The sequence below is a fragment of the Rothia sp. P7208 genome, assembly GCF_048512915.1.
In the GTDB taxonomy this organism is placed as follows: domain Bacteria; phylum Actinomycetota; class Actinomycetes; order Actinomycetales; family Micrococcaceae; genus Rothia.
In genome coordinates this window covers 1-57,671 of record NZ_JBLXXW010000009.1, presented here as the reverse complement: position 1 = coordinate 57,671, position 57,671 = coordinate 1, and the positions used below count along the sequence as shown (strand labels likewise).

48 protein-coding genes, 1 tRNA gene and 1 pseudogene (1 of these 50 running past the window's edge) are annotated in these 57,671 nt (G+C 46.4%); 29 read left to right on the top strand and 21 right to left on the bottom strand.

Annotated features, from left to right (window positions below; genetic code table 11):
• The 3 genes from ACN084_RS07885 to ACN084_RS07875 all read right to left on the bottom strand — a co-directional run.
• Positions 1 to 628, bottom strand: the 5' portion of a protein-coding gene (locus tag ACN084_RS07885) for a type II CAAX prenyl endopeptidase Rce1 family protein (protein ID WP_419102276.1). The gene continues 434 nt to the left of window position 1, outside the view; 628 of the gene's 1,062 nt are visible here — the first part of the coding sequence; it begins with the start codon at positions 626 to 628; its stop codon lies beyond the left edge, outside the window.
• Positions 629 to 910: 282 nt separating this feature from the next.
• Positions 911 to 2,185 (bottom strand): glycosyltransferase family 87 protein, encoded by a 1,275-nt coding sequence (locus ACN084_RS07880; RefSeq protein WP_419106489.1) that lies wholly within the window; start codon positions 2,183 to 2,185, stop codon positions 911 to 913.
• A 47-nt stretch (positions 2,186 to 2,232) separates the two neighbouring features.
• On the bottom strand, positions 2,233 to 2,688 hold the full coding sequence (locus tag ACN084_RS07875) for a hypothetical protein (RefSeq protein WP_419106488.1): 456 nt from the start codon (positions 2,686 to 2,688) through the stop codon (positions 2,233 to 2,235).
• A gap of 101 nt (positions 2,689 to 2,789) precedes the next feature.
• On the opposite strand from ACN084_RS07875, the gene ACN084_RS07870 reads away from it, so the two are divergent.
• Together ACN084_RS07870 and ACN084_RS07865 are read left to right on the top strand one after the other, a co-directional pair.
• Positions 2,790 to 4,220 (top strand): hypothetical protein, encoded by a 1,431-nt coding sequence (locus tag ACN084_RS07870; RefSeq protein ID WP_419106487.1) that lies wholly within the window; start codon positions 2,790 to 2,792, stop codon positions 4,218 to 4,220.
• A gap of 138 nt (positions 4,221 to 4,358) precedes the next feature.
• Positions 4,359 to 4,985: a transglycosylase SLT domain-containing protein gene (locus ACN084_RS07865; RefSeq protein ID WP_419106486.1), complete on the top strand. Its 627-nt coding sequence runs from the start codon at positions 4,359 to 4,361 to the stop codon at positions 4,983 to 4,985.
• 28 nt (positions 4,986 to 5,013) lie between these two features.
• Here the strand turns inward: ACN084_RS07865 and bsh are convergent, their stop codons facing one another.
• The 4 genes from bsh to speB all read right to left on the bottom strand — a co-directional run bounded on the left by bsh (position 5,014) and on the right by speB (position 9,679).
• Positions 5,014 to 6,021: a choloylglycine hydrolase gene (bsh, locus tag ACN084_RS07860; RefSeq protein ID WP_419106485.1), complete on the bottom strand. Its 1,008-nt coding sequence runs from the start codon at positions 6,019 to 6,021 to the stop codon at positions 5,014 to 5,016.
• Positions 6,022 to 6,080: 59 nt separating this feature from the next.
• Positions 6,081 to 6,815, bottom strand: a complete 735-nt coding sequence (locus ACN084_RS07855; RefSeq protein ID WP_419106484.1) for a glycerophosphodiester phosphodiesterase family protein — start codon at positions 6,813 to 6,815, stop codon at positions 6,081 to 6,083.
• A 513-nt stretch (positions 6,816 to 7,328) separates the two neighbouring features.
• Positions 7,329 to 8,585 (bottom strand): PLP-dependent aminotransferase family protein, encoded by a 1,257-nt coding sequence (locus ACN084_RS07850; protein WP_419106483.1) that lies wholly within the window; start codon positions 8,583 to 8,585, stop codon positions 7,329 to 7,331.
• A 14-nt stretch (positions 8,586 to 8,599) separates the two neighbouring features.
• Positions 8,600 to 9,679, bottom strand: coding sequence for an agmatinase (gene speB / locus ACN084_RS07845; RefSeq protein WP_419102268.1), 1,080 nt, complete (start codon positions 9,677 to 9,679; stop codon positions 8,600 to 8,602).
• 260 nt (positions 9,680 to 9,939) lie between these two features.
• On the opposite strand from speB, the gene ACN084_RS07840 reads away from it, so the two are divergent.
• Complete coding sequence (locus ACN084_RS07840) at positions 9,940 to 11,559, top strand: thiamine pyrophosphate-binding protein (protein ID WP_419106482.1); 1,620 nt, start codon at positions 9,940 to 9,942, stop codon at positions 11,557 to 11,559.
• Positions 11,560 to 11,802: 243 nt separating this feature from the next.
• Positions 11,803 to 13,230 carry a sodium:solute symporter gene (locus ACN084_RS07835; RefSeq protein ID WP_419106481.1) on the top strand — a complete coding sequence of 476 codons (1,428 nt, stop codon included), beginning with the start codon at positions 11,803 to 11,805 and terminating at the stop codon, positions 13,228 to 13,230.
• A 111-nt stretch (positions 13,231 to 13,341) separates the two neighbouring features.
• On the opposite strand, the gene ACN084_RS07830 is transcribed toward ACN084_RS07835, so the two are convergent.
• Complete coding sequence (locus ACN084_RS07830; RefSeq protein ID WP_419106499.1) at positions 13,342 to 14,331, bottom strand: aldo/keto reductase; 990 nt, start codon at positions 14,329 to 14,331, stop codon at positions 13,342 to 13,344.
• 106 nt (positions 14,332 to 14,437) lie between these two features.
• On the opposite strand from ACN084_RS07830, the gene ACN084_RS07825 reads away from it, so the two are divergent.
• From ACN084_RS07825 to ACN084_RS07800, 6 genes are all read left to right on the top strand, one after another.
• Positions 14,438 to 16,426 carry a M13 family metallopeptidase gene (locus tag ACN084_RS07825; RefSeq protein WP_419106480.1) on the top strand — a complete coding sequence of 663 codons (1,989 nt, stop codon included), beginning with the start codon at positions 14,438 to 14,440 and terminating at the stop codon, positions 16,424 to 16,426.
• A 219-nt stretch (positions 16,427 to 16,645) separates the two neighbouring features.
• On the top strand, positions 16,646 to 20,368 hold the full coding sequence (locus ACN084_RS07820) for a TIGR03773 family transporter-associated surface protein (protein WP_419106479.1): 3,723 nt from the start codon (positions 16,646 to 16,648) through the stop codon (positions 20,366 to 20,368).
• Positions 20,369 to 20,387: 19 nt separating this feature from the next.
• On the top strand, positions 20,388 to 21,917 hold the full coding sequence (locus ACN084_RS07815) for an anchored repeat ABC transporter, substrate-binding protein (protein WP_419106478.1): 1,530 nt from the start codon (positions 20,388 to 20,390) through the stop codon (positions 21,915 to 21,917).
• Between the two features lie 33 nt (positions 21,918 to 21,950).
• On the top strand, positions 21,951 to 22,964 hold the full coding sequence (locus ACN084_RS07810; protein WP_419106477.1) for a choice-of-anchor M domain-containing protein: 1,014 nt from the start codon (positions 21,951 to 21,953) through the stop codon (positions 22,962 to 22,964).
• A complete protein-coding gene (locus tag ACN084_RS07805) occupies positions 22,961 to 23,710 on the top strand; it encodes an anchored repeat-type ABC transporter ATP-binding subunit (protein ID WP_419106476.1) in 750 nt (249 codons plus the stop codon). The genes ACN084_RS07810 and ACN084_RS07805 overlap by 4 nt, the downstream gene beginning before the upstream one ends.
• Positions 23,711 to 24,553: an anchored repeat-type ABC transporter permease subunit gene (locus ACN084_RS07800; protein WP_419102260.1), complete on the top strand. Its 843-nt coding sequence runs from the start codon at positions 23,711 to 23,713 to the stop codon at positions 24,551 to 24,553.
• A 77-nt stretch (positions 24,554 to 24,630) separates the two neighbouring features.
• Here the strand turns inward: ACN084_RS07800 and ACN084_RS07795 are convergent, their stop codons facing one another.
• Entirely contained in the window at positions 24,631 to 26,067 is a 1,437-nt protein-coding gene (locus tag ACN084_RS07795; protein WP_419106498.1) for an MFS transporter, read from the bottom strand.
• Positions 26,068 to 26,170: 103 nt separating this feature from the next.
• A complete protein-coding gene (locus ACN084_RS07790) occupies positions 26,171 to 26,650 on the bottom strand; it encodes a polyketide cyclase (protein ID WP_419106475.1) in 480 nt (159 codons plus the stop codon).
• Positions 26,651 to 26,799: 149 nt separating this feature from the next.
• Between ACN084_RS07790 and ACN084_RS07785 the strand changes: the two genes are divergently transcribed.
• The 3 genes from ACN084_RS07785 (at position 26,800) to ACN084_RS07775 (ending at position 28,968) form a co-directional block, all read left to right on the top strand.
• Entirely contained in the window at positions 26,800 to 27,123 is a 324-nt protein-coding gene (locus ACN084_RS07785; RefSeq protein WP_419106474.1) for a putative quinol monooxygenase, read from the top strand.
• A 180-nt stretch (positions 27,124 to 27,303) separates the two neighbouring features.
• Entirely contained in the window at positions 27,304 to 28,122 is an 819-nt protein-coding gene (locus ACN084_RS07780; RefSeq protein ID WP_419102257.1) for an NUDIX hydrolase, read from the top strand.
• Positions 28,123 to 28,146: 24 nt separating this feature from the next.
• Positions 28,147 to 28,968 (top strand): thermonuclease family protein, encoded by an 822-nt coding sequence (locus ACN084_RS07775; RefSeq protein WP_419106473.1) that lies wholly within the window; start codon positions 28,147 to 28,149, stop codon positions 28,966 to 28,968.
• Positions 28,969 to 29,058: 90 nt separating this feature from the next.
• Here the strand turns inward: ACN084_RS07775 and ACN084_RS07770 are convergent, their stop codons facing one another.
• Positions 29,059 to 29,691 (bottom strand): superoxide dismutase, encoded by a 633-nt coding sequence (locus ACN084_RS07770; protein ID WP_419102255.1) that lies wholly within the window; start codon positions 29,689 to 29,691, stop codon positions 29,059 to 29,061.
• Positions 29,692 to 30,299: 608 nt separating this feature from the next.
• On the opposite strand from ACN084_RS07770, the gene ACN084_RS07765 reads away from it, so the two are divergent.
• Positions 30,300 to 30,422, top strand: a complete 123-nt coding sequence (locus ACN084_RS07765; protein ID WP_419106472.1) for a hypothetical protein — start codon at positions 30,300 to 30,302, stop codon at positions 30,420 to 30,422.
• Positions 30,423 to 30,555: 133 nt separating this feature from the next.
• Here ACN084_RS07765 and ACN084_RS07760 read toward each other — a convergent pair whose 3' ends face one another.
• The 3 genes from ACN084_RS07760 to ACN084_RS07750 all read right to left on the bottom strand — a co-directional run bounded on the left by ACN084_RS07760 (position 30,556) and on the right by ACN084_RS07750 (position 32,401).
• A complete protein-coding gene (locus ACN084_RS07760; RefSeq protein ID WP_419102254.1) occupies positions 30,556 to 30,984 on the bottom strand; it encodes a DoxX family protein in 429 nt (142 codons plus the stop codon).
• A 195-nt stretch (positions 30,985 to 31,179) separates the two neighbouring features.
• Positions 31,180 to 31,701, bottom strand: a complete 522-nt coding sequence (locus ACN084_RS07755; RefSeq protein WP_419102253.1) for a ferritin — start codon at positions 31,699 to 31,701, stop codon at positions 31,180 to 31,182.
• Positions 31,702 to 31,873: 172 nt separating this feature from the next.
• Positions 31,874 to 32,401 carry a MarR family winged helix-turn-helix transcriptional regulator gene (locus ACN084_RS07750; protein WP_419106497.1) on the bottom strand — a complete coding sequence of 176 codons (528 nt, stop codon included), beginning with the start codon at positions 32,399 to 32,401 and terminating at the stop codon, positions 31,874 to 31,876.
• A 348-nt stretch (positions 32,402 to 32,749) separates the two neighbouring features.
• On the opposite strand from ACN084_RS07750, the gene nhaA (ACN084_RS07745) reads away from it, so the two are divergent.
• The gene (gene nhaA, locus ACN084_RS07745; protein ID WP_419102251.1) at positions 32,750 to 34,081 is read left to right on the top strand and encodes a Na+/H+ antiporter NhaA; all 1,332 of its coding nucleotides are present in this window, start codon (positions 32,750 to 32,752) and stop codon (positions 34,079 to 34,081) included.
• A gap of 207 nt (positions 34,082 to 34,288) precedes the next feature.
• Positions 34,289 to 35,680 carry a Na+/H+ antiporter NhaA gene (nhaA, locus tag ACN084_RS07740; RefSeq protein WP_419106471.1) on the top strand — a complete coding sequence of 464 codons (1,392 nt, stop codon included), beginning with the start codon at positions 34,289 to 34,291 and terminating at the stop codon, positions 35,678 to 35,680.
• Between the two features lie 11 nt (positions 35,681 to 35,691).
• Here the strand turns inward: nhaA (ACN084_RS07740) and ACN084_RS07735 are convergent, their stop codons facing one another.
• Both ACN084_RS07735 and lysX read right to left on the bottom strand, forming a co-directional pair.
• Positions 35,692 to 36,438 carry a hypothetical protein gene (locus ACN084_RS07735; protein WP_419106470.1) on the bottom strand — a complete coding sequence of 249 codons (747 nt, stop codon included), beginning with the start codon at positions 36,436 to 36,438 and terminating at the stop codon, positions 35,692 to 35,694.
• An 18-nt stretch (positions 36,439 to 36,456) separates the two neighbouring features.
• The gene (gene lysX, locus ACN084_RS07730; protein ID WP_419106469.1) at positions 36,457 to 39,789 is read right to left on the bottom strand and encodes a bifunctional lysylphosphatidylglycerol synthetase/lysine--tRNA ligase LysX; all 3,333 of its coding nucleotides are present in this window, start codon (positions 39,787 to 39,789) and stop codon (positions 36,457 to 36,459) included.
• A 397-nt stretch (positions 39,790 to 40,186) separates the two neighbouring features.
• On the opposite strand from lysX, the gene ACN084_RS07725 reads away from it, so the two are divergent.
• On the top strand, positions 40,187 to 41,713 hold the full coding sequence (locus tag ACN084_RS07725) for an alanine/glycine:cation symporter family protein (RefSeq protein WP_419102247.1): 1,527 nt from the start codon (positions 40,187 to 40,189) through the stop codon (positions 41,711 to 41,713).
• A 125-nt stretch (positions 41,714 to 41,838) separates the two neighbouring features.
• Positions 41,839 to 42,108: a PLDc N-terminal domain-containing protein gene (locus ACN084_RS07720; RefSeq protein ID WP_419106468.1), complete on the top strand. Its 270-nt coding sequence runs from the start codon at positions 41,839 to 41,841 to the stop codon at positions 42,106 to 42,108.
• 70 nt (positions 42,109 to 42,178) lie between these two features.
• Here ACN084_RS07720 and ACN084_RS07715 read toward each other — a convergent pair.
• Positions 42,179 to 42,265 (bottom strand) — tRNA-Leu (locus tag ACN084_RS07715).
• 212 nt (positions 42,266 to 42,477) lie between these two features.
• On the opposite strand from ACN084_RS07715, the pseudogene ACN084_RS07710 reads away from it, so the two are divergent.
• The 8 genes and pseudogenes from ACN084_RS07710 to pknB all read left to right on the top strand — a co-directional run.
• Positions 42,478 to 42,701 (top strand): annotated as a pseudogene (locus tag ACN084_RS07710) (YrhK family protein); the annotation flags it as partial.
• A 177-nt stretch (positions 42,702 to 42,878) separates the two neighbouring features.
• A complete protein-coding gene (locus ACN084_RS07705; RefSeq protein WP_419106467.1) occupies positions 42,879 to 43,709 on the top strand; it encodes an FhaA domain-containing protein in 831 nt (276 codons plus the stop codon).
• Positions 43,709 to 44,206 (top strand): FHA domain-containing protein FhaB/FipA, encoded by a 498-nt coding sequence (locus tag ACN084_RS07700; protein ID WP_419102244.1) that lies wholly within the window; start codon positions 43,709 to 43,711, stop codon positions 44,204 to 44,206. Before ACN084_RS07705 ends, ACN084_RS07700 begins: the two co-directional genes overlap by 1 nt.
• Positions 44,207 to 44,211: 5 nt before the next feature.
• Complete coding sequence (locus tag ACN084_RS07695; RefSeq protein WP_419106466.1) at positions 44,212 to 45,906, top strand: PP2C family protein-serine/threonine phosphatase; 1,695 nt, start codon at positions 44,212 to 44,214, stop codon at positions 45,904 to 45,906.
• On the top strand, positions 45,899 to 47,350 hold the full coding sequence (locus ACN084_RS07690; RefSeq protein WP_419106465.1) for an FtsW/RodA/SpoVE family cell cycle protein: 1,452 nt from the start codon (positions 45,899 to 45,901) through the stop codon (positions 47,348 to 47,350). Before ACN084_RS07695 ends, ACN084_RS07690 begins: the two co-directional genes overlap by 8 nt.
• Positions 47,343 to 48,788 carry a peptidoglycan D,D-transpeptidase FtsI family protein gene (locus ACN084_RS07685; protein WP_419106464.1) on the top strand — a complete coding sequence of 482 codons (1,446 nt, stop codon included), beginning with the start codon at positions 47,343 to 47,345 and terminating at the stop codon, positions 48,786 to 48,788. The genes ACN084_RS07690 and ACN084_RS07685 overlap by 8 nt, the downstream gene beginning before the upstream one ends.
• Entirely contained in the window at positions 48,785 to 50,530 is a 1,746-nt protein-coding gene (locus ACN084_RS07680) for a protein kinase domain-containing protein (protein WP_419102240.1), read from the top strand. The genes ACN084_RS07685 and ACN084_RS07680 overlap by 4 nt, the downstream gene beginning before the upstream one ends.
• Before the next feature lie 5 nt (positions 50,531 to 50,535).
• Positions 50,536 to 52,599 carry a Stk1 family PASTA domain-containing Ser/Thr kinase gene (pknB, locus tag ACN084_RS07675; RefSeq protein ID WP_419106463.1) on the top strand — a complete coding sequence of 688 codons (2,064 nt, stop codon included), beginning with the start codon at positions 50,536 to 50,538 and terminating at the stop codon, positions 52,597 to 52,599.
• Between the two features lie 95 nt (positions 52,600 to 52,694).
• Here pknB and ACN084_RS07670 read toward each other — a convergent pair whose 3' ends face one another.
• The 3 genes from ACN084_RS07670 to ACN084_RS07660 are packed head-to-tail and all read right to left on the bottom strand — an operon-like array spanning position 52,695 to position 54,418.
• Positions 52,695 to 53,330, bottom strand: a complete 636-nt coding sequence (locus ACN084_RS07670; RefSeq protein ID WP_419106462.1) for an anthranilate synthase component II — start codon at positions 53,328 to 53,330, stop codon at positions 52,695 to 52,697.
• 21 nt (positions 53,331 to 53,351) lie between these two features.
• The gene (locus tag ACN084_RS07665; RefSeq protein ID WP_419102237.1) at positions 53,352 to 53,513 is read right to left on the bottom strand and encodes a hypothetical protein; all 162 of its coding nucleotides are present in this window, start codon (positions 53,511 to 53,513) and stop codon (positions 53,352 to 53,354) included.
• A gap of 32 nt (positions 53,514 to 53,545) precedes the next feature.
• Entirely contained in the window at positions 53,546 to 54,418 is an 873-nt protein-coding gene (locus ACN084_RS07660) for a class E sortase (RefSeq protein WP_419106461.1), read from the bottom strand.
• 229 nt (positions 54,419 to 54,647) lie between these two features.
• Between ACN084_RS07660 and ACN084_RS07655 the strand changes: the two genes are divergently transcribed.
• A complete protein-coding gene (locus tag ACN084_RS07655) occupies positions 54,648 to 54,926 on the top strand; it encodes a cell division protein CrgA (protein ID WP_419102235.1) in 279 nt (92 codons plus the stop codon).
• Between the two features lie 8 nt (positions 54,927 to 54,934).
• The gene (locus ACN084_RS07650) at positions 54,935 to 55,138 is read left to right on the top strand and encodes a long-chain fatty acid--CoA ligase (protein ID WP_419102234.1); all 204 of its coding nucleotides are present in this window, start codon (positions 54,935 to 54,937) and stop codon (positions 55,136 to 55,138) included.
• 51 nt (positions 55,139 to 55,189) lie between these two features.
• On the opposite strand, the gene ACN084_RS07645 is transcribed toward ACN084_RS07650, so the two are convergent.
• The gene (locus ACN084_RS07645) at positions 55,190 to 56,116 is read right to left on the bottom strand and encodes a LysR family transcriptional regulator ArgP (protein ID WP_419106460.1); all 927 of its coding nucleotides are present in this window, start codon (positions 56,114 to 56,116) and stop codon (positions 55,190 to 55,192) included.
• A 187-nt stretch (positions 56,117 to 56,303) separates the two neighbouring features.
• On the opposite strand from ACN084_RS07645, the gene ACN084_RS07640 reads away from it, so the two are divergent.
• Positions 56,304 to 57,440, top strand: coding sequence for a hypothetical protein (locus ACN084_RS07640; protein WP_419106459.1), 1,137 nt, complete (start codon positions 56,304 to 56,306; stop codon positions 57,438 to 57,440).
• Positions 57,441 to 57,671: the final 231 nt, after the last annotated feature.

Below are 57,671 nucleotides of genomic sequence, written 5' to 3'. Positions count from 1 at the left end.
TGGGGGTAATCGTAAAGACGAGGACGAGGAGCCATACAAGGTTTTTACCAGGAGATTCAACGTCTGGGGCTTGGACGCTTTCGCCTAATGCGTTGATGAGCATGGGCAGTACGATGTATCCGATGATGGCGATAGCGAAGCAGAAGCCCATCCAGCTCCAACGGATTTTTCCGTAGACGGAATGTACTAGCCCCCAAGGTTTTGGCCCGGTTACGAGCCGTGCTAAGAACATGGAGGGATAAAGAAGCGCGACGGAGCCGAAGACTAAAGCAAAGATGAGGGGGTCTTTGAGTGCAAGGCTCTGTAGGCTTTGCAGGTTAAGGGCGATGTTTTGCGGTCCGAGGATAGAGGCAAAGGCTATGCCGAGGGCTATGGAGAATCCGAGGTAGAAGAGTCCGCCGAGGAGGCCTTCTGCAAGGGGTGACCACCAGCGGGTACGGGGGTCGGCGTGAGAGAGACGGTGGTATGCGAGGGTACGTTCTTCTACCGGTACGTGGTAGATAAAGGGTTGTCCGACAGCGGGCTGGGGTGTTTGCTGTGGTGCTGGTTTGTGTGAGTTTTCCTGCTGGTTTTTTTGTTGCCAGGGTATGTGGATATTCTCTCGATGAGGTTGTTGTTCTACTGCCATGTTTCTAGCCTAATTTTCCTTGTGTGTTTTTTCATCAGCCTTAGGGAGTATAAAGCGTTTTATTGGCGCGTTGTGTGCCCTATTGTGAGGTTGTTATTCTTCTGTTTTTAGGTTTTTATTGCATGCGAGTTGGGTATATAGCTGATTTGGAATATGACGGTTTTGTGGAGGGTGCAGCCTTTTCTTTCACGACGATGCCATATTCTTTGAAGATATTTGAGGCGTAAAAAATGGTGCGTTCACTGTCATGAATGCACCACTTTAATTTAATGTTATGGACTGTTATACAAGTGGCTTATTTGTAGTTTTTAGAGAACTGTATATCCAAAGCAGCACGGCGCTAAAGAGTGCCGTAATGGGAATTGCCGAGAGAATAAGCCCTAGCGGTGCAATATCTTCCAGACGGTCAAGGGAACCGTGTACAGCGATACCAATCCACATCGGTGAAATATAGAGTCCAACAACACCTACCCAGGAGAACACCAACGCGCTTATTCGCACGGCTGAGGACATCTGATCGATAAATAGGGGGAATGCATCCACCCATAGAGCAATTGCTAGTAGCGGTAACCAGGTGTTGTGGTGAGACCAGCTAATGGGAGAGATAGAGACCATTAAGAAGGCGTTGAGTGCTATCTGTGAGATGAGCAGTTGACGTTGTTCTAGACGGTAGATAAGCCATGCTGTACCTGCCATGAGCAATGCAATAAGCCCGTAGTGTAAAACTTTGAGTAGTATCCCCGAACTTAGCCCAAAGTGCATGAGCCAGCCCTGAATAGAGATGTTATCGAGGTAGTTCGTATTTCCGACACGGGAGGGGTCAGAAACCGCTGAGGTCCAGAATTCGATAGCTTCTTGGGGTAGGAAGATGAAACCAATAATGATAGTTATGAAGAAACTTGCACCTAAGGTTATGACGCCTTTGAAGTCTTTACGCATGAGCAGAATAAGCCCAAAAGCCAGAGGGGTAAGTTTGATACCACCGGCTATGCCGATAAATAGTCCGCGAGGAATACGCGTAGCTGGGCGGATAAAATCCCAAAGAACAAGAAGCATAATGAGCGGGTTAATCTGAACGAGCCCTAGCCCACGACGCCAAGGGCCTGAAAGCAAGATGATGGCAGCAAGCAAAGCAATGGTGCCGTATCGTCCGAGGCGGTGTTGAAGAGGTAAGGTACGCCCTCGTTTTTGCACATAATTGTAGATAAGGGTTGCAACCCACCATGCAACAGCGTAGGCGAGTATCATCATCAGGAAAATGCCTACTTTTTGGGGTAAGAACGCAAAGGGTAGGAACAAAAGTGCCGCAAAGGGAGGGTAGGTGAAAGGCAACGCAAAATCTGGGCCGAGGCGCAGTAAATCAATAACATAGAGTTCTTTGTCAAAGCCTTCATTATGGAAAATAGTCATTGCCCCAGAACGGTACACCGAAAAGTCTAGTCCACCGATGCTCAGCGAATACATGAGGTTACCGATACAGACAACGGCTAACGCTGCATATGCGTATCGTTGCAACTGCGGTGTGTTTGGCCAAGATTCTCGGGGTGATATTTTCATGGTGCTCCGGTTCTGAAAGGTAACGACATAAAGGGTATATATTACCGTTATTTAGTAGTTTCTGAGGAGTTATTTTTTGTTGAAGTTGCTACCAAACGGGTGCTTCCATGACGATGTGGGGTCTTTTGCACTGATGATTTAGGTGGCTTGTTTTCTTTAGGTGGTAGCGCTGCAATGATAAGGCTGACTTCTATTACTAATAATAGAAGTGCAGCATAGTACAGATAGGGTGAGGGGTATAGGGCGGTAAAGCTTGTAGTAAACCCTGCGACTGTTGCCAAGAGAGTTAAAAGTGCGAATCCGAGGATAGTGAAGTGCCCCAATTTATATTTATCGGCAGCTTGAGGGTTGCGAATGACAAGGTAGCTTTGTAGCAGGATAAAGATAATGGGGAAGAATACTTGACCTGTAATTCCCATAGAGTCATTGGTGTACGAGAACATTCCCATTGCTTGAGTAATCAAGGTGGCAACAAGAAGTAAGGATGCTGGCAAAGATTTCACGCAGGCTAGTTTACATCTTTTACTCTAGGTTGTGCTCTGATTTTTCAAGAGCCTTATAATCACAAGTAAAGTCACCACTTTTGGGTATAAAGGATGAGACGTTGACGCATCGAGGTAATCAGCCAGCACAAACTTTTCTAACGGGGGCTCGCCCGATTCCTCAAGATTTTATTAGTCAGGCGTCAGGTCGAGCGACATGGCATCGTAAGGTTGGTCGGCCAGTAACATTTTGGTTAGTGGTTTTGCCGTTCGTGCTTCTTGCGAAGCCTTGGGTTCCATCTTTCTCGTGGCTTGTTGTTCATATTGTGACGTTGGGACTCATTACAACATCGATTATGGTGTGGAGTCAGCATTTTACAGAGGCATTGCTAAAGAATCGCTTGCCTGATTCAGCTCGGTTATGGCAAGTACGTCGTATTTACACGCTGACCGTAGCAATTTTTGTCATTATTGCGGGGATGCTGAATAATATCTTTGCGCTGACTTTTATGGGTTCTTTAGCGGTTGGTATTGTTCTTGCTTGCCATGGTTTTTCTTTACTATGGCAGTTGAAGAAGGCTCTGCCAGCACGTTTTAGATCCACTGTTTATTTTTATATTGTGGCGGCATGGACGCTTCCATTAGGTGCCGTATGCGGTGCTTTATTGACCTATCCTCCGGTAATTCATCGCTGGTATGCGCAGCTGCTTCTTGCTCATGAAGCGATTAATATTCTTGGTTTTGTGGGTATTACCGTTGTTGGTACGTTGATGACGTTGTGGCCGACGATGTTGCGCACCAGAATGCACCCACAAGCAGTACGTTTGTCACTGGTAGCTTTAGCAATGATGAGCTGGTCGGTACTTGTTATTTTGTTAGGTGCATTCATTGGTGCGTACTATGTTTCGGGGGCTGGGTTTGTTCTTTATGCTGTGGCTATTGGGTTGGTTCTGGTGTTGATGGTTCAAACCTGTGCTGCTAAAAAGCCGGTTGATTATTCTACCGGTTCGGTGTTGTGTGCGGTGTTCTGGTTGTTTATTGCGGTTGTTGTGGCGTCATTTTTGGTGTTGAATGCTTCGTCTTTTGCTGATGTCAACATGCGTGTTTTGACGCCCATATTTGTTGCAGGGTTTTTATTGCAGGTTCTTTTAGGTTCTATGACGTATCTTTTTCCGGTGCAGATTGGTGGTGGGCCTTCTGCGGTGCGTTCCGCTAATGCTATTTTTAATCGTTATGCGTGGGTGCGGATTAGTGTTATTAATCTGGCGTTATTGGTCTCTGTTGGTTTTGAGTATGTTGAGCGTCCTCTTCCTCCATTGACGGCGAGTTTAGGGGTGTTAGGATTCTGCGCTTTTATTCCGTTAATGGTTCTTTCGGTGAGGGCGTCGGTTAGGGGGCGTGCTCGGCTTCTTGAGGCTCAGTCTCGCGGTGAGAAAGTGCAGTTTAGCTTGGAGCAGACGACTCAGCAGATTCCGGCTATTGGTCGGGAGGTGTCTGTGGGTGTTGCGCTGGTGATGTTTGCGCTTATTGTCGATGGGTTCTTCTTTTTATAAGTGTCTAGTTCTTATTCGTGGTGGTTTTGTTTCCGATGTGGTTCTTCCTCGTCGTACGTCAGAGAAACGCTCACGATAATTTGGGTTAGTGTATCTAAGCAGAGATTTACCTCGAATTTTAGGTTAGTCTAGTATCCGATGACTGCAGAAAAAACTTCACGTTCTCCTTTTATAGTCCGCATCTTCTCTGGCTTGCTCGCTCATTGGCAGGTTATTGCTTCAGCGGGTTTGCTGGCCGGCGGTGTGGCTGGTCTTGCCGCAACATATACAGATTATTGTGGTGAGACTGATTTGACGTATGCTCCTGTGGTGATTCATGAAGATCTTAAGCGAGCTTCTGAAGAGTCTGGTATTCGCACTGGTTTTCTTGCGGCTCAGTTAGAGACAGAATCTCATTGGAGAGTAGAAGCCTCATCTCATGCCGGCGCTCAGGGGTTAGCGCAGTTTACACCTGATACTTGGGAGATTTGGGGCCAGGGCGATATTTCTAACCCTCATGCTTCGGTTCGCGCTCAAGGCAAGTATCTTGCGTATCTGAAAGAGCGTCTTGCTCCTTTAGCTAAGACACCGCAAGAACTTCAGGATTTTGTTTTTGCTGGATATAACGCAGGCCCCGGAGCTGTCGAAGAGTACCGTGGAGTACCGCCGTATGGTGAGACTCAAAATTATGTGAAGAGTATTAATAAACTTGCTTCATCAAAGTACAAGGTTACTTGTGACCCGGATCCACATTATTCTGTCGAGAAACTTAAGTATCGTCAGTAATGTTCACTTCCCGGTATCTTCTTAAACGTTAGTTTGCATAGTGTATGGTTTGATGCCGTACAAGAGGATATTGAATAAGTTCTTTGCCGTTGGTATCGCAGGAAGACATCTCTATAGCATTGATACAGCTATTGTCGTATGTTTTGTAATAGTAGATACCACGGGAAGTATTGCAGCAGGACGAATACACCGTATATTCGCATTCTCCTTGCTCATTAAAACAAGAACCTTTAACCATCCCAACATTGTCGAGAATGTGGAAGAACTGGCTTACAGCTACTGTTTCTTGTTGGTTTTCTGCTGTTTCTTGCAATATTTTTAGATGATTCAAAGTGCTAGAGCGCAAGAAAACAGCTTTGACGAACCGTGATGCTGGTGAGCTGTCGCCAGGTAGTCCAAAACCGCCGAAGCCAACACCCACAGGATTCAGGGGTTGTTCTGGTGCAACGTTATTCGCAGGCCATTCCGGCGTGAGATTAATATAGTTTTTGATGTTCTCAAGATGGTAAGGAAATGGCGGGTTATTAGTCAGGACGCCGAAGGGATTATCGTAAAATTTTAGCCCTTCAGTGGTGGATTCTATAACTATTGATTTTTGTGAGTCGCTGACCATCCAGTGCAAGGGTGCTAACGGCATATTTTGCGCAAAAGCAATATGGGTGAGGTTCAGGTTCGGCAGCACAACTTTTAGCTCATCTACACTTGCGTATCTGCTAAGAACCCAAGGAATTAGCTCGTAAGGTGAAACATTAGTTTTCTCGTGGTGAGGCTCAAAATAATGTGCATTATCCGGAAAATTTAGTCCAGCAATGCTGAGACCTTTTTCGTTGCTTGCTTCAGCGTATAGAGGGTAGTTGTTCACAACGGTGGCCATACCAATCATGCAGTAATGCGATGGGGAGGAAGAACCGTCGGTGAAGTTGAAGGTGTAGTTTCGTGGAGTGATGACGACTTCTTCGCCGAATCCGCAATTTAGGTCTAGGTTCCTCCCGTAATAGGTCTCTCCGTTGACGGAAAAGGTGAGGGCCGTACACATGGCTATTGTCTCCTGAAGATTTTAAGACGTTATGTGAGAGGTGTTAGTGGTGCATATGTTTATGACGAGAAGTCACTCATGAGGTGTGCGTAATCGGTAAAGAGTCCGGTTACTCCCCAGTTCACTAATTCGTTAGCGCGAGCGCGAGAGTTTACGGTCCATACGTTGATATCGTATCCTGCATCTCTCATCTGTTGGGTGAGTTTTTCTGTCATGACGCTATCTTCTGGGTGGATAGCGTCTACCTCTAGCATTTGGACTACCGATAACCAGTCTGGTTGTAGCATTTCTGCGGTAAAGAGCGCCGCTGTTTTATGTCGGGGGGAACGACGCGAGAATTCGTTGAGAAGCACATGGTTGAAAGAGCTGACGAGGACTTCTCGTTCAGGGTTGAGTCGTTCAAGTTCTGCAATGACGGCGTCAAGTAGCTGGTAACTTCTTTCTGCGCCTTGTTCATTGGATTTAATTTCGATGTTGGCGTTAAGGCCTTCGGCGTTCATGAGATCAATGAGTTCGGCGAGGGTGGGTATTTTTTCTCCACGGTATTTCTCGTTGAACCATGAGCCTGCGTCAATGTTTTTGAGGTCTTCTTGAGTGATGTCGTAGAGGGTTTTGGTGCTGTTGGTAGTGCGTGCTAGTGAGGTGTCGTGCATGAGTACGGGTGTTCCGTCGGCGAGGATGTCGACGTCTGTTTCGAACCATGTCACGTTGTGTTCACAGCATGCTTTGATAGCACTGAGGGTGTTTTCAGGTGCAATTCCAGAGAGTCCACGGTGGGCAAAAATACGAGCCATAGTGACAGAGTACATAGTTTTTGCCGGAAAAGAGAAGTTTTTATGAGCATCTATTTTTAGTGTTTAACGTTTTATGCCCTCCTTCGTGGCTTGAAGGAGGGCATCGCTCGTCTTTGCATGCGTGTGTGGTTTTATATAAACGTCTTAGGTCGCGTTGTTTCACCGGTTGTGTTGTCAACTTGAGCAGAGGTGAAATATTCGCTCTATGTGTTGTGCCCTAGGACGCGAGCTTGATGCTTCTTAGACCATCCGCGCAGATGGGCTGCAAAGGTTGATGATTCATTGAAACGGCTTAGGGTTGCCGTTAGGGATATACAAAGAATCCAACTATCCCAAGGTAGTTGAATCTAAGATATTATCCTACGGTCTTTTTGTACGTAGTTTAGGTGACAGCGTGGGGTTCTCTTGTTCTGAGGTGCAGATTCTTTGGGGAAGGTTTTAAAAAAAATAGTGCGCTCCACCGCAACATGACCTTATTTTTGGTATTGCTGAGGTAGAGCGCACTATCGAGGTTTATCGGTTGAACACTTCTGCTAAGCGTCGTACCCCTTCTTCTAGTACTGCAGGTTCTACTGAGGAGAATGCGATACGTAGTTGGTTTGCTCCAGGGTTTTTTCCGTCTACGGTTTCGTAGAAGGCGGCTCCGGGGACAAAGACAACGCCGTTATCTATTGCTGGGGCTAGCGCGTCTGTTGCATCTTTCCATGGGCTGTTCTCAGGTAATGTAAGCCAGGTGAAGAACCCTCCGCTTGGGGTGCTCCAGCGGGTTCCTTCAGGCATGTATTTTTCGCAGGCGTTCAGGACTGCTTCGCATCGTTGTTGGTAAAGTGATGCGGTTTTTCGAGTGTGTTCTTCCCAGAGCCCGTCGCTCATGAAGCTCAAGACGAGACGCTGTGAGAGCACGGAGGGGCAGATGGTGACTGCTTCTGCTGCAATCTGTAAGAATTTACGGATGCGTTCTGGGGCGATCATCCAGCCGACGCGTACACCGGGAGAGAAGACTTTAGAGAAGCTTCCGAGATAGAGCACGTTCTCTGGGTCATATGAGTAGAGGCAAGGACGTCGTGTTCCGTCAAAGGAAAGCTGCCCATAGGGGTTGTCTTCGACGATGAGGATGTCGAGTTCTCTACATACACGGGTGAGTTCTTGACGTCGTTCTTCGGAGAGGGAGACTCCTGTGGGGTTTTGAAAGTTAGGGATGGTGTAGAGGAATTTGATGTCTTTTCCCTCGGCGCGAATGGTTTGCACCATTTTTTTCACTTTTTGGGGGTCAAGGCCGTTTTCGTCTACGTCGATTTGGCGAACGTCGGCTTGGTATCCTTCAAAGACGCCGAGTGCTCCGGTATAGGTGGGTCCTTCTGCAAGGATGACGTCTTGTGGGTTGACGAAGAGTTTTGTTGCAAGGTCTAATCCCATTTGGGAGCCTGCGGTGATTTGGATGTCTGAGACTTTTGGGTTTGCCCCTTCTGTTTTCATGAGGGTGCAGATGAGTTCTGAAAGGGGTTCAAGACCAGCACCGGAACCGTATTGTAGGACTTCTAAACCTTCTTCGATGATGATGCGAGAGGCTCTTGCACCGAGTTCTTCTAGGGGCAGGAGGTTCAGGTCTGGGTTTCCTCCTGCGAGGGATATCATGCCGGGGCGCATTGCGACTTCAAAGACGTCGCGCACTGCTGATGGTCGGAATCCTCCTGCGCGTTCAGCGAAGTGTTGCATGAGTCGTGCTTCTTCGGTGTTTGCGCCGTCGAGTAGTTCATGAATTTTTACCATGGGGGTGGGGTTTCCTATTCTTTGTCGCCGTAGCTGATGGGGGCTTCGCCGTAGGCTGGTTTTCCGGTTCCGGCGTTGGCACCTAGTGCGTGGAGGCTGATGAATTCGTAGACAACGTGTGCTGCTGCTATTCCGGTGAGTTCGGCGTGGTCGTAGGCGGGGGATACTTCGACAAGTTCTGAGCCGACGATGTTCAGTCCGCGTAGTCCACGCAGTATTTCGAGTAATTCTCGGCTGGTGATGCCTCCGGCTTCGGGTGTTCCGGTGCCTGGTGCGTGTGCGGGGTCTAGTACATCGATGTCGATGGAGATGTAGAGTGGTCGGTTTCCGATGCGTTTTCTGAGGAGTTCAACAACTTTTTGCACTCCGAGGTAGTAGACGTCTGCGGAGGAGACGATACCGAATCCGAAGCGTCGGTCGTCGTCGAGGTCTTCTGTTCCGTAGAGTGGTCCGCGGGTTCCGACGTGGCAGAGGGCGTCAGTGTCGAGGAGTTCTTCTTCAAATGCTCGACGGAAGGGGGTTCCGTGGGTGTATTCTGCTCCGAAGTAGGTGTCCCAGGTGTCGAGGTGGGCGTCAAAATGCAGTAGCGCAATTTTTCCGTGTTGGCGGTGCATATTACGTAAGTTTGCGAGTGCTATAGTGTGGTCTCCGCCGATGGTGATGAGTTTTGCCCCGTTTTTGGTGAGTTCTTGTGCGCCGGCTTCCATTTGCGCCAAAGCTTCTTCGATATTGAAGGGGTTTCCGATGATGTCGCCGGCGTCGGCTACTTGCGCTTCTTTAAACGGTGAGATGTTGGCGGCGGGGTTGAAGGGGCGTAGGAGTCGGGAGCATTCGCGGACGTGGTTTGAGCCGAATCGTGCGCCGGGGCGGTAGGAAACGCCTGAGTCCCAGGGCATTCCAGCGATAATGATATCTGCGTTGGGTGTTTCGTCGAGGCGTGGTAGGCGGGCGAAGGTGCCGAGTCCTGCCCAGCGTGGTACTTGTGCGGCGTTGATGGGCCCGATGCGTTCTACTCCGTCTGCGCCTGTTGCGATGACGCGTTCTGCTTGTGCAGAGAAGGAGGGTTGTGCGGGGATGTTGGTTTGGTGTGTCATGTTTTCTCCTGGCGGTGTCTGTGGTGTTGTGTGGTGCGGTTCTGTCTTTCCCACTATGCAATAAATTGATGGAGTTGTGAACTACCCCATAGGTTTTTATTCATTGGTGAATATTTATTAGTGAACTGGATAACTTTTCATAAGGCTAAATGCCTCATAAACAATCAGTGTACTTATACACTTGCTTCAATACACTGTATCGATATTCCATAAAAACTATCCACCTCAAAGACCCAACCACCGTCACCAAGGAGCTGTTTGTGACCACAACAACCCCGCGCCACAACGCAGGCTACGCCATTCTAGCCACTCTCAAAAATTACGGTATTGACACCGTCTTTGGCATCCCCGGAACACACAATCTTGAGTTCTACCGACACTTAGAAGAACTCAACATCAACCCTATTACCACCCGACACGAACAAGGTGCAGCCTACGGCGCTGACGGCTGGTCACAAATCAAAGGATTACCAGGGGTTGTCATTACCACCTCCGGACCAGGATTACTCAACTCTCTTTCTGGCGCAGCCACCGCATACGCAGAATCACGCCCCATGATCATTCTCTCCCCCGGCAGACCTGTCGGCCAAGAATACCGTGATATTGGGGCACTACACGAAACAAAAAATCCCACCGGAGCAGTAGACTCCATCGTGCAATTTAGCCGTCGAGTCAGCTCTGCAGAAGAAGCCGTCGACATTATCCATAACGCATTTCGTTCTTTTGCACATGAACGCCCCCGCCCCATTCATATTGAGGTTCCCCTCAATATCCTCGAACAAGAAGTTGACCTCCCTAACGCACTACTCCAAGCGCGCCCACTAGGAAGCCCACAACCAGCACCCGTAGAAGATATTGAGAAAGCTGCCGATATTCTCGCGAACTCTTCACGCCCACTCATCGTAGCCGGTGGCGGGTCCCTACCAGCAGCAACATCAATATTGGCGCTAGCTGAAACTCTTGAAGCACCAGTTATCACATCCGTCAACGGCAAAGGCGCGATTCCAGAAAAACACCGCCTGTCCTTAGGCGCAGACCTCCGTCTATCAGCGGCACACGCTTTCTGCCGTGAATCCGATGCCATGCTCATCATTGGCTCTAAAATTGGTGAAGCAGAATTATGGGATGGAGATATCCACCCACAAGGGCCTGTGATTCGCGTTGATATTGAGCGTTCTCAAATGCTGTGCAATATCGCACCTGATATTGAATTACCAGGTAATTCTGCAGCAGTAGTTCCCCAATTATTAGAAGCTCTCAAAGAGCGTGGAGTGACCCAAGGCACCCGAGAACAACGAGATTTACAAGAAGTTTTTGACGCTCTTGATAATGAGGGGCGAGCTATCGCACCAGAGCTTGCAGAACTCAACGAACGCATTATGGAAGTTCTTCCTGAAGACACCATTATTGCCGGCGATTCTTCTCAGGTAACTTACATGGGCACCACAACGTTCTACCGTGCACCACAACCTCATTCTTTGCTCTATATGGCAACGTACGCCACACTAGGTTACGGCTTACCTGCAGCAATTGGAGCTAAAGTTGCAGCCCCTGAGCGTCCTGTCGTCTGCTTACTCGGTGACGGCGCGCTCATGTTTGCAATACAGGAACTCATGACGGCAGTCGAGCAGCACCTCGATATTGCAATTATCTGCGTGGACAATGGCGGGTATGGAGAAATTCGTCAGAATGAGCGTGATCGTGGCATTTCAGATGTTGCGGTTAACTTGGTTCAGCCAGATTGGGTTAAGTTAGCTGAAGCGTTTGGTGCCACCGCGTTTTCTGTTACTGTCGATTCTTTGGCAGACACAGTAATAGAAGCTCTCAACACATCTGGTCCCTCATTAGTTCACTTGAAGATTAGTGAGACATTGCGCTAATTTTTAGGTACGCGCAAGGCGCTGGATACAGGAGGGAAATCCCCGCGAGGGTTTCCCTCCTGTTGTTTTTTATGGGAATGATTTTTATGGTGACGAGCGCACCATTTTGAGCGGTGAGTCATTTTTGAGGGAACACAGAAACACACCTGGTTGAATCGTTATACAGATTAGTGCATACTTTATATACATTGCACGTTACTCAGACCACATTTAGTGTCTGCGACCTATGGAAATGAACTTCTTATGAACATCCTCATTATTGTCCTCTATCTCATAGCACTCGTAGCATTCGGCTACCTCGGCAAAAAACGAGCACATAATGCAGAAGACTTCCGTGTAGCAGGACGCAGACTCGGCCCCGTTCTCTACACCGGCACCATGAGCGCACTCCTTCTCGGTGGAGCCTCCACCGTTGGCGGTGTAGGACTCGGCTATACCTACGGAATCTCAGGAATGTGGTTGGTAACAGCCATCGGCGTTGGAATGCTACTGTTGAGCCTTATCTTCGCCCCTATCATCACCCGCGTCAAGCTATATACCGTCTCACAGGTACTCACCTTGCGGTATGGCGTGCGCACCACCCAAATATCATCTATCGTGATGCTCGCGTACACCGTCATGCTCACAGTCACTTCTACAGCTGCATACGCATCCATCTTCCGCGTGCTCTTTGATATAGACCGCACATGGGCTATTCTTCTCGGCGCTATCATCGTCATCGGGTATTCCATGCTTGGTGGCATGTGGTCCATTACCCTCACCGACATGATGCAATTTATCCTAATGACCGTCGGCGTATTTTTCCTCCTCCTCCCTTTCTCTCTACATCATGCAGGAGGCTGGGACGGTCTACACCAGCGCCTTGATGCAGAGTTCTTTGCCGTTGGTAGTATCGGCACTGAATCTATCATCACCTATTTCGTCATTTACACGTTCGGTCTCCTCGTTGGACAAGACATCTGGCAACGCGTATTCACCGCTCGCTCCCCAGAAGTATCCCGTTGGGGCGGCACTGCAGCAAGTATTTACGTCATTATTTATTCTGTAGCTGGAGCAATTATTGGCATGTCTGCACGCGTCATCGAACCTCATATTGAGCATCGTGATGATGTCTTTGCGACTCTCGCTCAAAACTATCTACCGATTGGCATAGGCGGCATCGTCCTTGCAGCTGGTGTGGCGGCTATGATGTCCACAGCTTCTGGTTCACTCATCGCTTCAGCAACTGTTGCCCGCGTAGATGTTGTACCGTTCCTGCTAGGAAAAGATTCTTTGCAGAACTCCGATGAATCATCTGATAGCGCTCTTGTCGCAGACCGCTGGTATGTTCTTGGATTTGGTGTAATCACCACTGTTATCGCACTCTTCCTCACCGACGCTATTACAGGGTTGACGATTGCCTATGACATTCTTGTCGGCGGTCTTCTGGTTGCGATTCTTGGTGGCTTACTTTGGAAGCGCGGAACAGGAACCGCTGCAGCATTATCCATGGCAGTCGGCTCTATCGGCGTTATTCTTGGCATGATGATATACGGTGTAATGGCTAACGAACCGATTTATATCGGTCTGGTTGCTTCTTTCATTGTCTATATCGTGGCTTCACTTCTCACAAAGCCTACTGATCCTCAAGTGGCTCAGCGATGGCAAAAACGTATCCGTCAGGGTGCGTAGCTATTACGAAAGAATCCTTATGGTGGGTGTTTTCAATACATTGAATGTAGTGAAAACACCCACCATTGTTATATCGTGCAGGTATCTACACGATATGCAGATTTTTGCCCCTTAGAATAGGGCGATTTTCGGTGGGGCGGGAAAGATATGATTTAGTTCCTCAATATCAGATTGGTTTAGTGCCACTTGGGTTGATTGGACATTCATGTGTATTTGTTCTGGTGTCGTTGCTCCAGCAATCACAGAGCTGACGGTATCTTGAGCTAGAAGCCAGCTCAGAGCAATTTGTGCTTCTGGCAGTTCTCGTTCACGGGCGAAAGTGAAGAACTGTTCAAGTTGTTCCCACGGCGCTTGTCGTAGATATTCTTTACGCGAATGAGACAGCCGTGAGCCTTCTGGCGCTTGCTGATGTTGACGGTATTTTCCTGTGAGTAGACCGTTTGCAAGTGGGAAGTATGGCAGTACCCCAAGTTGTAGTTCTCGCGCTGCAGGGATAACTTCCAGTTCTGCTCGACGGTCCATGAGATTGTAATGATTTTCTGCTGCGACGAAACGTTCACATCCCAGTTCTCGAGCAACATATTCGGCTTGAGCTATTTGCCAACCAGCCTGATTAGAGTGAGCAATGTAGCGTACTTTTCCTTGTGCGATAAGGGTGTCTAATGCACGAAGTGTCTCGTCAATTGGGGTGATGCCATCGGGTGTGTGGTAGATATATACGTCAAGGTGGTCTACGCCAAGTCGCGTCAGGGAATGTTCTACTGCTCGCATAATATACGCGCGAGAACCGCGGGCGCCGTAATCTGCACCAGAGGCACCGTTCATGTCCATACCAAATTTAGAGACGATTACCATGTTTTCTCGTTCTTGAGTCCCAAGGTATTTGAGTGCTTGCCCGAAGCGTGTTTCAGCTGCCCCCGGAGTTTTTCCATAAATATCAGCAATGTCAAAGAGGTTGATTCCTGCTTCTCGTGCTGAGCGGAGGACGGTATTAGTGCCTTCTTGAGTTTCTGTGGGTGTTCCTGCACGTCCGAGGTTGTTGCATCCTAGTCCAATGGCGGAGACAGTGAGCCCAGATTGTCCTAATTGACGGTATTCCATGGTGTTTTGCATAGTTCTAGGGTACGCATATTCATGTTTGCTGTGGTAGCAGTTCTGCAATGTTTTAACTGCAATTACACGTGACTCTCCTCTAGACTTAGGTTGTATGAGTACTAAAATTTCAGGAATTAATACCGAATATTTTGACCAGTCGGTAGCCCCTTCAGAAGATTTTTTCCGCCACGTTAACGGACGTTGGATTGACAACCATGTTATTCCCGCAGACCGCTCTAAAGATGGCGGTATGTATACTCTGCGAGATCGGGCAGAGGAGAATGTCCGTGAGATTATCGAGCAGACAGCTCAGCAGGAGCCAGAGAGTCGTATCGGCATCCTCTATCAGGCGTTCATGGATACTGAGACCATTAATAAGGACGGCATTTCTCCTATTCTGAGTGAAATTGATCCAATTCTTTTAGCGTCAACTCGAGAAGAGCTCTTTGATGTCAATGCTCGTGCTTCACGTGTGGGGGTTGGCTCTTTTATTGGTTGGTACACTTCTATCGATGTTCAGAATCCTGAAAGATACGTTGCGTATCTGATGCAGTCTGGTCTAGGGCTTCCGGATGAGAGCTACTATCGCGAAGAGAAGTATGAGCAGATTCGTCGCCAATATCAGGAGCATATTCGTCAAGTCTTTTCTCTCAGTGCCCTCGATGAGCGTGTTGGCGTTGAGGCTGAGGACATTGCTGAGCGCATTATGTTGTTGGAGACTAAAATTGCATCTCATCATTGGGATAAAGTCACCTTACGCGATGCTCATAAACGCTATAACCCTTATGATGCTTCTGCGTTAGAGGGTGAGTTCCCTGGTTTTGCTTTTTCTCGATGGTTTGAGCTTCTTGGTTCTTCGGCTGAGCAATTTGGAACGGTGATTGTGGGGCAGCCTTCGTATCTTCGCAAGGTGGCTCAGCTATGGCAAAGTGTTGATCTTCAGTCATGGAAGCTCTATTCGTTGTGGAAGGTGCTTCTGGCTCGGGTTTCATATCTTAATGACGAGTTAGTTCAGGCTCATTTTGAGTTCTTTGGACGAACACTTTCAGGTACGGAGGAGTTACGTCCTCGATGGAAGCGCGGAGTGTCTGCAGTTGAAAGCTATTTAGGTGAGGAATTGGGGCAGAAGTATGTTGCTCAGCATTTCCCACCGGCGCATAAAGAGAAGATGCTCGTTTTGGTGCAGAATCTTATTAAGGCGTATCACCAGTCTATTAGTGAGCTACCGTGGATGACAGAGCAGACTCGTGGTCGCGCGCTTGAGAAGTTGAGTCAATTCGTGACGAAGGTTGGTTACCCTGATAGTTGGCGTGATTATTCTTCTCTTGAGCTTGTGCCTGGTCAATTGTGTGAGAGTATCCGTCGTGCTTATGCTTTTGAGACGCAATTCCATCTTGACCGTATCGGGCAACCGGTGAATAAGGATGAGTGGTTGATGACCCCTCAGACGGTTAATGCGTATTACATGCCTCCGGCAAATGAGATTGTGTTTCCTGCGGCGATTCTTCAAGCACCTTATTTTGATCCTGAGGCTGATGACGCCGCTAATTATGGTGGTATTGGTGCTGTTATTGGCCACGAGATTGGCCATGGTTTTGATGACCAAGGGTCTAAGTATGATGGCACCGGTGCGTTAAATAATTGGTGGACTGATGAAGACCGTGAAGAGTTTGGGCGTCGAACACAGTCTCTTGTTGATCAGTATTCTCAGTACACTCCTCGCGGGCTTGATGCTGAGCAGTATCGTGTCAATGGTGAGCTGACTCTGGGTGAGAATATTGGTGATTTAGGCGGTTTATCTATTGCGTTGAAGGCGTATCGTATTGCGCTTCAAGAAGCTGGTGTTAACGATATTAGTCAGGCACCTGTTATTGATGGTTTTACGGCTTTACAACGTGTGTTTATTGCGTGGGGGCAGGGCTGGCGCACGAAGACTCGCCCTCAGCAGGCGCAGATGTTGCTTTCGACGGATCCTCATTCTCCAGATGAGTTCCGTGTTAATGGTGTTGTAAAGAATATTGATGATTTTTATGATGCTTTTGATGTTCCAGAAGGTAGCCCGATGTATCTTTCTGCGGAGGATAGAGTTCGCATCTGGTAGATAACTTAAATGGAATATATACTAGCCATATAGTTAATTTTTCTTTTATATAAGAGTCGTGTGGGTGTTTTCAAAGTTTCTTTTTGAAAACACCCACACGACTCTTTATTGTGAGGTGCTGTTTTTTGGAACGACATGTAAAGAAAATTTTTTAACCATATACTGATAACGATTCTCATTATTAAGTTATGATGCTGAATGCATATCACTAGAAAGGCAATGATGTTTACACCCACATCTGGTGCATCAAAGCACCCTATTACCCGTTGCACGCTAGCAGCAGGTTTAGCATTTAGCTCTCTCTTCGCCGCTCTACCAGCAGCACAGGCTGGACCTGATGATGGCAAAATTGTTGCCACTCAAGCACATATCGACACCCCCAAGAGTTTCTGGGATGAAGATCAAAACACCTTCGCCATCTATGCTGAAGCACCTTCACAAGACGGCACGGGGCCAGCAAACTATGACCCAAATGATGCTGTTATTTGGGTTGGCAAAGGCTGGGGCTCAGACTTTAGACAGGCCAATCAGTACGCTTTCGTGGTGCCAGATTCTGAAGCAGCACGCTTTTTAGGTAATCCTGGCGATGTTCTCTATGCAGCACCCCAGCTTCCAAACTTCAACCATGATCCTGCGTGGGTTGGCTTTGGTGCAGACTCTGATATTCCTGTTGAAAAGTTCCGTGATGCAACGTTCTACCTTGATTTACTCCACGTAGACGGCCCCGGAGAGGTTCAGCTTTTTGGGTACAGTGGAAGCAACTCCCCCACCGCTTTCCGCCGTCTTCTTAGTTCAACAGAAAACGGTTATCAGTCTTCCCTCTTGCGTCAAGGAAGCCACACTCACAATTACACGAGTTTCACCACTCCTGGACGTTATAAGTTCACCTATCGCACTGTTGCTCGTGCAACAGATGGAACGATTATTCAGTCCAAGCCAACAACCGTTACATGGCAGGTAGGCGGTCAACGCCCACTCTCCGGTAGCGGAGCATCTCAAGCGAACGAGAATGACACTCAAAACCGCTACGATGCCGCGCCTTCTGGTGATGTAACGACGGCTCAGTACGAGCTCTCCTATGCTCCGAAGGAAAAAGTTGAACGTGATGGAGATGATTTACTCACAACTCTTACGTTCCATGCCGATAGCAAGGTTAACGGAAAACTTACCTTGTTCAATAATGGTTATTTCCTGACTGATTTAGATGTTGTCGATGGACAGGCTCAATGGGATGAGCTCTTTGGAACATCAGCTACAAATATTCAGGCAGTATTCACTCCACATGAAGGTTCTGAGGGTGTTCGCTGGATTTCACAACCTCTGTCTTACACTCAAGGTGGCTCTGGTAGTGTCACTAGCGCCGAGGGTGAGAGCTCTTGGCCTGAAAAGGTGTCAGACCCCGATAATTTGACCCTTAAAACCGAGAATTATTCTATGGCTTCCGGTAAATATTCCGTTGAGGTTCTTCCTTCAGATATTGAAGGATACGGGAAAGTCAAAGTTAAATTTGATGACCCTAATTTCCGAGGAGTCTTAGGCGGAGGTTTCTACTTTAAGGCTGATTCTCCGTACCCAGATACAGCTTTTGATGCGCCTTTTGTTAATGGTGAAGCAACGGCTTACTATAGCGATGATGGTTCTTGGATTAACAACGATCACTTGATTGTTAAGATTTTTCCTCATCCAGATATTGATGCTTATGCATCATCTCTTGTACTAAGCGATAAGTATAAGAGTGGCACTTCTTATGCTGCTGATTCAGAAATTAAGCTGAATTCCGTAGCTTCTCCTGCTCCGGCTGAGCCTGTTGATCCTGCTCCGGCTGAGCCTGTTGATCCTGCTCCGGCTGAGCCTGTTGATCCTGCTCCGGCTGAGCCTGTTGATCCTGCTCCGGCTGAGCCTGTGACTCCCGCTCCAGCCGAGCCTACTAAAGACCAATGTGTGGCAACACCATTTATTGGTAAAAAAATCCTAAGTGATGGACACGTCGACATTAAAGGCACGCTCAACCTTTCAGAAAAAAGCCTCGGCTTAGCTCTCAAAGACGAAACTGGCCAAATCGATTCAAAAGCTGTCGATAGAAACCTCAATGATATTGTCTTTACTGTTGGTGACCATGCTCGTCATACCCGCACAGCGCTCATGGGTGGAGAAGAACTTGATAGCTTCGTCGGTAAAGAAGGATCAATGTTCTACGCTTTGCCACAGACTCAAATTCAAGGAACCATCTGGCCAGGGTACAACACTCAAGAAATTGATTATTCAAAGATTGACGGCAGCGTTAAATTGCACATTGAACCGACGATGATGCCTCAAGACGCTACTTTTGGTATGTACCTTAGCGATGCTTTCGGTCAGAATCGAGTTCTTTTAGACTCAACAAAGAACCTCGATACTATCGATATTTCCTATGCAACGCATACCCATACGAACTGGATTTTCTCTACGGCAGGTAACTATGCATTTACGACGTATTACACTGCCACTCTCAAGGATGGAACTGAAGTAAGCAGCGAAAAACAGCAGCTTTCTTTTGCTGTTGGAGAAGAAGCTATTACTTCTTGCATGACTGCAGCTGAAGTCGAGGATAAGGCTCCTGAGGCTCCTGAAGCTCCTGAAGCTCCTGAAGCTCCTGAAGCTCCTGAAGCTCCTGAAGCTCCTGAAGCTCCTGAAGCTCCTGAAGCTCCTGAAGTAGAGGATAAAGCTCCCGAAGCAACGAAGCCACCGTCTTCAGAAGAAGACACCCCAGCTCCAGAAGTCACAGACCCTGTCGTTGAGGTTGTTGTCCCTGAACAGGCTGAGCACGGTGACCATCATGGGCACCATGAACATGGGCACACCCACGGTGTAGCTCCAGCACCGACTGCCCAAGCACCATCATCTGCTCAACACGCTAAAGCAACAGCTCCAGCAGATAAGAAGTGTTATCCCAAAGAGCAAGTGATTGCCCACGCATCTCACAATGATCACGCGCATCATGCTACTAACGCTTCATTTGTACCGGCTATCAAGCGAGCTGTTCAGACGAGCACCGTCGTCAATACTTCAGCTGACCAAGTTCACGAAGGACACTTTGACTTCGGTGCGCTACTTAACGGAGGAAAACTCTCAGCCTCCGTCAAGGACGATCGCGTTAGCCCATCTCGATGGGTTGCACCTACCTCATTGCAATTCGTCTTGGGTAACGCCGCACAGAAAAAACTCCCTGCTGGCATGAGTGACATCGCTCCAGCCGGTAGCGAGGTGTACTTGATTGGCGCAACCCAAGAAGCTGGAGTTCCATGGTTAGGTTGGAACACTCAAGATCCAGAACTTGTCAAAAACGCTCAAGGTCCTGTCACCATGACGCTCAACAGCCTCAAAGGTCCAGGAAAAATGGCAGTATTCCTCTCCGGAAACTTCGGTTCTGCTGGGCAAAAGGTCTTTGACTCCAACACATTAGGATCATTTGACGTTCCAGTAAACACCCACCAACACGGCAACTGGGTATTTACCGAACCCGGCAACTACACCGCAAACATCTCCTTCACCGCAACGTTGAAAAATGGACAGAAAGTCACAACTTCTGCCGACCTCAACTTCCAAGTAGGAGACGTTCAAAAGGATAAGAGCCAAGCAGAAGAAAAAGCTTCTGCCCCTAAGGCACAGACTCCTCAAAAAACTCCACAACAAGAATCACAAGAAACCCAACGAGGCACTGTTGATACCGCAACAGGTATCGTCACACGTCCTGATGGGGCGAAAGTTCGCATCGTTGGAAAAACCGCTGACGGAGAAGACTGCACACTACCTCAGCAAGAACTTGCACAAGCACAGAAAGAATCTGCAGCCGGCAAACTTGCATACACAGGTTCGCAAACCGGAACATATCTCGGTTTCGCAGCTTTGCTTCTCGTAGCTGGCGCGGGCGCGTTGACTATCGCTCGTCGCAAGAATGCGTAAATCGCGCATAGCGCGCATATTGGCGTACATCCCGGTCTTTGCTCTTGCACTGACCGGGTGTACGCCCCCTGCAGCCACCACCAGCAACCAACCATTGCAGGTGGTGGCTTCCACGCCTGTCCTGGCAGATTTAGCACAAACTGTTGGAGGCTCACGCGCGCACGTTACCTCACTCGTTCCCCCCGGTGCTAACCCCCACTCATATGAGCCTTCTTTACGCGATATTCGAGATATCGCCTACGCCCATGTCGCGTTAACTAACGGTCTTTTATTAGAACAAAATAAGCTCATTCGGACTATTGACGCGAACCTCCCCGAACCGGTAAAAGCCGTTCCCGTTGCAGAACATATCTCTCAATACGGTGGGCAACTCCAACGTATTGTCGAAGACGCATCCTTAGATTCCCTCTGGCTCGGTGTACGTATTGAAGGTGGACATGCTGGTGAGCCAGTTCATCTGAACACAACAAAGATGGTAGGCCCCGGACAATCCGCAAGTTTTATTACAGAAACTTTCGGTGCCGTTGACACTGTTTCAGATTCTCATTCTTCCCAAGCAACTCGCAAAGATTTAAATGGGCAAGAAGTCTCGACTGGTGTTTTAGGATCAGTAGAATTGCCGGCACAAGCTCATACCCACCTTTCGTGGAGTTTTGCAAAACCTGGGCTCTATGAGATAACGGTCCAAGCAGCAGACCATCAAGGAAAAACCACACAAGAACAAGTTGTTCGTTTTGCTGTTGGTGTTGATTCTGCCCAGCTTGCTCAAAAACTTGGTTCAGAGGTGAAAGTTCTCGATGCAGGACACGCAGATATTACTGCAAATATTGATACCGGCAAGATTTCTCTACGTACCGATTCACACGAAAATATCGAGTACTTAGACCCCAACAAGACCCTTATAGAAGTTCCGACCCGCACCTTGCAAGAAATACCTTCAGGTAGTCACTACCGTTTTTTGCATAACGATACGGGACAGGTGTATCTCTTAGCTCAAGCTGTTCTTGGAAAACACGTTCATGGGGATACTGACCCTCATTTTTGGCATTCTATTCCCAATGTTCAAGCTGCTGTCTCTGTTATTCGTGATGTCATGAGCGCAGCAGACCCTCAAGGTGCTACCGAGTACGCACGCAATGCTTCTGAATACGTTAAAGAACTCTCAAAAGGGCACCAAAAGTTACAGGAAATATATGGGGCCCTCAACGAGTCTGAACGAAATATCATCACCACTCATGACGGTTACCGGTATCTAGCCGATACATATCAGCTCAAAGTGGCAGGTTTTGTTACTCCTGCCGCCGGCTCAGAACCAAGTGCGCAACAGCGAGCGCGTTTGCGTCGAACCATTGAAGATCTCAATGTTCCAGCACTTTATTTAGAGCGTGGAATACTTCAGCGGACAAGTGTTCTTGCAGAAGTTGCCTCAGATACTGGTACAAGAGTGTGCGAGCTGTATTCAGACACGCTCGATGATCAAGCCCCTCATTATTTAGACATGATGTTAGCTAATGCAAACATGATACGAACCTGTTCATCAGGAAAATAATTCACAGATGACATGTTGGGAGAAGAAAATTCTATGAAAAAATTTCCTCGTTTAACCGCCGCTATATGCACTCTATTATTTGTGGGGATGAGTTCTTCTATTGCTCCAGCAATAGCAGATGAGTCTGGTTCAGAGCATCACGATGCAAATGTTTCAGTTCAAGAAAGAGCGTTAGAGCAGACGCTAAGTTCTGATGCCCCAATTGGTACAGAACATGTTGTCATTTCCCAAGGCCATGTTGATATGGGACCAAAGTTTGTTGATGGGCAGTGGCGTTTGATGCTTCACGACGATCATGGTCAGTCCCCTGTATGGCGTCATCTATCTGATGTTGTTCTTCACGGTAATGATGATGCTAAGCTTCCGGTACCAGATGACCCGCGCTATGCTTTTGTGCAAGCTTCTGCTGGTGATGATGTTTATGTTATTCCTCAGACCGAACGTTCTGGTGTTGTTTGGCCTGGATGGAACAGTCAAGACCCAGAGGTAGTTTCACGTCTTGGTGAGGGTATGACACTCACCCTAGAGAAGGTTGAGGGCCCAGGCCAGATGAGCCTCTACCTCGAAAACGGTAATTTCAGTGCCCCGCAGGTACTGTGGAACTCTGCAGATACTCAAGCTCAAGATATTTGGGTCGACAATAATAGCCACGTTCACGCAAACTGGGTTTTCACGAAACCTGGTGCATATTTTGTGACGGTTAAGGCTCATGGGACTCTCGCAGATGGCACAAAGGTCTCAGATACTGAAAGACTACAATTTGCTGTTGGCAATGTGTTAAATCCGCAAGAGCTTTTTACACAAGCAGAGTCAGAACCGGCAGAATCTTCTTCACCAGATGATGCTCAAGCGTCTTCTTCACCGGTAGCTCCTCAGTCAGCATCATCAGCTCAAGCAATTTCAGCACAAGATTCTCAAAGTTCAGGTTCTTCTATTCTTCCCATCGCATTATTTGCTGGTGTGGGAGTGATTCTTGTTGTTCTCCTGTATGTTTTCTCTCGTAAGAGTAAACGTGCTCAACAAGAAGCGCAGGAGCGTCTTCGTTGAGATATTCTTTTACTTCTTCTATTCAGGATTCTGCTGTGCAAACGCCCCTTGTGTTAGCTCAAGATGTTCGAGTTCATTACGGGCATCGGGAGATTATCTCGGGTCTTGATATGAAAGTTTCACCGGGAGAGTTTATTGCCTTAGTTGGTGCAAATGGTGCCGGAAAAACTACTCTTTTAAGAACTCTGATGGGCTTGATTTCTCCAAGTTCGGGTACCGTATCTATTTTGGGTCGGTCGCCGATAGCGGCACGTGAAAAGATTGGTTATGTCCCTCAGAAACATTACTTTGAGTGGTCTTTTCCCATTACTGTCAAAGATGCTGTTCTTACGGGTAGGACTCGTGCTATTGGGTGGTTTCGCCGCCCGTCAACGGATGATTGGGTGAGCGTGTTCCGTGCTATTGAGCGTTCGGGAATTACTCATCTGCAAGATCGGGTGGTTGGGGAGCTATCTGGTGGTCAACGTCAAAGGGTTTTGCTTGCCCGAGCTTTAGCTTCAGATCCTTCTTTATTGCTCCTTGATGAACCGTTCACCGGCGTTGATGCGCCCACGCAAGATTCTCTCAATGAGTTATATACGTCGTTAGCCGAAGAGGGTTTGGGTATTGTGATGTCTACTCACGATATGCTCTCGGCACTAACGCATTGTTCTCGTATTTGTGGTGTTCGTGGGAACCTTGCCTTAGATGCTCCTGCGCATCAGCTCAGTGTGGAAGAACTTCATCGTTGGCTTAGGGAGGCGTAATTGATTACCCCTTTGGATTTTATTCAAGATCTTTTGAACCCTCATCTGAGTTTTCTTCTTCGTGCGCTTGGTGCTGTTGTTATCGCCTCGGTTGTCACAGGAATTATTGGTAACCATGTTGTCTTACGGGGTATGGTCTTTATCGGTGATGCTGTTGCCCACTCAGTTTTCCCTGGTTTAGCGGTTGCCTTTGTCATCGGTTCTAATCTGATGCTTGGCGGGATGGTTGCCGGTGTTGTGACTGCTATTTTGGTTGCTATTTTTAGTCAGAACCAAAAGTTACGTGAAGATTCGGTCATCGGCATTTTCTTTGCGGGGTCTTTTGCACTCGGTATTGTCATTATTTCCTTGCAGCCAGGGTATTCGGGGTCTGTCCAAGATTTCCTTTTTGGATCTATTGTTGGTATCTCGGCACAAGACGTTGCAACGGCTGCATTAATTGGTGCTGTTGTCCTTCTCGTTTTAGCTATTTTTCATCGCCCCATCGTCACGGTAAGTCTTGATAAAGAGTCCGCTCGAGCTCTTGGCATTCCTGTTTTACTGATGGATATTGTCCTCTACGTTCTGGTTACTGTTTCCGTGGTTATCTCTTTACAGACGGTAGGTAACGTTCTGGTTCTTTCGTTGATTGTTGTACCAGCGTCTGCTGCTCGCATGTTATGTTCTACGTTACGAGGGATGATGTTCTTCTCCCCTATTTTTGGTGCTATATGTTCAACGATTGGGTTGTATCTTTCGTGGTCTTGTGATTTACCCGTAGGTGGAACAATTGTTTTGACCATGATTGCGGGATTCTTAGTCGCGTGGGTATTTTCATCTGTGAAAACACGTCGCGCATCGTAGAGTTCAGCTCATTAAAAGAGTGTTTTTTGAAACCACGCTGGTTTCAAAAAACACTCTTTTGCGTTATGTCATAGGTTTTATGCTCTACGCAAGAGACGATGCACAACAACGGAAGCTGAAGCCATCAGTATTGCTGAGATAATAGCCGTCCACACAACCCCAGCGTCGAAAGCATGTTGAGCTGAGGAAAGTAACTGTGCACCGTGTCCCATATGTTGTGCCACAGCGACAGCACCTCCTAAGGTTTCTTGTGCATGATGTGCATCCTCAGCGTTAAGTCCTTGGGGTAGCTGAATCTGTGACCGGTATATTGCGGTGATGATTCCACCTAATATTGTTGTTCCTAAGAGTGCACCTAACTCATACGAGGCTTCTGAAATAGCTGAGGCAGCCCCAGATTTTTCAGATGGCACGCTCGAGAGCATGAGATCATTAGCGATAGTTTCACCTGCTCCGGAGGCAGAACCAAGCATGAGGAACGCAATCATCAGCCCTAAGTTCGTGACAGCGTTATCAGAAACTGCTACCACGACATAGGCAATAGCACTGAGCATCAAAGAACCAGCAACGACCGTCCCAGGAGCAATTTTAGGTACGATTTTTACGACAGCTAAACCTGCCAGAACGGTAATAGTTAGACCTGGTAAGAGAAAGATACCGGCGTCCATGGGCGACATTCCCCGAACTAGCTGAAGATGCTGTGAGACAAAGAAAATGAACCCCGCTAAGGAGAAAATTGCTAAGAGATTTCCGACGATAGCGCCGGTAAAGGTTGGGTTGGTAAACAACCGTACATCGAGCATCGGGATAGGACGCTTGAGCTGTCTACGAACGAAAAGTACACCGCACATTATTCCGGTGATTCCTGTCAGAATGGTCAAGGGTGTTAACCCTGATTCTGCAACCGCTTTGATGGCGTAGACGATGGGGGTCATCGTTGATATTGCAAGAAAAATGGAGATAACGTCTATTTCTCCGGGGTTGGGGTCTTGAGATTCTGGAAGAATCCACGGCGCTAACGCAAGAAATGGTAGGAGAACCACAAGCCCCATCAGAAAGATGGAGCCCCAGGGGAAGTGTTCTAGCAGGAACCCTCCAACGATAGGTCCCAATGCGGCACCACCAGAAAACATTGCTGCCCAAATAGCTATTGCAGTCCTTCGTTCACTAGCGCGGGTAAAGATGTTACGAATGAGCGAAAGGGTTGACGGCATGAGCATTGCGCCAAAGAACCCGATAGTTGCCCGCCCGATGATGAGCCACGTGGCATTTGGCGAGAAAGCGGCTAAGGCGGAAGCGAGCGCAAACCCTGTTGAACCGATTAGTAGAAGTTTTTTACGGCCGATTCTGTCTCCGAGACTTCCCATCGGAACTAATAGGCCGGCAAGGACAAGAGAATATACGTCAATCATCCATAGTTGTTGCACCCCAGTAGGTTGTAGCGCTTGAGAGATAGAGGGCATTGCAAAAGCAAGTACAGTGTTGTCTACGGATACGAGTAGTACCGGTAGCATCAGCACAGCTAGAGCAGACCAGCGACGACGTGAGCTGCTTATCAGTTGGTGTTCAGAAACGATGGTGTTGGGGGCAGTTTTCACGAGTTATCTAAGGATTCTCCTATTTGAAGGTTCGATGCAGTTTGGCAAGGGATAGAGCAATATTTTTCCGGTTCCTGCGATACATGCCTAGTGCTTTATATATTGGGTGAAGAGAGTATCTCCCCCATCGTGCTTCTCGGGCATCAAAGGTTTCTCGTACTGTTACAGACCCGTCGTGGTGGTCGATAAGTTCCCAGCCCCATTCGTGCCCTGCGGGGTGACGCCATGTGATGAATTGATTTTTTTGGGCACGGGTTACGGTGAGCGTCATCTGATAGGGAAGCAACAAGAACATTTTCTCTGTAAAACGGTCTCCTGTTGTGAGTTCTGGAGTTTGTTGTGAAAGCAGTTTTTGGACGCTTCCCCCACCATCGAGCTCGCAATGTTTTGCGGGGTTGGCAATGAAGGTGTAGAGCTCTTGGACGTTTGCGTTCAGTGTTGTTTCTGCGCAGATAATAGCGGCGTTAGTATCGACGAATTGCACCAAAGGTTGAGTCATATGCTGTACTCTATCCTAGGTTTTTATCTTCGTGGGAAATATTTCTTACTGTGCGTTTGGGGCTGTTATGCTGACGTGTCAAAATAAGAGTATCTACTTTTACAGTGGTTTGTACTCTAAATAGTTTAAATCCTCGAGAGGTACTTCCCATGATTTTTATTGTTGTTAAGTTCCCTGTTAAGCCTGAAGAAGCTGAGAACTTCGTTGAGAAGCTTACTCCGTTTACCGAGGCGACTCGTGCAGAACCTGGTAATAAGTGGTTCCAGTGGTCTCGTAGCGTAGAAGATCCTTGTGAGTTTGTCCTTGTTGAAGCTTTTGAAGAGGACGCAGCAGAAGCTCACGTTAATTCTGATCATTTCCGTGAGGCAATGAAAACGTTGCAACCACTTCTCACTCGTACTCCTCAGATTATTTCTCGTGTTATTGAGGGGCATGATTGGGATGAGATGGGAGAGCTTAAAGTCGAGGGCTAAACGGCTTTAACATGAGTTTTCTTGCGGGGAGACTCAGGGAATATGGGTGTTATTTTCTCACCTCTAAGAGTAATAGCGTTTTCTCTGAGTCTTCTCGGTTCTAGTGTGGGTAATTTTCACTAGAATAAGTATGGATAGTGTAAACCCGTCTATATATAACCGACTATGGGAGATTCCTTAATGACTGTGAACCCACAGGAAACAGAAAACAATACTGCAGAGGGAGTGAATTGTCCTTCTACTCAGCTTGCGGTGTCTACTGTTATTCTTGCTTTGCGTGCTAAGGAGGGGGAATCGCAACATTCTCTATGGCTCCCATTAGTACGTCGTTTACGCGAACCTTATAAGGGACAGTGGGCGTTGCCTGGTGGTCCGTTGCCTTACGATATGTCTTTGGAACAGGCAGCAGGTTCTACCCTTAAACGTGCGACGGGGCTTGTTCCGGGTTATCTTGAGCAACTTTATGCTTTTGGTGATGTTCATCGGACACCAGATTATCGCGTACACCGTGATGGTGGGTCCTTACCTGTTCCATCGACGGATACTCAAAATACCCCACGCACTGTGTCCGTTGTGTATTGGGCGTCTATTCCTGCGACGGAAGTCAGCCATACCCGAATCCATGAGAATATCCGTTGGTTCCCTGCTGATGAGTTACCGTTGTTGGCTTTTGACCATAACGAGATTATTGAGTATGCGTTGTATCGTCTGCAGAATAAGGTGGAATATTCTCGTATTGCTCATTCTTTCTTGGGTGAGGAATTCACTTTAGCTCAATTGCGTGAGGTGTACGAAGCGATTTTGGGGCGTCCTTTGGATCCGGCGAATTTCCGTCGCCAGATTGCTGCATCTAAATCTATTATTGATACGGGTAAACGAGTTGAGGGAACTCGTCATCGTCCTCCGCGTTTGTATCGTTATGATCATTCCAAGGCTTTTGCTGATCAAGGGCCGTTGGGTATGTATCGTGCTGCAGAGCATGCAGCAAATAACCTTTAACCTTTTTAACCTCTAAGGAATTTTATGAAAATCACTCGCACTTTTGTTCTCTCAGGGGTAGCTCTCTTGGCGCTTTCAGGTTGTTCTTCTGCTGCCCCGGAGGCTGAGCCTTCACCGTCTTCAAGCAAAGTTTCTTATGCGGATGGGGTGCACGCTAAAGTTCTTTCTGTAGAAACAGCAAATACGATTAGCGTTGATATTGATGGACGGACTAAGGAAGTTCGTTTGTTGAATGTTGTTGCGCCAACCGAACATAATAATGAGTTTTCGGGGTCGTGTTTAGTTCCTGAGTCCACAGATTTTTTAAAGCAGAAGCTTCCTGAAGGTACTGAAGTAACGTTGGACTTTGATAACTCACGAGTAGGTTCTTCTGGTTATCTTGAAGCTGCGGTCTATGTTGGTGATGATTTGATTAATGCTGACGTTGTCCGTGAGGGATTTGCGACAACAACGTTCCTTTCTGAACGGGATGAGCATTATGCCCCTGTTTCTGAGGCTCAGCAAGAAGCTGCTCGTGAGGGGCACGGCATTTATTCTAAAGATGTTGAGTGTTCTCTTCCTCATGCTATCCAGCTCCATCTTGATCGAGTTCATCGGGCAGATGATTCTCAGAATGAGGAAGAACGTGTCGGTTTATATAAGTCTGCGTCAAAATTTTATAACACGTTGATGTCTGAAGCGAAGTCTCCGGACACTTGGGTTGGTTCTATTGTGACTCTTGATGCGGTTAAAGATCAGCTCAAAGAGCTTAAGAATGCTCTCGGCAAGAACTATTATGATGTTCAGGGCAAGAGTGAACGTGAAAAGCAGTCTGAGGCGAATGAGCCGGTTCGTCCTGGCAGCTAGTTTTAGCTGATTTTATAACCGTTAAATGCTGGTGGGGCGACACGTACGTGTTGCCCCACCAGCATTTAAGATTGATGTCTTAATGCAGGTTTATACGTTAGGGATGATGAGTCCTTTAGTTTGGGATACCGCACGGGAGAATCGGTCTTGGACGTCTGCCCAGTTAACGATGTTCCAGAATGCGTTGACGTATTCGCCTTTGACGTTTTGGTAGTCGAGGTAGAAAGCGTGCTCCCACATGTCTAGTTGTAGTAGTGGGATGAGACCAACAGAGATGTTGCCTTGCTGGTCGTAGAGCTGTTCGATGATGAGGCGTTCACCAACGGTGTCCCATGCGAGAATAGCCCATCCTGAGCCTTGGATGGTGGTGGCAACGTTCGTGAAGTGGTTGCGGAATCCGTCGAAGGAGCCGAAGAATTCATCGATTGCAGCAGCGAGTTCGCCGGTAGGTTTGTCGCCGCCTTCTGGGGAGAGGTTTTGCCAGAAGATGGAGTGGTTGGTGTGTCCACCGAGGTTGAATGCGAGGTCTTTGGAAAGTTTTGAAACGGTACCAAAGGAGTTGTTTTCGCGTGCTTCATGGAGCTGCTCTAGCGCTGCGTTAGCGCCAGCGACGTAAGCTGCGTGATGCTTGTCGTGGTGTAGTTCCATAATGCGTGCTGAGATATGTGGCTCAAGTGCCGCATAGTCGTAGGGTAGATCTGGAAGAACGTATTTCTCTGCCATCAGGAGAGTTCCTTTCACAAGTTGTGTTGTTTTGTATCGTGATTTTTTGGTTTCATGTACAGTTTACGCATTGAAAGTAGGGTTGTCTTCCAAGGGGAACTACAGTTCGACTTGTCGTTGAGGTTTTTTTGAGTACTTTCAAGCTCTTGTATTTGTTCTATTGAGAATACATTTATTCATGTCAGAGACACTTTAAGTGGGTTTTAGGGGAGCTTTAGAGATTCACTCCCCCACATTGTTTTCTCAAGAAAATATTGTGAATAATGTGAACAAAGTTTTCCACAACTCGTGGATAAACATGTGGAATGTTCGAATATCAGCGATTATATTGGCTTATTTTGAATAAAAATTGCTTATTTTTCTATGCAATTCGAATAATTTCAGAAATCATCGTATTAATCTTCGATAATGACAGTGGTGTAAGTTTTCCACCCTTGTGGATAAAACCTGTGTATAACTAGCCTAAAACAGTCTTCCCTTGAGGTCTCAACCATATATTTTTCCGATATTTCCACACCTAGAGCAGATTGTTCTGCCATTAAGTGGAAATTGTGCACATAGTTATCCACAAGTGGGGATAGTCAAATACTTTAGATAGATAAGCCCCCGTGATGTTTTCTACAAGCGCTCAAAAAATACCTCTAGAAGCCAAAGAAACAGCATGTCAAAAGCTTATTGATGAACACCCAACTCTAGAATCCACTATGACCCACATCCTCACACTGGTGTAATCACATAGTTGTAAGTTTTCCACCTCTGTGGATAAAAGCTGTGTATAACTCATCGCTATAAGAGACGATAAAAAAGGAAGGTTCGTCGTTGATATCAACGACGAACCTTCCTTAGAAGAATTTAGCGTGAAGACTAAGCAGCTACTTTCCCTCGAGAGAAGATACGGTCAACAGCGTAAGCTCCAGGCCCTGTAAGAACAAGGGCAACCGCCATGACTGCGTAGCTAAGAGGAAGCTCAAAGCCACTACCGCTTGCGAAGAATCCATGTGAAATGTGAACAAAAGCGATAGCGCCAAACATAGCGATGCTCGTAAGAAGCGCCGCTAAACGAGTTGCTAGACCGAGAACAATAAGCAAGCCACCAACAAGCTCAACATAGGTGGTAAAGTTTGCTGAGATTTCAGGAGCTGGAATCCCTAACTTCTCGAATCCCGCGGTAACACCACTGATGGTCTTTTCGCTGTATTTCTGCCAGCCGTGCAACATCATTGCAATACCTAGCCCAAGACGTAGAACCAAAAGCCCTACAGAAGATGAAGGTGTATTTCTTAAAATATCCATAACTTTATCTTCGTCTAGAAATACTTTCCATTACAAGTTCCTAGACGTATAAAGTAATATTTATCATGCCTTTTTATGGTGATTTATCACACTATGGCTCAAAAGGGTGTTTAAAGAGCAACGGGGCGCAGCTCAAAGATAATGCCACACCCCGTCACTCTTGAGACTCTATAAGAAGCTCAAATATTACACACTTTAGGAACCCGCGGGTGTCGGTGCAGAATCATCAACACCGTGGTCATCGCCAAACTCACGAGCAACAAAGTTCTCGATATCAAAGAGGTTATCGGTACGCTTACAGATAGTTACCAAAGTTTCCATTGAAGCAACTTCCTCCACCTGCTCTTTGAGGAACCACAACATAAACTGCTCACCCAAAGCATAGTTCTCAGCACGAGCAGCTTCAAAAAGAGCCTCAATCTGCTCAGTCACAGTCTTCTCTTGCTGTAAAGAAAGCTCAGCAATTTCTAGAACACTTGAAAAATTGTTTTCAACATGAGGAATACCTGGAATCTGAATTTCTTGGCCCCGATCGAGCTGATACTGGACCATCATCAGAGCATGTCCGCGCTCTTCTAACGACTGACGATAGAAATGGCGAGCAAGCTGAGGAAGATCCTCAGAGTCGAGCCACACTGCCATCGCTAAATATTGGTGAGACGCATGGAACTCATGTCCAATTTGTTCACTGAGAAGCTCATAGAAGTTCTTAGCCATTAGGTGTTCTCCTTATATATTGGCTCACATGCAGATAGGCATGTTTTTATGTGCAGAAAAAATACATGTTAATCTGCAATATCAATAGCTTCCTCATAAAGACTCAACAACGCTAAATCCTTAAAACCGGGCTATTTATATCCCAGTCTAAAGCACCCATACCCGACTAAGGCTAGCCCAAGAGCATAGAACGTTTAACCGTAATAACTTCAGAAGGCTTATCTCCTAAAACTGCTTCACCGATTTTTGCTAATTGTTTAACTTGGCGAGCGCCTAAATTATCAAAAATCTGCTGACGAACTTCTGTGACATGCCCCGGAGCAGCCTCTTGGACCTTCGTCAGACCTTTACTCTCTAACCTGCACATCGACACTCGGCGGTCTTTACTCCACAAGGCGCGGGTGACATAACCATTTTTTTCAAGGCGAGTTACAACTCGAGAGAGTCTCGGCAATAACGTATTCGTTTGATGTGCCAGCTCAGTCATGGTCAGGCATTGTTCAGAAGCTTCTGATAACACTGCTAAAACCATATATTCGACAAAGCTCAAACCAGAATCTCGTTGGAGTTGCGCTTCAAGTTTTCCAGGCAAGCTAAACATCACGGAGGCGAGAAACAGCCATCCTTCGCGTTCTTCTTCAGATAGCCACGCTACGGTATCAGTATCCTGAGAAGATACTTCAGATGAGGGTGTACTCACGCTCAAGCCTCCGTTCTTTCTAATGTCCGCAGTCTAAAAAATCTAACCTTTTCTATTTTAGTGATTAGTTAAGACATTATGTCTGTTTCATAAATATTTGAGGACATATATATGGACTTTTCTCATAGTAGTGGTGCCTAGACTAACAGAAGTCATCATTTATGACGCTTTCTCTCCTATGATAAGCTTGCTACCTAATACTCTATGTGGATAATACCGATGGAAAAGCGTATCGTAACTGTCCACCCGAGAGTATGGTGTGCCGGGAAGTCTGGTCGGCTCGTTTCTATATAACCCCTGTCGAAACGGAATATATCAAAGTCACACCACACACGCACAAGGAGCTATATGTCTTCTCAGACCGTCCTTTCGCGCGGCTCATATAAAGAGTCACAGCGCATTACTGAGATTCTACGCAAAGAATCTGTTGGTGGATTTATCCTACTCGGGGCAACAGTCCTCGCTCTCATACTCGCTAATACTTCGGCTGCAGATTTCTATTTCAACCTACGAGATACTAAATTAGGTCAAGATATTGGGGATTTTCACCTCAAATTGTCGTTAGGGCACTGGGCTGCAGATGCACTGCTTGCAGTGTTCTTCTTTCTTGCAGGTCTTGAACTCAAAAAAGAATTTGTTATTGGCGATTTACGCAACCCCGGAAAAGCTCTTGTTCCCGTTGCTGCAGCAGCAGGCGGCGTGGCACTTCCAGCCATCATTTATACGCTTATCAACCTCAATTCAGGTGCTGAAGCTCTCGGCGGATGGGCTATTCCTGCTGCGACCGACATTGCTTTTGCGGTAGCTGTTCTTGCCGTTATTGGCACTCATTTACCAGCGGCTCTACGAACGTTCCTTTTAACTCTTGCAGTCGTAGATGATTTGATAGCAATTATCATTATTGCTATTTTCTACACCTCAGAGTTGAAAATTCATTACCTAGCAATCTCTATTGTGCCCATCATCATTTATGCGCTCATTGCTCGTAAAGGTGAAAAAATGTTCCACCTCAAGCCGGCCACTTCGTGGCTTGTGCTTCTTCCAATCGGAGCTATCGTATGGGCGTTATTCCTTAATTCTGGTATTCACGCTACTATCGCTGGTGTTATCCTTGCGTTCACTATTCCTGTAAAGCATACCTCGCATACCCATGCAGCTGATGCAGATCACGGGCTAGCAGAAGTCATGGAGCATCGAGTTCGCCCATTCTCTGCAGGGTTCTGCGTTCCAGTCTTTGCGTTCTTCTCCGCAGGTGTTGCTATCGGCGGTTTTAACGGTTTTACGAGTTCTCTCAAAGATCCTATTGCTCTCGGTATTATTGTCGCTCTCGTTGGCGGTAAAATTATCGGCATTTTTGGTTCTACATGGCTCATCACTCGATTGCGTCATGCAAACCTTGATCCTGATATTAAGTGGGTGGATGTTTTAGGGCTAGCGGCTCTGGGCGGTATTGGGTTCACCGTATCGCTACTCATTGCAGAATTATCTTTCGGCATTGGTTCAGAGCACAATGACCACGCTAAAATTGCGATTCTTACAGGTTCTGTCTTGGCAGCATGTATTGGTGCTTTTATTCTTGGTTCTCGCAATAAATACTATAAGAACCTTGAAGCAAAAGAATCCGTTGATGCTGATGGTGATGGTGTCCCTGACGTTTTCACCGATGATTCAGACGGATAAAGTTACTCTTCTGTAGAAGTTTTCTATGAGCCCACGTTATAGCGTTTTTGTCTATAGCGTGGGTTTTTTATGTCTGTCATGTATTAACTTTATTGTCATGAGATAGTGCACACTATCCATCAACTAATCAGCAAACATACTATTTTTAGTCTTTATTAGCTAAAGTACATAACAACACACCAACACATTTAAAGGATTCTTCTTGCCATGGCACATTTAGCTCACGATGAAAACGACGAACAACCTAACGCTGTTTTCTCCCGTGGGACCTATGCAGAGTCTTCTCGTGTTGCAGATATTCTCAAACGAGAATCCACTGGCGGATTTATCTTACTTATTGCAACAGTACTAGCTTTGGTTCTCTCAAATAGCCCTACATCCTCTTGGTATTTTGGAGTCAAAGAAGCGGAACTAGGGGTGCATATTCCAGGGTTTAGTCACCTGATGATGTCTGTTAGCGAGTGGGCAGCAGACGGGCTATTAGTAGTCTTTTTCTTCCTAACAGGTCTAGAGCTTAAAAAGGAATTTGTTCTTGGAGATTTGCGAGACCCTCAACGAGCTATTGTCCCCGTAGCAGCAGCTTTTGGTGGCGTTATTGCACCAGCACTTATATTTTTTGCTGTTAATCATTCCAGTTCAACAGCAGTCCATGGGTGGGCTATTCCTACAGCAACAGATATTGCGTTTGCTGTAGCTGTTATTACGGCAGTTGGCTCTCATTTACCTTCAGCGTTAAGAACTTTTCTTCTGACGCTAGCAGTAGTAGATGACCTCATTGCGATTTTTATTATTGCTATTTTCTATACCCATAATTTTAAGGTAATGTACCTTCTACTAGCGATTATTCCGATAGTTACATATTTGTGGATTGCTCATCGTTTTGAGTATTTCTTTCATACTCGGGCTTGGGCGGCATGGGTAATCTTGTTACCTCTAGGCGTCATAACGTGGGCACTATTTCTTGAATCTGGTATCCATGCAACAATCTCAGGTGTTATTTTAGGTTTTTGCGTTCCGGTCAAATACACACCACAAGCTCGCGCAGTTCAGGCCGATGCTGGGCTGGCAGAAGTCCTCGAAAAAAGAATGCGGCCGATTTCTTCTCTCTTTTGTATCCCGCTTTTTGCTTTCTTCGCTGCAGGAGTAGCTTTCGGCGGAGTTGAGGGGCTCCTCAAGGCTCTACGTGACCCCGTATCTTTAGGAATTATTGGGGGTCTAGTCCTTGGCAAGAGCATAGGCATCACATTAACAACATGGCTGATTACTCGACTCAAGAATGCTCACCTTGACCCCGATATTCAATGGATAGATATTCTGTGTATTTCTATCACTGGAGGTATCGGTTTTACCGTCTCACTGTTGATTTCTGAGTTGTCTTTTCCGGCTCATTCCATCCACACAGAAGACGCTAAAATTGCGATTCTTGTTGGTTCTGTTACCGCAGCATGCATGAGCGGGACGTTACTTTCTCTCCGCAATAAAAAATATCGCGATATTGAAGCTAAAGAGAATGTTGATCAGAACGCTGACGGCATTCCTGATGTGTTTAGCGACGATATTGACAAGATTAAAGCAGCATCACGTCAAAAAACTCGTTAACCAAAAACCCTTTATGCTGTTTTCAAAAATATTCCAAGAATTGCTTGCAGTACCGGATAGATGAACACATCTGCACATAAGATAGCACCCAAGCTAAAGCAGAGTGCAGGGACAATATATGCGAATAAACGCCCACATCGACGACGTATCGCATCGATCATGACCCCAAATATTGCTTCTCGTCGGTACAGCATCAACAGTAGCAGCAAGACAAGTGGAAGTTGGGAGATAGTAGCCCACCCTAATAATCCAAGGCTACGGATAGGTAGTGGTTGTTGTGCTGATAACGCAATATATGTGGTGAAAGAAATTTCGAAAGTAATGATGGCAAGGAAACCTAGTGTAAAAAGAGCTAACCCCACGGGGCTTGTGAAACGCATTTTTTTGGTGTGCATTTCATTGCTATCTAAGCGGTGAGCATGAAAACGTATTCTCATAATGGAATATATTCCGTAAGTGACCAATAGCAATGCACACACCAATTTACCCACAAGAACAGGAACCTGACGGCTACTGACAATCCACGAAAGAATCTGTTTCCACGGTAAATGATTTAGAGTCTCCCCCAAGACAGCAGTGAGCAAAAGACCCCACACTACAATGCCTAAAATAATTGACAGGCAGAAAACAAAGACGGCTCTACGTGAACGCTTTCCTGGGCGAACTGAAAGATAATACACCGCTAATAATGCTGGCGTCGGATCAAAACCAGCGATACCTAAAGGTAATAACAGCCCCAGATAATTCAAAACACTCATAAACACCGATTATTCTTATCAGCGTGTTGGTTTAACAAAAGGAAAACTCAAAACGCCTCGAATACTCTGCCCTGCTAACAACATGATTAAACGATCTACTCCAATACCCAAACCGCCAGTCGGCGGTAAACCAACTTCTAAAGCGTAAAGGAAGTCTTCGTCAACTTCCATTGCTTCAACGTCTCCAGCAGCAGCTTTAAGAGATTGTTCATTAAACCGCTGACGCTGTTCTATCGCATCAGCCATCTCTGAATACGCAGTTCCTAACTCCATACCATCAACTACTAAATCCCATCTCTCAGCTAATCCAGGTATCTTTCGGTGAGCACTCGCTAAAGGAGACGTTTCTTGCGGAAAGTCAATATAGAACGTGGGGTATATCGTATACGGTTCTATGAGCTCACTATAGAGCTCCTCAATAATGGCACCAGAGCCCATATCATCTCGCACATAGATACCGTGAGTTCGAGCGTGAGCAAGCAAAACTTCAAAGTCAGTGTCTAAAGAAACAGGCTCCTTAAGCACCTCAGATAGTGCTTCGCACACCGTCTTGACGGGCCATGGTGCAGAGACATCGATAAGCTGTCGTTGTCCGTTCTTCTGTTCTCCTAAAGGTAGAGACTCACTACCAAAAACACTATATGCGACGTTCTTAATAAGAGTCTGAGTAAATGCAAGCATCACCCTGTAATCAGCATATGGTTTATAAGCTTCTAGGACTGTAAATTCTGGATTATGAGTAGCATCTGCACCTTCATTACGGAAGTTACGCCCAATCTCATAGACAGCTCCCATATCTCCTACAACGAGACGTTTGAGATATAGTTCCGGGGCAATACGTAAATATAGGTCTGAGCCATACGCATTGATAAATGTTTTAAATGGTCGTGCATTTGCTCCGCCATGGATGGTATGCAGTATAGGTGTCTCCACTTCAAGAAATCCTGACGCATCTAAGGTTTTACGTAAAGAAGTGATAACCGTGCTACGCATTCTGAGGTATTCACGTTGTTTTGGGTGAACTAGCAAGTCTGTTGAACGGCGATGCAACCGTGCTTCAGCATCGCTAAAGTGTTCAAACGGAATATCGTGTAGAGCTTTTGCACCAAGAATCCAATGATGAACGATGAAGGAGGGCGTTCCGTTACGTGAAAAACCTAAAGTTCCTGTAAGGATGAGAATATCGCCGCGATCTATTGTGGTACGAAATATGCCGAAATCGTTAAGAAATTGTTGTTCGCAAATTGCTTGAGCTTGTTTAAAACCGTCTATGAGCGTTAAGAACACAACAGCTCCGTGCATTCGGATAGCTCGAACTCTCCCGGCGACGGTTATATGGTCTGTGGGTTTCCCTCCATTAGAGGTCAAAAAATCTGCAAGTTGTCCGACAGTATATTGTGCTTTGACGCCTAGAGGGTAGGGGTTTATACCGTATTCCCTAAGCATCTCAAGATGACGAATACGGTCTCTTGTGTGGCCAGTGTATCGATGAGCGACCGAAGTAAGTGTTTCTGCATTATTTTCGATTTCATGAAGTTGATGCAGATGCTCATTATCTAGTGTGGGTAAGTTTCGTTCTTCTTGCACGAGCAATGGTGGTAAGAATCCTTCTGCTACTCCTGAAGATATGCAAACTTGGAAAAGCGTCAACATAGAATCTGCTGCAAGGTAGCGAGGCTCCCATGTAGGCTCAAATTTTTGGTTGAAACGATAGAGTCTTTCAAGCTGCAAGAATCTGTTAAGGATTCCCAAAGTCGATGATGTTAGACGTGTCCAAGGGCTTGCACCAAAATGATCGGCTTCCACAAAAGTTTTTCGAAACATCGCAAAATTCAATGAAACTTTTGTAATTCCAAGTGTTGGCAGGGTTTGCATCATCGTTGCGATCATGAACTCCATCAAACCGTTGGGAGCCTGTGGAGAACGACGCATCACGTCTAGTGAAATTCCATTTTTTCCCCAAGGAACAAAAGATAAGATTCCTACAATATCTCCGCTGGGAGAAGAGGCTGTCATCAGTACGCATTTACCGTCTGAGGGGTCTCCAAGCCGGTTTAATGCCATAGAGAATCCACGTTCTTCTGCACCATGGCGCCACTGATTGACCAACTTTATTACAGATTCCATCTCATCCGCAGGGACGTCTACGTGGCGTCGAATGTTGAGAGTGTACCCGTCGTGAGATAGTTTTCTCGTTGCGTGACGTACTTCTGCTAAAGAGGTGTTGTTAATGCGGAATCGTTCAGCATTAAGTATCGCTTCATCTCCCATATAGGTGATCGCTAATCCTGCCCGAGCGTAGGCTTTCGCCCCGCGTTCACTGGCACTGATGACTCCAGGCGTCCAGCCGTAGGTTCTGGCGTGTTTCATCCAGTTTCTGATAGCACTGTCCCATGAGCTAGGTGCTCCGATGGGGTCTCCCGAAGCTAACGTTACGGAGTGGATAAGACGGTACGTAATAACAGCTCGGCGATCATCAGAAAAAATCATGGATTTTTCACGTCGAGTTGCGAAATATGCGAGGGAGTCTTTATCACCACATTCCCAAATGAGCGCTCGAAGTTCTAGTTCATTATCGGGAGTCCAGCTTTTTCTATCAGCAGGTGTTCTAAGTGCTACAGCGATAGTGACAATAAGGGTTGTTGCATAGCAGAGGTCAATCAGCGCTTTAAAAAAGTGGATTAGTCGATGAGACCCATCAGGGGTGCCCAGGGGGGAAATATTTACCACAGAAAATCCATATTCAAGAGTGTTTTTCCAGAGCGTTCCAGAGCCCATTCTTTCTTGGATATAGCCCATGGAGAATGCAATACACCATGTCATAAAAGTGCCGATTATCAAAGATACTGCGGCTTGTTTCCACCGCGAGCGCAGAGTGTGTGCAGGAAATGCGCTTTTACATGAGTACAGGAGAATTAGCGCGCATAAAGCAAACATGAGGGAGAGTCCGTTGGCAACAGAGCTATAAACGTCAAAGAGATGTTTGAATTCTTGGCTATTTCCTATGACTTGCAATACACCAGGGATACTGACGAGAATGCCAGCGTATTGGAAGAATACTACGGCGTATAGACCAACTCGACGTCTGCGAATTAAAGCTGTGGTGATGAGGAGTAGGACGACGGCTGACACCAGTGTGTGGTCTACTGGTATGTTCATGGCGCCAAGTAGTATTTCCCACCAGGGGTACCCTACGTGGTTTTTATGGAAGGGCGTTAGGACCCATGAGACGAATGATAATGCGAAACTAATAGTATAGATACCAATGACCCAGCGAGCGGTGCGTTCTGCACGTGAGGTAAGTTTTTCCCACAGCGTTGTGATGTGTTGGGTCTTTGAATTATTCTTCACGTTCGCAGCACTCTTTCTTACACAACCATAATGGTGTCGATTCTTACCGTTGTCGGAGCTCTTTCAATAGCGTACAGCTCTGGCCTTTTGAACTATGGTTATCTAGAGATTTTTCTTAGGCTTTGGGCTTTTTTGAGACTATTTCGCGTTTTGGTGTTACACCGATGAAACATTTTTCCCTTAGTGTATAACCCAGTTAAGTAATATCTACAGCCGTGCCTTATAGACTTTTTGGCTACCCTCATTGGGTTTTCGGATGTTGCCGATGGTTTCATCGTTTTCTATCTTGCTCGGTAACACACTGCGTTTCTGTCGTTCAGAGGCACATAATCATCCAGCTCAGCACATCTTATCCCCGTAAGATAGTGCGGTGCGTTCCTCAGTAAAGGAGCATTTTATGAATGCTTTTATTGATGTCATTAATAACATCAATGATGCTACTGCCTCCGCGGCAGAAGTTATTACATCCATTTCAGATAGTGTCTGGAATGTTTTATTTATTGTCTTAATCGTTGTTGGTCTTGGCATTACTATTGCTACTCGTGCGGTGCAGTGGCGTGCCCTTCCTGAGATGTTCCGTTCCATAGTTGAACCGTCTGGTAAAGAGAGCGATGGGCGTAAGGGTATTTCCTCTTTCCGTGCTTTTACGGTGTCTGCGGCTTCACGTGTAGGTACTGGAAATATTGCTGGTGTTGCGATTGCAATTTCTCTCGGTGGCCCTGGTGCTGTCTTTTGGATGTGGGTTATTGCTGCTATTGGTGCGGCTTCTGCTTTTGCAGAGTCTCTCCTTGGACAGCTATATAAACAGCATGGTCAAGATTCTTATATTGGTGGCCCCGCATACTATATGCAGCGTGGTTTGAACGCGCGCTGGTTGAGCCTCATTTTCGTGGCGTTTATTATCGTCACTTACGCTTTCGTTTTTGTTGCTTTGCAAACGAACTCTATTGTTGATGCGGCAGCGACTTCTTTTGGTTTTGATTCTGCGTCTGATGATTCTCTTGGTTTGCGTGTTGCTATTGGTGTCATCGTTATGGTGCTTGCTGCAAGCATTATTTTTGGTGGTATTCGCGCTATTTCTTCTGTAACTGAATGGCTTGTACCTATTATGGCGGTGCTGTATCTGTTGCTTGGTCTTGCGGTAGTGCTGATGAATCTTACCGAGATTCCTCATATTCTTGGAGAAATCCTTCAGGGTGCTTTTGGTCTTAAAGAATTCACCACTGGTGGTTTGATTGGGGCAATTACTCTGGGTATGCGTCGTGGTTTGCTCTCTAACGAGGCTGGTATGGGTACTGCACCTAACGCCGGTGCGACCGCAACAATTTCTCATCCTGCTAAACAAGGTTTTGTGCAGACTCTCGGTGTTTACTTCGATACGATGTTGGTTTGCTCGGTGACTGCGTTTATTGTTCTACTCTCAAACCCAGAATATGGTAGTGACGCTAAGGGTGCGGCATTGACTCAGTCTGCACTTTCTGAGCAGTTGGGTGGATGGTCTATTAACTTCTTGACCATTGCTATTGCGTTGTTTGCGTTCTCTTCCATCGTTGGTAACTACTACTATGGTGAGTCAAACCTTCGTTTCTTGACCGAGAGCAAGACCCCGATGTTTATTTTCCGTGTTCTTGTCTTGTTCTTCGTATTCTTTGGTGCGATTTCTTCGTTGAAGCTCGTATGGAACTTGGCAGATTTGTTGAATGCTGGCATGGTTGTTGTGAACTTGACGGCTGTATGCTTGCTGATGCCGAAGGTCATGAAGTTGCTTCGTAACTATGAGGTTCAGCGTAAGGCTGGTCTTGAGCCTATTTTTAAGGCCTCAGACATGCCCGAGATTAAGAATCTTGCTGCTTGGGACGGTACTGATGAGGTATGTACTCGTGAGTTCTGGGAACAGGTCGATCGAGAGAAGACTCGCCGTTAAGGTGTAGTTTTCTTCGACGATTGGTAATGTCGTGAGATAAGGCGTCGGTTCTCTTGTGTCGAGGGAGCCGACGTCTTCGTATATGCTATTTGAGTTTTATTCGGTTTATGGAGGTGGGAGTGTTTATGGTGTGGCGAAGTGCTGAGGTTTTGGAGGCCTCGCAGAGAAATACGTCTGATCCGACGGTGTTAAGTTGGGTTATTTTAGGAGGTATCTGTGTAGGTTCTGTTCTTGCGGCGTATTGCCTTTTGACCATTCATAGAAACCCTTATTTTTCTCGTGGTCAGAAGCTTGGGTGGCTTTTTGTGGCGTTAGCTTTTCCTGTTTTTGGTCCGATTTCTTGGATGGTTCGAGCCCATCATGAGAAGAAGTATCAGGAATCTCGTAGTTCTTAGCCGCGTTGTATGATGCGTTTAATAAAAGAGGTGCTTCCCTATTCATAGGTGAATAGGGAAGCACCTCTGTTGGTGCGCAAGGGGGGACTTGAACCCCCACGCCCTTGCGGGCACAGGCACCTGAAGCCTGCGCGTCTGCCAATTCCGCCACTTGCGCTAGAGTCGTTTTAATGACGACAACGAGAAATTATTATACACCTATAAACGGTGTTCTTTGCAAAAAATATCATGTCTTCAGTCACCCGATGGTACATACTTATTCGTAATCATGACATGATGTTTTCATGAAAAAAACCTCAAACAGATACTTCCTTAGAGATACGTTGGGGCAATGAAGAGCTCATTATTCGCCAATGATATGAGACGCTATCCATTTTGAATGACATTTTAATCGGTGTTATTTTCCTCATTGGTTCTTTTCTTTTTTCTCACCTAAGACGGTTACTGCTGGAACGTGGCTTTTTGTTGTTGGTTCAATGTTGATGTTGATTCGTCTTTCTATCCGCATTACTCGCCATATTCATCTTCGGAAGCTTCGGACGAAATATCATTCAGCTTCAGGGCAAAAGATTGATCAGTCCTTTAACTTCTAAAAAACTTCCTAGGGAGAGAAAACCCTAATTCCTACAGGTTTCTCTCAATCATCTATTAGACTGGCATTGTAGTGTGTTTACGTATAAGGAACGTAGATTATCACTCTTGAAAGTCATTATTAGGTGTTTTTACTGTTATCTGCGGTCAAGGACATATAAATTCTCAAGGAGGCAAGCATGGGTTTTATCAACAAACTTGAGCAAGGCCTAGAGAAAGCTGTTCGTGGAACGTTTAGTGGCGGGAATAGCCGTTTTGAGCCTGCCGACTTGGCTAATCGGATTCGTACGGAGATGGATGACCGTTCATATTCCATAGAATCTGGGCACACTTTAGCGCCTAATGTCTTTACGTTATATTTTGCTACTGAAGATTTTCCGCGCGTTAAAAGTTGGGGTACTCCGTTAGCTGAAGAGTTATGTGATGTTGCAATTCGGCAAGCACGTGCTCAGGGGTATTCTTTGCGTGGGGCGGTACGCGTGACTTTTATTCGTGAGGATTCTCTTCATGCTGGAGATTTTAAGATTTCTTCTGCTCAAGAGAAAATTTCAACCGGAGAGGTTCCTTCTCAACAATCTCGCCCGTCAGTTCCTCGTCCTCATCACCAAGATATATATCGTCAAAATAGTGCTGGAACATCTCAGGGTTCGTATAGCGCTCACGAACATTCTCCATCGTGGGATCATCAGTTATCGGACGAAGCTGTCGAAAAAACTCAGGTAGTTTTGAATATTAATGGTCAGAACTATTCTATTGACTCTTTCCCCGTAGTTCTTGGTCGCGGGGCTCAAGCTGATATTACGGTCGAGGATGCTGGGGTCTCTCGATATCATCTAGAAATTATGGAACAAGACGGAACGTATCTTGCCGTTGATTTAGGATCCACTAATGGTAGCTATCTCAATGGCCAAAAACTTCGAGGTCGTAGAGAACTTACTCATGGCTCAATCCTTAAGATGGGTCGTGCACGAATTATTTTCCGTCTTATGGTTCCAAGGAGTGCACGTTAATGGCTTCAGAACTTACACTTTTTATCCTTCGTTATGCGTTTTTAGTAATTTTGTGGTTGTTCATTTATGGTGTTGTTGCTGCCTTGCGTAAAGACTTAGCAATCGGGAAAAATTACCGGATAGAACAACGGGAATATATTTCTGAGGGGTCAGCCCCGATAACAGGCCCACAATCAGCTACTCCAGCTAAGCCTAAGCCACCTGCGCGCGCTCAGCAGCTTCTTATTACGGACGGCGCGTATGCAGGTCAGGTTTTCCGCCTATCCGATACGCCTCTAGTAATTGGTCGGGGTGCTCATGCTGACGTGCAGATTGAAGATGATTATGCTTCGGGTCAACACGCACGACTGTTTCCACAGGGGTCTCGTTGGTTCATTGAGGATCTTTCATCGACAAATGGCACTTTTGTTAATGGTCAGCGTTTGACGAGGGCTACCTTGTTGGAGACAGGCATGCAATTTCGTGTCGGCCATACAAATATGCAGTTGAAGGCATAAAACCTATGGGAATTGCATTTCGTTTTGCGGCACGGTCTGATGTTGGTCGTGTGCGCTCTAAGAATGATGACTCAGGATACGCCGGACATTATCTAGCCGTTGTCGCCGACGGTATGGGTGGGCATGTCGGCGGTGACGTAGCTTCCGCAACAACAGTTCTTGACCTCACCCCCTTAGATCACAATAATTATGAGGGCTCTGCGGGAGTGTACTTAGCGGATGAAATTCAAACCGCTAATATCATCATGAATGAACTCGTTGATTTAAACCCAAGCCTTTCTGGTATGGGAACAACGTGCACAGCTCTTTTAGTTGACGGTGAAAAAATTGAGCTTGCACATATCGGAGATTCGCGAGCTTATCGTCTACGAAATAATGTTTTTGAACAGATCACAACAGATCACACCTTTGTACAACGTCTTTTAGAAGAGGGGCGTATCACCCCTGAACAGGCTCTGACTCATCCTCATAAGAACGTTATTATGCGTGTCCTCGGTGATGTCGACGCCTCCCCTGAGCTAGAACTATTGACCCTAGACGCAGAATGTGGTGAGAAATGGGTTCTAAGTTCAGATGGTCTTGACGCTGTTGTCAGCGTTGAGGAAATTGAAGAGTTGATGCGCTCCACGGAGGACCTCAAGCATATTGTGGATTCTCTTGTGGATTTAACCTTAGACCGTGGTGCACCAGATAACGTAACGGTGGTTGCTCTTTCTGTCATCGAAGAAGATTCCCTTTCTTCTACTGTTACCTCACCTCAACCGATTATTCCTTTACGCCAGTATTCTGACGAAGGCGAGTTTCTTGGTGTTGTTAAAAATCCTCATACGCTGGATGAAGATGCTCCTATCGAGTCAGTATCATCAGACCAAGAAGAAGCCAAACAGGATCATTCTTCACATCGTGCTCCGTGGCGCCGTCGCCTTCCGGTAGAGACAAAGATTCGTAACGCCCTGACCCATGGTAAGTGGCGTGGAGAATCTTTCTCCGACGGTGTTTTTAATATGATGACTGAGACCTCTGGGGTAGATGAACGTCCAGAAAATATTGAGGATTCATCTGCAGCAGTGCTTCGTGAAGAATTGGCGGAGCGCCCACATCAGCTAGTCGGTGCAGCAGCAAATGCAACTAACACCGGAATGATTCCTACCGTCACGAAGCGTACGGTAGCACAGCGGGCAACTTTAGTTACTACGCCTACGATGCTGGTGCCGGTAGAAGAAGTTGAATTACCTCAAGAATTTCAGGCAGCTATTACCACGCCAGAGCCTTCAGTGCGTTCTCGGTGGGGTGTTCGAATTTTCACTGCTTTATTAGTTGCGGGGACTCTTTTTGCTAGTGTTTTGACTTTCGTGTCTTGGGTATCGAACCAATATTATGTCGGCATCAATAACGAGAAAGTTGCCGTTTTTAATGGGGTTCCACAGTCTTTAGGTGCCATTCATTTTTATAAGGTTGTTGAAGAAACTTCTCTTGAGGTTGCAGAGCTTCCGGAGTATTCGCAATCTTTAGTTCGTAGCACTATTTCTGCTCATGATTTATCCGACGCTACACGAATTGTCTCAGATTTACGGCAGCAGGTTGATTCTGCTCAGGAGAAGAAAGACCAACAGAAGCCTTCAGCATCTGCTACTCCTGTTCCAGAGCTGACCAGTGTTTCACCTTCACCAAGTGCGTCCGAGGAGGCTACCCGTGGCTAAGTTGTTTAAGCCTTCAGACAGGCCTCGTTCTCGTCGTTTCACAGAACTATGTTTGACGGTTATTGCTATAGCGTTCTGCCCTATCAGCATGTGGCTTATAGACCCTGAGAATATTATGCTCAATCATGATAATACTTGGGTTCTTGCAACAGCTGTCCTTGGTGGTGGTGCGTTGCTCATTCATGGTGTTCTTTACATGCGAGCGCGGTATGCTGATCCGTTGATTTTACCTATTGTGGTGCTGTTGAACGGTCTTGGTCTGGCGATGATTTATCGTATTGATTTGACGACCCCTGCTAATGCTGGGGCAACGCAGATTATGTGGACAGCGTTAGGGATGGTTGTTGCGGCAGTAACGCTTTTGATGTTGAAAGATCATCGTGTTCTTCGTCGAGTAACTTATGTTTCTTTGCTGGTTTCGTTAGTGTTGTTGCTGTTGCCTCTAGTTCCGTTTTTGGGTGTTGAGATTTATGGTGCTCGCATTTGGATTTCAGTTGCGGGTCGTACATTCCAGCCTGGTGAGCTGGCAAAGATTACTCTGGCGATATTTTTTGCCGGGTATCTTTCAACTCATCGTGATTTGATTTTGGTTGCTGGTCGCAAGCTAGGTCCGCTTCGTTTTCCTCGTTTTAGAGATTTAGCCCCCATGTTTATTGCGTGGCTGGCGAGTATCGGCGTTCTTATTTTCCAGCGGGATCTAGGTTCAGCTATCTTGTTCTTCGGCTTGTTCGTCTCGATGTTGTATCTTGCAACGGGGCGTTCTACATGGGTCTTCCTTGGTCTGGGTTTTGTCGCTTTAGGTGGCGTCTTGGCGTACCAGTTTATCGGACATGTGAATGCTCGTATCTATGGGTGGATGCATGCATTTGATCCGGATATTTATAACCGTGCTTATGGCGGTTCAGGCCAGATTATTCAGGGGATTTTTGGTTTAGGCGCCGGAGGTCTTTTTGGTCGTGGCTGGGGTAAGGGACGCCCTGATTTGGTGGCGTTCTCTAATTCGGACATGATTGTCACCTCTTTGGGTGAAGAACTTGGGCTGGTTGGGTTATCAGCGATTTTATTGTTGTATTTTTTGTTGGTTACTCGTGGTTTCCGTGCTGCTTTAGGAACTCGTGACGCTTTTGGTAAGTTGCTCAGTGGCGGCTTGTCTGCTGCCATTGTGATTCAGCTTTTTGTGGTCGTTGGCGGTGTGACTCGTTTGATTCCTCTCACTGGTTTGACGACACCTTTCCTATCTGCCGGTGGGTCTTCTCTTCTGGCAAACTGGATTATTATTGCGCTTTTACTTTCAGTTTCACATTCTGCACGTGCCCCACATGTTGTTGATTCTTCAGCAGGCGTTGATGGGATATTAGATGCTGGTTCTCAAGAGAGCGGTGTGACTCGTTTTATTTCTAAAATGACAATGCGTGACCGGTTAGGAGGTTCACCCCGTGGATAAGGCCATTCGTAAGGCGTGGATTGCTTCTGGTTGCATTTTTGTTCTTTTGTTTTGTTCCCTGACATATATCCAGTTTTTTGACGCTAAGGCTTTAGCTGATAATCCGTGGAATTCTCGGACGTTATATGAGAATTATGGTTCTCAGCGTGGTTCTATTGTGGTTGACGGTAAGGAGATTGCTTCTTCAATTCCTTCTCATAATGGTTATGAGTACCAACGTGTTTATTCGGACCCGTATGTTTATGCTCCGTTGACCGGTTATTTCTCGTCTATTTATGGTTCAACTGGTTTAGAGAATGCTATGAATGATGAGTTGTCAGGAAATTCTGACAGCCAGTTCTATGATCGTCTTGCGCATCTTTTTACGGGTGGTTCTGCTCAGGGTGCGACGGTTGAGTTGACTATTGATTCTCAGTTGCAGACTTTGGCGTATCAGCTTTTAGAGGGACATAAAGGCGCTATTGTGGCGTTGAATCCGAAGACGGGTGAGGTTCTTGCGATGGCAACGAGCCCGTCTTATGATCCTAATCTTTTGTCTTCTGCTCAGAATGAGTCGGTGTTGGCTCAGTATCAGAAGCTCAATAATGATAAGAGTGCACCTCTGTATAACCGTGCTATTGCGGGTAAGACGTATGCTCCTGGTTCAACGTTTAAAATTATTGATGCGGTGGCTGCTTTAGAGTCGGGAAAATATTCTGCTAAGAGTGTTATTCCTAATCCTCAAGAGTATGTTCTTCCTGGGACGAATACGGCATTACCTAATTATGTCAATGGTCATTGTTCATCTTCTCAAGAGGCGACTATAGAATGGGCTTTAGCTCAATCGTGTAATACGCCTTTTGCTCAGATTGCGATAGATTTGGGGCAGGATACTATTGCTCGTACGGCTAAGAACTTTGGGTATCAGGATGATTCGTTGAGGATTCCTTTACCTGTTTCGGAGTCGGTCTTTCCGTCAGATTTGTCGGATAGTACTTTGGCGTTATCGGCTATTGGCCAGTATGACGTGAGAACGACGCCTTTGCAGGTGGCGATGATGTCTGCGGCTATTGCTAATAATGGTGTTCAGATGAAGCCGAATCTGATTCGCTCTGTAAAGTCTCATAATTTGAGTTCTCTTTATGAATTTTCGGCGAAGGAGTTGCGTACTTCTACGTCGCCAAAGATTTCGCAACAAATTCGTGATTGGATGGTTAACGACGTGGATAACGGCATTGCCTCTGGTGCTGCAGTTAGTGGCGTGAAGGTAGCGGGCAAGACGGGTACTGCGGAGACTGGTGTAAATGGTCAGAATAATTCGTGGTTTACTGGTTTTGCACCAGCAGATGATCCGCAGGTTGCTCTTGCAGTCATGTATGAAGATGTCAGTACCATTGAGGGCGCTCAGCTTACTGCCCCCGCAGCTAAAAAACTCTTTGAGGCGGTGTTGAATAAGTGAGACCTTCAACTGAGACGTCGTTAGGTGGCCGTTATAACCTGACCGAACGTATTGCTATTGGCGGTATGGGTGAGGTGTGGAAGGCTCGCGATAAGGTACTTGGTCGTATTGTTGCGGTCAAAATCCTTAAAGAGGAGTACACTGGCGATCCTGGTTTTTTGGAACGTTTTCGTGCGGAAGCTCGCCATACTGCTTTATTAAATCATCCTGGTGTGGCAAATGTTTTTGATTATGGTGAAGAAGAAGGCTCTGCCTTTTTGGTGATGGAGCTTGTTCCTGGGGATCCGTTATCGAACATTATCGAGAAGGAACGTACCTTAGATTCAGATCGTATTTTGAGCATTATTGCTCAGACTGCGCGTGCTCTTGCTGTTGCTCATGATCAGGGTCTTGTTCATCGAGATGTGAAACCTGGAAATTTGATTATTGCTCCTGGCGATCGTGTTAAGGTGACAGATTTTGGTATTGCTCGTCTTGCTGATCAGGTTCCGTTAACGGCTACTGGTCAGGTGATGGGCACTGCTCAGTATCTTGCTCCTGAGCAAGCTACTGGTCAGCAGGCAACTCCGTCTTCTGACATGTATTCTTTAGGCATTATTGGTTATGAGTGTTTAGCTGGGAAACGTCCTTTTACTGGGGAGTCTCAGATTGCTATTGCTTTAGCTCAGGTGAATGATCCGCCTCCTCCGTTGCCATCATCTGTTCCGGCGCCAGCGGCCGCGTTGATTATGTGTTTGTTGTCGAAGGATCCTGCTCAGCGTCCCAAAAATGCGACAGCTTTAGCTTCTGCTATTGATGCTATCCGCCGTAAGGATATTAAAGCTGCGATTAAGAGTGTGCCGACATTAGCTAATTTCTTGTCGCCTGATGGTACTTCTACGACCGAGGTAATTACTACGCCTACTGCTGTTACTCCTCAACGTCCTCGTTTTGGTTCTGGTCAACGTCATGTTCCGCAGTCTACGACGGCTCCAATACCGGCTGTCGCTGAGTCTACGTATCGTTCTTATCCGGCAAGACCGGAGAAGAAGTCACCGTGGGTTTGGGTGTCTTTGGTGTTGGCAGCTATTGTGGTTGCTTTGGTAGTTTGGTTTGTTGTTCTTGAGGGTTCTCAGAGAACACCTGGTTCTTCTGAGGATGTTCCTGTTCCAACGGCATCTGGTACGGTTTCAACGGTTGAGGCTTCTCCTGAGGTGAAGGCTCCTGCTGATGATTCTCCGGCAACTATTGAGGTGGTCTCCTCCGCTTTTGAGGGGCAGAAACTTGAGGTAGTTGTTAATGATCTTGTCGCACAGGGGTTATCTACAAAAACGGCGGGAAGAACTTCTGATCAACCAGCAGATACGGTATTGTCGGTATCACCTGAGGGTCCGTTAAGTCCAGGTTCTACGGTGACGGTGACATACTCGACTGGTCCTCGTTCTGTGACGCTTCCCTCTAATTTAGAGGGAATGAATACCGACACAGCTATTAGTGAAATTACTAAACTTGGTGTTAATGTGAAAGTTCATCAGGAGGAGTCTCATAGCGCGGAGCCAAACACGATACTCCGAACTAACCCTTCTTCTGGGACTAAAGTTGAAGTTGGTAGTAGCGTAGATATTTACGTTGCGACTTCACCGAAGTCAACAGCTTCGCCAACGGCTACAGATTCTCCTAGTGCTGGTTCTCAAGAACAGCCTGAAGATTCTCAGCCTTCAACTAATCCATCTACTACTCCAACTGCTTCGAATAACGGGTGAATTGAATGGAATTTCAGCTTCCTGAAATGATTGATAAACGTTACCGGATTCAAGATGTTCTTGGTTCCGGTGCGATGGCTACCGTGTATTCTGCCGAAGATACGCGGTTAGGGCGTCAGGTTGCACTTAAAGTGGTGCATCCAGAGCTTGCCGCGGATCCACTTTTCTGCGCACGTTTTCAACGTGAAGCAGAATCTGCTGCTGTTTTGAACCATCCTGCTATCGTGGCAGTCTATGACACCGGAACAATTACAGTAGATGGTGAAGATGGTACTCCTCTACATCAGATTCCGTATCTTGTGATGGAATTAGTTTCAGGAAAGTCCCTTGCAACATTGTTGGAAGAGCGTGGCGAATTTCCAGTTGATGAGGCAGTTTCTTACGGTGCGCAGATTCTTGAGGCTCTTCAGTATGCTCAGGATCGGGGCATTGCCCATCGTAGTATACGTCCAACCAATATTATGGTGTTACCTTGCACTGAAGAAGACCGTTCAAAGAACCAATTTGGTCAGGTGAAGGTTTTAGATTTTGGTTTAGCTCGAGCGTTAGAGAATGTGGGAAGTTCCTCCGAAGACTCTGATCAGGCAGACCATTTTAATGCGTATATTGCCCCAGAGCAGGTTCGCGGTGAGACCGTAGATTCTCGTAGTGATATCTATTCTGTAGCCTGCGTCATTTATCAGATGTTATGTGGTCGCACTCCATTTATTGCTCAGTCAGCAAAGGATTTAGCGCGTCAACAACTTAGTGAGACCCCTGCTGACCCGAGTTCTTATGCTTCGGTAAAGTTTGCTCCGGCTTTAGATGGTGTTCTGCTTAAGGCTTTGAGTAAGTCTCGTTCGGATCGTTTTCAGTCTGCAGATGAGTTCCGTTCGGCGTTGAAAAATGTTGTTCAGGGTGTTCCTTCTGCAACTTTTGAGGATGTTGAGACTGGTTCTACAACTGCGCTGAGTGCAGCAGCTGCGACAGGTGTTGCTGGTGGTTCTGCCGCGTATTCTTCGTTGAATACGAGTGCTCATGCTCAGCCTTCTTCCGATGAGGCAGCTGGTTTAGGTGGCTGGTTCGATAATGCTCAGGCTGAATATACTGATGAAGAGCTTTATGATTATGAGCGAAATGAAGCTTTAGCAAAGAAACGTCGTCGTCGTCAGGCATGGACTCGTGTCATTACGGGCATGATTATTGTTGCTTTGGCTCTTTTCTCGGTGACAACGGTGTTGTATTACCAGAATGAGTTGAAGAAGGTTCCTGTTCATCCGGTTCCTGCTGTTCAGGGTCTGTCAAAGAATGATGCTGAAACGGCAGTCCGTAATCTTAATCTGACGGTTAAGTGGGATGAAGAGTTCTCTGATGCGGTGGCTAAGAACGATGTTATTAAGAGTACGCCGGTGACAGGTACTGAGGTTGAGGAAGGCAGCGAGGTTCTTCTGACGCTCTCTAAGGGTCCTTCTCAGTTGGCGATACCGGATAATGTCGAGGGCCAGTCTGAGGCTTATGTTCGTTCTGCTTTGCAGGATGCTGGGTTTGTTCCTGGACGTACGTCTACGGTCAATAGTGCAACGATTCCTGCTGGCATGGTTGTGTCGTTGTCGAAGGAGCCAGGAAGTAAGGTTGCGGCTGGTTCTACCATTGACATTGTTCTTTCAGACGGTAAAGTGACAGTTCCTGAGTTGATTGGGCTAAGCCGTGATCAGGCGATTGCTGCATTGAGCGCTCCTGATGTTTTGTTGAGTACGAATATTGAGACGGTTCAGACCAATGCTGCTCCAGCAGGTACGGTTCTTTCTCAGAGTTCAGCTGCTGGTACGACTATTGGTCAGGGAAGCACTGTGACTATTCGTGTTGCTGCTGCTCCTCCTGCTCCGACGGTTGCTCCTCAGCCTGAGCGTCGTCCGGCCCCTCCTGCGCCAGAGAATCCACGTCCTCCTCAGCCTTCGCGTTCTACGGCGCCTTCTGCTCCTGCGTCAGGCGATACTGAGGGCAATAATCAGCGCCGTCCGGCACCGGAGCGTTCTTCACAGGCCCCTGCGCCTTCTGCTCCTGCCGCTGATGAGAAGTCAGATAGCTAGGTGCTACTAGCAGATATGTTGTAGCTGGTATATCTTTAGTAAAAAATGCTGGTGTAGAACTCGCTATGAGTTTTACACCAGCATTTTTTATGGGTTTATGAGTTGATGTGAGGGCTAAGTTTTTGTGCTTTTTCTTGGGCGCCGCTGAGTCCGACTTCTTCTAGCCATGTTCCAAGCATGCTATATCCGCCTTCTGTTAGCACTGATTCTGGGTGGAATTGAACTCCGTGGATGGGGCATGTTTTATGTTGTAGTGCCATGATGCTGCCGTTTTCGCTGGTTGCGGTGGCTTCAAGTTCTTCGGGCATTGTTGTTGGGTCTACAGCTAGTGAGTGGTAGCGCGTTACTCGTAGTGGGCTAGGTAATCCGTTGAATACGGATTGTTCGTTGTGTGTGATGTGAGATATTTTCCCATGCATAATTTCTGGTGCATGGTGGACTACGGCCCCGAACGCTTCTGCAATGGCTTGATGTCCTAGGCATACGCCGAGAAGCGGTTTGTGGTGTTGTGCCGCCCACTGTATCAGCTCGATAATACAGCCAGCTTCATGGGGCGCTCCTGGGCCGGGGGAGATCATGATGCCATCATGTTCTTGGGCTTGGGCGATGACGGTTTCTAAGGATGCTTCATCGTTACGGATGACGGTGACATGAGCACCTAGTTGTTCTAGGTAGCCAACTAGGGTGAAGACGAAGCTGTCGTAGTTGTCGATAACAAGGATTTTGGTCATAGTTCCTTCTTTGGATGGAGGCTAGTGGTCTACGGTCACGTCACGGTATAGGGGGCTATACTCTGCGATAGCTGGGAATACGTATTCCATGAGGCTCCAAATGATGAGGAGCACTAGTGCTATGGCGATGATGATACGTACCCAGAGCGGCCCGGGTAGGTGTCTAAAGATCCATGCGTACATATTTTCTTATACCTTTGGTTTTTTTGCGGTGTTTATTGCGCTATTTGAAGTTCTTGGGGTGCTCCGGCAGAGAGTGGTTGCCAGTGTTCGTAGCGTGCGTGAACGATATATCGTTGGGTGTCTCCGAAGCGGGGGTGACAAGTTGTGAGTGTCATGATGCGTTCAGTGGGTTGTTCGTTGGGGTGTTGAGGATTCGGTGCAATAACGTAGATGTCTTCGGGGTATACGATTGATGTTTCGTAGATGGTGTAGGTGTAGTAGCCGTTGATGGTTTGTACATATATTCTGTCGCCGATACGGAGCTGGTCGATGTAATCGAGCACTGCTCCATTGGTTTGGCGATGTCCGGCAAGAGCGAAGTTTCCAATTTCTCCGGGCATTGCGGTATTTTCGTAGTGTCCTAGTCCGAGAGTGTCGAGGACGTCTGTTCCGGTGCCTTCTGCGATGGGACGCTGGTAGTGTGCACCGAATCGTGGAATGTAGACGATGCCGTAGGCTTTTCCGTATTCTGGTTCGTGTCCTACAGGTGGGTTATGGGAGTCTGCATTGTTGTGTGTTGGCTGTTCTGAGGTTTTTTCTTCTTCGGGCGTTATGTTCTCATGTTTTTCTGGTGTTGTTGGGGTTTCTGTAGGGTGCGGTGTTAGTGGTTCATGAGGTTGTGTTTCTGGGGGTTGTGACGTTGTATTCGGGTCTTGTTGTGGTGTGGTTGTATCGGGTGTTGTTGGTTGTTGTGGTGATGTTTTCTCAGATTCTGCAGCTTGTTTAAATTCTTCGGCGAGGGTGTGCACTGCTTGTGATTGTGTTTGTGAAGCAGAGATGTTGGTCCACCAAAGTTGCCATCCGACGAAGAGGAGCAAGATGAGCCCTAGGGTGATGAGTATTTCTCCGATAATTTGTATGACCATGCGCCCTTTTGTATGAGGGGATGTATTTTTTTCTGGTCTGGTGGAGGTGTTTTTCATAGATTTTCTGTTGTACGGGTTCGTCGGTTTTCTTGAGGGTGTTTTTAGGTGTCTGCTATGTTTGTTAGGGTCTGAGCAGATAAAATTCTAAGCGATGAATCTGTTGATTTATTAGGTATATGTTCAACCGTACCTGATATGGCATATGGGTAAATAAGTATTTGGAGGAAAGATGGCAGAAGATAAGAAAGTAATGACGGATAGTGATTTGCATGAGGAGGAGACTTTCCGTCGGATAGCTAAAGAAATGGTTACTGATGATTTCGCTTCTCCTACTCCTCTGTGGTATCAGGTTATTATGTTTGGTCTTGTTGTTCTCGGTATTTTATGGATTATGGTTTTCTATATTAGTGAGACAACTCTGCCAATTCCGGGTCTTTCAATGTGGAATGTTGCTATTGGTGTTGGTTTGATGATGGCTGGTCTTTTGATGATGACTCGTTGGCGTTAGTGGATGTTATGTCTGAGAAAGATACGGGGTCTTTATCTGATAAACCCGAGGTGACGAATCCGTCGAATTTGGCGCCGGTGAATCCTCATGAGCCTCGCCAGAAGAGGGAGGATATTCGTGCTGCCATTTTTGAGACGAAGTTGCGTCGTTTAGCTTTAGCTGGTTTTATTTTTGCCGCTGTCGTGTATTTTGTATGGCAGGGAATACGATAATATATTCTCAAAACAGAATATACACTTGTCAAAACTATTATTATAGATTTTTCAAGTGTTATTTTTGGGTTCTAAATATTTTTGGGCAGCCTCATAAATACGCTCAGTAACACGGTCGAGAATACGTGAAGATATTTTCCAGCGTTGCCAATAAAGAGGAAATTCTAGGGGTTTCTCCCCCGCTAGAGATATTATTGTGCCAGATTCAAGACCTTGACGGCACTGAGATTCTGGAACAAGCCCCCAGCCAATACCGTCTTCTACTGCTCGAGCATAGTCAGGGGATGAGGGAATATAAATACTCGGTGATTCTCCTCCGTTATCTTCAACATTGTGGGCTTTGAGAATCAGATGACGAGAAGACCGCTGTCCGTGATCTTTTCTATCAAACTCAATAACGGGTGCGGTGTTGAGTTCTTCTGCTGTTATATGGTGTGGCCAACTTTTAAAATGTTCATCGACAAATTCTTGTGAGGCAACACACCAGTACCGCGCTTGGCCAAGTTCTTCAACCTCACAACCATTAATGGGTTCTGGATGAGACGTAATTGCCGCCATGACTTCCCCAGAACGGAGAAGAGCTGAGGAATGCTGTTCTCCTTCTCTTCTGAGATCGCAAAAGATTTTATCGCATCGGGATAGTTCCCCTACAGCAGAGAGCAACCAGGTAGCCAAAGAATCAGAGTTTACAGCAATGGTTATGCTACCTTGTCCGGAACGCTCACCGAGTTCTTGTTCTAATTCTGCGTTGAGGTACTCATTTTGTCGGGCAACTCTGAGAACTACTTCACCGGAATCTGTTGGACGTACAGGATTGGTACGTTGTAAAAGGATACGACCGGCACTCGTTTCCATTGTTTTAATGCGTTGAGAGATCGCCGAAGCACTAACACCTAAAATTTCTGCTGCAGCTTCAAAGGTACCTTCATCAACGACTAAAGTAAAAGTACGCAATTGTTCATTAGTAAAACGAGTCATCGGCGAATCCTATCTGCATACTTGAGTTTATTCAGTCTCTACTACGCTAGAAAAAGACAAAATTGTATACTCTAGAATAGCAACTATGAGCTTATCTTCTTCAGAACATCATGAGGCATCACGTTGGTTTAGGGCGAATGGCCTTCCTTTAGTTATTCTTCCACAGGAGCGCCTTAAAGAAATGTTCGTGAGAATTACTCCTTTAGGGTTATGGCTATCAGTCACCTTATTCATTGTGACGATTTCTGTGGCTATTTTGGCTCATCTAGACGATAAAATTTTTGTTCAAGAAGATACCAGTGATGATATCCAACTAGAAATTATCAAAGGCATTGGAGCTTTCGTTCTCTTATTTGGTGGACCGCTAGTAGCATTTGTTATCCCGTGGCTAGTTCTTCGTTTTAAAAGAAAAATACCGCAAACACTTTTTGTTATTACCGGATCTACGAGCATTCTCTCCATCATGTATCTTTTATCCCCCAGCCTAAGCTATCGAATGGGTATTGGGGAGCCTCTCTTCTTTAGCTCTTCCATTGAGGTTATTCTTTGCGTGGTAGCTATACTATTAGCACTTTTTCTAGGGTTAGATTCAATTTTATGGTGGGCGTTTAAAGAAACTCTTGTACAGCTTGGATCGGCAATGATTATGATTGCAAAGGTTTTGCCGATGTTGATGGTTGCAGTCTTGTTTTTCTTTGTTAACGCAGAAATATGGAAAGTAGCAGACACTCTCAGTTATACAAAAACCTTTGGTGTATCAGCCGTAATGTTTACTCTTGCACTTTTTATTATCACAACAACTGTTATTGAACGTTCTAAAGAGGTTCTAGGAGATCATCAAGGCAAGGAAATCCGCTTTAATGCAGAAGATTATCAGAGAGTATCAGCTGACTCTAGGATCTTTTGGAACACAGTTACAGAACGTATAGAAGGTTCTGTTTCTGCTAAACCTTTAGGACTAAGTGAACGTATTAATTTTATTCTTGTCCCAGCTACGGTTCAGTGCATCCAAACTTTCATGTTTTCTATCTTTGTTTTTCTCTTTTTCATATGGTTTGGCAGTTTTGCTATCCCAACAGAAGCTGCTGCATCGTGGGTCAACCATGTTCCAGAGAACTTTTTATTGTTTGGAGTAGAACTTCCTATAAGCTCTGTTCTGGTGAAAGTATCCATTGTACTTGGAGCGTTTTCGGGACTTAGCTTTGCTGCTTCAACAAGCACCGACGAACGTTATATGCATGATTTTCTTGAACAGGTATTTATTCGCCTACGTCAACAAGTGCTTATTCGTAATATTTATCGAAGTGCGTATACAGCTTCGTAATTTTATCTATTGATTTTTAGGGGCAAGGATAGCTCTTAGAAGTATCACAAGGAATCATCCCTCAATACAGTCAATAAGCATGTAGGCGGAAATATCTCCACTGAGAACGCGAGTATACATTCCCATAAAAATAACTTCTAAGAAGGTTATTAAAATAAAAGAGCACCCCTCTGCGGAGGGGTGCTCTTTTATTACCTAGGTCTCTATCATCTCAATGATGAGAAACGTCGT

Coding starts and splice junctions, on each gene's coding strand:
- ACN084_RS07880 (WP_419106489.1), bottom strand. CDS start 2,185: ATGAAAATATCACCCCGAGAATCTTGGCCAAACACACCGCAGTTGCAA.
- ACN084_RS07865 (WP_419106486.1), top strand. CDS start 4,359: ATGACTGCAGAAAAAACTTCACGTTCTCCTTTTATAGTCCGCATCTTC.
- bsh (WP_419106485.1), bottom strand. CDS start 6,021: ATGTGTACGGCCCTCACCTTTTCCGTCAACGGAGAGACCTATTACGGG.
- ACN084_RS07855 (WP_419106484.1), bottom strand. CDS start 6,815: ATGGCTCGTATTTTTGCCCACCGTGGACTCTCTGGAATTGCACCTGAA.
- ACN084_RS07850 (WP_419106483.1), bottom strand. CDS start 8,585: ATGGTAAAAATTCATGAACTACTCGACGGCGCAAACACCGAAGAAGCA.
- speB (WP_419102268.1), bottom strand. CDS start 9,679: ATGACACACCAAACCAACATCCCCGCACAACCCTCCTTCTCTGCACAA.
- ACN084_RS07835 (WP_419106481.1), top strand. CDS start 11,803: ATGAACATCCTCATTATTGTCCTCTATCTCATAGCACTCGTAGCATTC.
- ACN084_RS07830 (WP_419106499.1), bottom strand. CDS start 14,331: ATGGAATACCGTCAATTAGGACAATCTGGGCTCACTGTCTCCGCCATT.
- ACN084_RS07825 (WP_419106480.1), top strand. CDS start 14,438: ATGAGTACTAAAATTTCAGGAATTAATACCGAATATTTTGACCAGTCG.
- ACN084_RS07820 (WP_419106479.1), top strand. CDS start 16,646: ATGATGTTTACACCCACATCTGGTGCATCAAAGCACCCTATTACCCGT.
- ACN084_RS07810 (WP_419106477.1), top strand. CDS start 21,951: ATGAAAAAATTTCCTCGTTTAACCGCCGCTATATGCACTCTATTATTT.
- ACN084_RS07795 (WP_419106498.1), bottom strand. CDS start 26,067: ATGCTACCGGTACTACTCGTATCCGTAGACAACACTGTACTTGCTTTT.
- ACN084_RS07790 (WP_419106475.1), bottom strand. CDS start 26,650: ATGACTCAACCTTTGGTGCAATTCGTCGATACTAACGCCGCTATTATC.
- ACN084_RS07785 (WP_419106474.1), top strand. CDS start 26,800: ATGATTTTTATTGTTGTTAAGTTCCCTGTTAAGCCTGAAGAAGCTGAG.
- ACN084_RS07780 (WP_419102257.1), top strand. CDS start 27,304: ATGACTGTGAACCCACAGGAAACAGAAAACAATACTGCAGAGGGAGTG.
- ACN084_RS07775 (WP_419106473.1), top strand. CDS start 28,147: ATGAAAATCACTCGCACTTTTGTTCTCTCAGGGGTAGCTCTCTTGGCG.
- ACN084_RS07770 (WP_419102255.1), bottom strand. CDS start 29,691: ATGGCAGAGAAATACGTTCTTCCAGATCTACCCTACGACTATGCGGCA.
- ACN084_RS07760 (WP_419102254.1), bottom strand. CDS start 30,984: ATGGATATTTTAAGAAATACACCTTCATCTTCTGTAGGGCTTTTGGTT.
- ACN084_RS07755 (WP_419102253.1), bottom strand. CDS start 31,701: ATGGCTAAGAACTTCTATGAGCTTCTCAGTGAACAAATTGGACATGAG.
- nhaA (WP_419102251.1), top strand. CDS start 32,750: ATGTCTTCTCAGACCGTCCTTTCGCGCGGCTCATATAAAGAGTCACAG.
- nhaA (WP_419106471.1), top strand. CDS start 34,289: ATGGCACATTTAGCTCACGATGAAAACGACGAACAACCTAACGCTGTT.
- ACN084_RS07735 (WP_419106470.1), bottom strand. CDS start 36,438: ATGAGTGTTTTGAATTATCTGGGGCTGTTATTACCTTTAGGTATCGCT.
- ACN084_RS07725 (WP_419102247.1), top strand. CDS start 40,187: ATGAATGCTTTTATTGATGTCATTAATAACATCAATGATGCTACTGCC.
- ACN084_RS07720 (WP_419106468.1), top strand. CDS start 41,839: ATGGTGTGGCGAAGTGCTGAGGTTTTGGAGGCCTCGCAGAGAAATACG.
- ACN084_RS07705 (WP_419106467.1), top strand. CDS start 42,879: ATGGGTTTTATCAACAAACTTGAGCAAGGCCTAGAGAAAGCTGTTCGT.
- ACN084_RS07700 (WP_419102244.1), top strand. CDS start 43,709: ATGGCTTCAGAACTTACACTTTTTATCCTTCGTTATGCGTTTTTAGTA.
- ACN084_RS07695 (WP_419106466.1), top strand. CDS start 44,212: ATGGGAATTGCATTTCGTTTTGCGGCACGGTCTGATGTTGGTCGTGTG.
- pknB (WP_419106463.1), top strand. CDS start 50,536: ATGGAATTTCAGCTTCCTGAAATGATTGATAAACGTTACCGGATTCAA.
- ACN084_RS07670 (WP_419106462.1), bottom strand. CDS start 53,330: ATGACCAAAATCCTTGTTATCGACAACTACGACAGCTTCGTCTTCACC.
- ACN084_RS07665 (WP_419102237.1), bottom strand. CDS start 53,513: ATGTACGCATGGATCTTTAGACACCTACCCGGGCCGCTCTGGGTACGT.
- ACN084_RS07660 (WP_419106461.1), bottom strand. CDS start 54,418: ATGGTCATACAAATTATCGGAGAAATACTCATCACCCTAGGGCTCATC.
- ACN084_RS07655 (WP_419102235.1), top strand. CDS start 54,648: ATGGCAGAAGATAAGAAAGTAATGACGGATAGTGATTTGCATGAGGAG.
- ACN084_RS07650 (WP_419102234.1), top strand. CDS start 54,935: ATGTCTGAGAAAGATACGGGGTCTTTATCTGATAAACCCGAGGTGACG.
- ACN084_RS07645 (WP_419106460.1), bottom strand. CDS start 56,116: ATGACTCGTTTTACTAATGAACAATTGCGTACTTTTACTTTAGTCGTT.